Genomic DNA, 56089 nt, shown 5'->3' with positions numbered 1-56089 from the left:
TGGGCTGCATCGGCATGAACGGCATGATCGAGGTGGACATCTACGGCAACGTCAACTCGACGCACGTGATGGGCACGCGGATCATGAACGGCATTGGCGGTTCGGGTGACTTCGCCCGCAACGGTTTCCTGTCGGCGTTCCTGAGCCCGTCCACTGCCAAGAACGGCACCATCTCGGCGATCGTGCCGATGGCCAGCCATGTCGACCACACCGAGCACGACGTGTCGGTGATCGTCACCGAACAGGGCCTGGCCGACCTGCGTGGCCTGACCCCGCGCAAGCGCGCGCAGGTGCTGATCGACAACTGCGCGCACCCGGATTTCCGCCCGCAGCTGCAGGATTACTTCGACCGTGCCAGCCGCGAAAGCTACGGCAAGCACACCCCGCACCTGTTGCCCGAAGCACTGTCGTGGCACCAGCGCTGGCTGGATACGGGCACGATGAAGGGCTGACCCCGGGTCCGGACATCGGGTAGAGCCGGCCGCTGGCCGGCTTCCCCTACAGCCGGCCAGCGCCCGGCTCTACCTCACGTGGTGCGCAGCGCCGCCAGCGATTCGGCCTGCAGCCGCTCGTAGATCTCGAACTCGTCATTCACCGCCACGCCCAGCGCCTGCTCGAAAGCCTCGCGGTTGGCGTGCGCGGCATACGCGCGCTGTTCTTCGCCGCCCAGATTCGACTGGAAGATGCCCGCGGCACTGACCGGCAGGAAATCCTCGTAGACGATCGGATCGGCCGTGGCCAGGCCGGCGGCCACCAGCACTTCGGCAGGCAGATCGGCCACGCGTTCCGGCGCGGCGCGGCCGGCGTCGGTCAGCTGGTAGCGGTAGTAGCCCAATCCTTCCTGGCGCAGCGTGTCATGGTCATCCGGGAAGCTGGCGAATACCGCCTGCAGGCGCTGCCCGTAGTCGCCACCGGTACTGCCTTCGCCACCGGCATCGCGTGCCTGCGACAGCAGCTGGTCGTACAGCGCGCGGCCCTTCGGGGTCAGCGCAAGGCCGCGTTGTTCGATCTCGCCGAAGCGCGCGGTATGGGTGCCGGCATCGCCACCGTCCGCATCCGGGAAATGCACGGCCTCTTCCAGCGCCTTGAAGCTGGTCTGGCGCAGCAGGATCGGGCAGGCGCGGCGCGGCGGCCCTTCGATCACCGCCTTGGCCGCCATGCCGTGCTCGATCATTGCCGCCTGCGCTGCGTCGATGTCCAGCGTGCGCGGGGTCAGGTGGTTGATGTGCGGGCCACGGAAACTGACCACGTCGGCCACCAGGCGGTGCGCATTGTGCAGCGCGTGGTAGGTCGGCAGATCGACCGTGGCATCGCCGTGCCAGCGGAAGGTTTCCAGTGCTTCGTGGACGAAGCGCTCGGCATCGGCCTGCGACAGGCCACCGTCACGCTCGGCCTGGTCGATCAGCGCCAGTGCGCCGTCGGTGAAGATGCGGCGGCGTGCCAGGATCTTCGCCGACTCGCCACGCAGGGTTTCGTCTTCGATCAACTCCAGGCGCAGCAGCGAGGTGAACACGCGGAACGGATTCTGCGCCAGCGCGGCGCCGGTCAGCGGGCGGAACGCGGTGGAGTGCACCGGCACGCCGGCTACCGACAGGTCGTAGTAGCCGACCGGGTACATGCCCATCACCCCGAACAGGCGGCGCAGCGTCGCCAGCTCCTGCGCGGTGCCGACGCGGATCGCGCCATGGCGCTCTTCGTCCAGGCGCGCACGCTCGTCGTTGCGCTGCAGCTGCGCGGCCAGTGCCGGGTCCTGGGCAAGCACCTGCGCGTTGATCCGCTCCACCAGTTCCACCAGCGTGCCGTACAGCGGCACTTCGGTGCGGTACATGCGGGACATGGCCTGCGCGAACAGGCGGCGGATCACATCAGGCGAAACGAAAGAGGCGCTCATCAGTCACTCGATTACGGGAACGGGGAACAGCTCGGACCCGTATTGTCGCCGGAGCGCGCGGCGGCGGCGATACGCAGAGCAACATGGCCGGGTAGTGCCGGCCGCTGGCCGGCAACCTCCTGATGCCTGTAAGGGTGCAGTTGCCGGCCAACGGCCGGCACTACCGCTTCAACTGGCGCTTCAGGGTGGCATCCAGGGTGATCGGCCGGTCCCAGTGCTGGTAGCTGGCCACGATGGCATGCCGCACAGCCCGGTAATGCAGGTTGTCCGGCTTGGCCGGCATGCGCTTCACCACCGCTTCCCAGCCGCCCTCCGGGTCCTGGCTGAAGGCGCGCACGCTGTCGCGGCAGGTCTGGCCGCTGGCCTTGGCCCAGAAGCAGGCGAAATAGATATCCCCGGCCTGCCAGCCATGGGTGGTGAACAGCGCATTGATGTAGCCGCGGGGGACATCGGCGTAGCGCGACACTTCATCGAGGAAAGCATCGGGGTAGCGTTCGGCGTAATGGTTGATGTCCTGCAACTGGGCATCGATCCAGCGGTCACCGGTTTCCACGGTATACGCCGCCGAACGCTCGGCGGTCTGCTGGGCCGGCACGGTGGCCGGCACCAGCAGCAGGGACAACAACAGCGCGCGCAGTCGGACGTTCATGCCCCGATTCTGCCGCAGCTGCCGGGCCCTGTCAGGCCGCCGCAGCGGCCTTGGCCTCGATCGCCGCCAGTGCGGCCGGCCAGTCGTGGGCGGTATCGGCGGTGACCATGCGCGGTTCGTCGTCGGCCACGCCGTGCTGGGTCTCATGGGCCCAGGTCACCGCGTACGGGGTATGCACGCCCCAGCCACCCAGGGTCACCACCGGCTCGATGTCCGAGCGCAGCGAGTTGCCGACCATCACGAAGCGCTGCATCGGCAGGTCGAATTCGGCCAGCACGCGGGCGTAGGTCTCCGGGTCCTTCTCGGAAACGATCTCGATGCGCGGGAACAGCTCGGCCAGGTTGGCGACCTTGATCTTCGCTTCCTGGTGGAACAGATCGCCCTTGGTGATCAGCACTACCGGGTAGTGCTCGGCGATGGCCGCCACGGCTTCGCGCACACCGTCGATCAGTTCCACCGGGTGGCGCAGGGTATCGTGGCCGATATCCAGAATGCGCTGGATGTCCTTGGCCTCGATGCGCTGGCCGGTGATGTCGATGGCCGCTTCGATCATCGACAGGGTCATGCTCTTCACGCCGTAGCCGAAGGTGCCCAGGTGGCGCTGCTGAACTTCCAGCAGGTGGCGCGCGGTCTGGGTGTCGTGCACGTCGACATAGCGCGACAGCAGGTCAAGGTAATCCTGCTCGGCCTTGCGGTAGTAGTCCTCGCTCTTCCACAGCGTGTCGTCACCGTCAAAACCGACCAGGCCGATGGCGCGCGACGGCGCAGGCGTGGACGTGTTCATCGGCCAAGGATACAGGGGTGGCGATGACGAGAAAAACCCGGGCGGCCGCAGCCGCCCGGGTCCCCATGCACCGGTCTTCCCGAATCAGGTCTGGATCAGCGGCCCTGCGCCGCGCCGGCACCCGCACCGGCCTGCTGCGCGGCCACGTAGGCCTTGTACTCGTCGGCGCTCAGCTCGCCGTCCTTGTTGGTATCGGCCTGGTCGAACACCTGGGCCAGGCCGGCGTTCACCTGCGCCTCGGTCTTGCTGATGGTGCCGTTGCCATCGGTATCGATGCTGGCCCAGGTCTGGCCACCACCGTTGGCCTGCGCCGAGGCCGCTGCGGCCGCATCGGTCGCCTGGTCAGCCGCCTGCCCGGCCCGTGCTGCCGCCTGCTGGGCCTGCGCCGCTTCATTCTGCGCATGTGCGGCCTGCTGCTTGGCCGACTGGGCCATCGCCGGAATGGCCAGCACGCTGCCGGCGGCGACGATCAGGGCGATCAGGGGCTTGCGGTTGCGAATAGTCATCAGGGGTGTCTCCTGCATATTGGGTGGTGTTGCGCGGCCTGTTGTTTCCGCACGGCACCTACCCTGCCACCGCGTTTCTGAATCGATTTTGGGCCGCGACCGGCCTCCACACGCACGATTAACCACTCGCATCCACGCATGCTTTAGCGCGCTGGTTAGCGAGGAGTGAGCGACTCATAAGATGCGCATTCAACGCCTCTGCATTTAACCGGCAGGCAACGAAAAACCTGCGTCAGTCGACGGTTTTTTCCAATGACCGCGAACTGAACAACACCCATCCCAAGGCGACACCGGCGAGCGCGCCGGCGATTTCCAGCACGACACGGCTGCCGAGCTCGTTCGGATCGTGGATGGTGGCCAGGAACAGGCGCGCGTACAGCGGCGACTCCAGTCGCACGATGCCCATGTAGAACAGCTTCCACGCATCGATGCCAGCGGAGGCCACCACCGAGATGACGCAGGACCAGCCGATCGCATGTCCCACCGACCAGTGCAGCAGCCGGCACAGCCGCGACCACACGAAGTACACCAGCAGCCCGACCAGCAGGGCGATGGCGCCGGCTTCCAGGGTGCCGAGCAGGCCGAAGTGCAGGGGAAGGTTCATCGGGTGGGCAGGGATGAAGAGGCGGCCAGTGTAAGGGATCTGCGCCGGACCCAATCGGCAGCCACAGTAGATCCACGCCATGCGTGGATGAATCTCCATCCAAATCGAATATCTCGACGATTGAACAAGGAGCAGCCGAGCATGGGCTCGGCTCTACAACGGACCACGCGGGAAACTGTCAGAGGCGGGGCGCAGCCCTGCCGATGCCCCTACCGTACCGGGACGTCGTACGCGGTGCCAGGATCCGGTTCGGGCTGCAGGGTGTAGTGCCACCACTCCTGCGGATAGTTGACGAAGCCCCGCCGCGCCATCGCGCGCACCAGCTGCTGGCGATTGGCCTGTTGCGCATCGCTCAATCCGCTTGCCTGCGTATGCGCGCGTGGACCGAAGAAATCGAAGTCGGTGGCCATGTCCAGCGGCGTGCATGCACCGCTGCGGCAATCCAGCAGGCCCAGATCAACCGTGGCGCCACGACTATGGCCAGAGCGCTCGGCGATGTAGCCGTCGGCCAGCAACCGTGGTTTGTCCAGGTCCGGGTACTGCTGTGCCTTGCGCGAGCGCTCGCGCGGATCGTTCACCCAGGCCATGAAGGCCTGCACCGAACGCACCGGCCGGTAGCAGTCGTAGAGGCGCAGGCCGAAGCCATCGCCGCGCAGGTCCTGTTCCACCTGTGCCAGCGCCTTCGCCACCGGCGCCAGCAGATAACACGATGGCGCCTCGTAGCCGGGCACGCGCGCCCCGGTGAAGTTGTTGGCACCGGCGTAGCGGATATCCAGGTCGATGCGCGGCGACAACGTGCGGATCTCCACCAGTCCGGCGCTGGCCGCGTCGGTTGCCGGTGAAACGCGCGGTGGCTCAGCGGCGCTGGTGGTCACCGCCAGCGCAGTCGCCAGTACGAGTGAAGTGCAGGTCCTGGAAGTCATAGCTGAAGTCGATGTCCGGGTCGATGGCGCGCAGGTCCAGCGTCGGTGCCGGGCCTTCGCCTGGCTGCAGCCACGCCTGCGCCTCGTCGCCCAGCGTATCCCAGCGCAGCAGCCAGCGCCCCTGCAGCTGCAGCACCGTGGCCTGCAGCCGGGGCGACTTGTCCACGCTGAAACGCAGGCCGTCCTTGCCCGGGCAAAGCGAGGCCGCGCCCAGCCACGGATCGCGGTAGCGGCCCTGCCAGCGGGACAGGTCCGTGCGGCTCGTCTCCTGCGCCGCCGCGGTGGATGGCCGCGAATGGCCGGTCGCGGCCCGCGTTGCCTGGTCAGCCTTCAGTTCGGCCAGGTAGTCCATCGCCGGACGCGCATCGTCCGCTGCGGTGAAGCGCTTCAGCGCGGCCTGCATCAGGGCCATGCGTGCGTCCTCGCCTTCGCCGTTGATCAGCATCACCACGCCCACCTTCCGGTCAGGCAGCAGCGCCAGCGATGAATACATGCCTGACAGCGTGCCGGTGTGCGCCACTTTCCACTGGCCGTCCATGTCGGACACGCGCCAGCCATAGCCGTAGCCGTAGAAGTGCGCGTTGTCCCAGCGCCGCTGGCGTTCACCCAGCGGCATCGGCATGTGCAGGGTCCACAGCGTGCGGCGCTGCTCCGTGTCCAGCCAGCCGGACGTCAGGGTGGGATCGAGCAGCACCTGCATCCAGCGCGTCATGTCGCGCAGTGAACAACGGATGCCGCCGGCCGCCATCGACGGCACGTCCGGGCTGGTTTCACCATCGGCGTTCACCACTTCATTGCGTTCGCCACGCCAGGCATGCGGCTGCGCTACGTTGCCCACGCGTTTCACCGACCACGCCCCCACCTGGCAGCGCGTCATGCCCAGTGGTTCGAACACCTGCTCGCGCATCAGCTGGTCATACGGCTTGCCGCCCGCCGCAGCGGCCACTTCACCGGCCACCACGTACATCAGGTTGTCGTAGGCATAGTGGCTGCGGAAGCTGCTGACCGGCTTCAGGTGCGCCAATCCGGCGATGATGTCGGCGCGGGTGAACGCGTTCGGCTCCGGCCACAGCATCAGGTCCCCGGCGCCCAGGCCCAGGCCGCTGTTGTGGATCAGCAGGTCGCGCACCTGCATCTGCTGGCCCACCCACGCATCGTGCATGCGGAAGCCCGGCAGATGCCGCTGTACCGGATCATCCCAGCGCAGCCTGCCCTGCTGCACCAGCCGCGCCAGCAGTGCAGCAGTCATCGCCTTGCTGTTGGAGGCGATCTTGAACAACGTGTCCTCGTCGATGCGGCCGCCATCGCCACGCGCGCCCTCGGCGTGGCGATAGACCACCTGCCCGTTGTCGACCACCGCCATCGCCAGCCCGGGCAGGTGCTCGAGCTGGACGACGGCAGCGACATCGGCATCGAGGGAGGCGGTCGCGGTGGTCTGTGCCACCGCAACCGGGAACACCGCCAGCGCCGCCGCGCAGACACAGTTTCGAGCCTGCCGTGCGGGCTTCAGTAGGCCCATGTCACGGTCAACTGCGCATAGCGCGGTGACTGGAAGCCGGTGCCGTAGCGGTACAGCGGGTTCGGCGTGCCGATGCTGTCCTGCGGCTCGTAGTCCTGGTCCACGGTCACCACGCGCTGCTGGTTGAGCACGTTGTACACCGCCAGCTTCAGGCGCAGATCGGTGGGAATCGGCACCTTGTACGAGACGCTCACGTCCAGGTCATAGGTCCAGGGCGTGCGGCCATCGCCACCGCGTGGCGAATGCACGAACACGCGCTGGGACGGAACCGTCGCCTGGCAGTTGGACACGCACACGTAGTAGCTGTGGAAGTCGGTGTCGTCGAACGGATTGCCGGCACCGAAGCGGGTAATCGGGCTGCCCGACTGCACGCCCAGCGTAGCCGCCACACTGAGGTTCTCGGTCAGCGCGTAGCTGCCACGGAACTTGAACTGGTGGCGGCGATCATTGGCCAGGTAGCCATAGCCCCCGTAGTTCACCCACGGATTGTCGAAGTTCTCGGTGCGACCGGCATCGGCGAAGTCGGTATCGGAGTTGACCGGACCCTCGGCATTGCCGCGGCCATAGGCCAGCGTGTAGGACGCATTGAAGCCCCACTTGCCGTCCCACGCGCGGTCGACCTGCAGTTCCAGCGCCTTGTAGTCACGCTTGGGCTTCACCCAGCCGCGCTGGCCGACATAATTGCCGTTGTCGTCATACAGCGCCCAACCTTCCTTCGAGGTGTCGATGCTGATCCAGCCATCGTTGCGGCCGTCGCAGTCGGTGTCACCCCACACGGTGTTGGTGCGCCCCGGGTTGCCCATGATCCACACGCCGTCGACGGCACCACACTGGCCGGTCGCGGTGATGTTCATGTCATCGATGGCATTGTGCAGGCGCCGGTAGGTCACGCTGGCGCCTACCGACCAGGCCTCGTTGATCATCTGCTGGAAGCCCAGGATCGCTTCATCCTGGTAGACCGGGTCCATGTCCCGGTTCACTTCCGCGCGCAGGTCCGGCACGCTGCCGTCGCCCTGCGAGTTGTCCACTGGGCCGATCTGCGCGCCCAGGTTGGGGATGTTGTTGGCTGCGCCGGTGTAGCCGAGGAACTCGTACCAGGTGCGCTCGTCGAGGAATCCACCGGCCTGCTTGATGTTGATGACGTTGGCCACCGGCAGGAAGTATCGGCCCAGGTTGCCGAACACCTTGGTCGTGCCATCGCCGCGCACGTCCCAGGAGAAGCCCAGGCGCGGGGCCAGCATGTCGTCGATCTTGATGTAGCTGCTGCCGTCGCCGCCCTTGTTGTCGAAGGCTTCCAGGCGCAGGCCCATGTTCAGCAGCAGATTCGGCGTCACCTGCCAGTTGTCTTCCAGGTAGTAGGCCGAGTTGATCGTCTCGAAGGCCCCGTCCACTTCATAGCGACGGGTGCGCACGACCACGCCGCTGGCCGGCACCACGCCACCGTTCAGCGAGCTGCCGGGAGTGCGGTAGTAGATGTCGTAGCGGAAGCCGCCCGGGCCCGGATAGGCGCGGCTGTAATCGGAGGTGTTCTCTTCCCGATCCAGGCCGAACCGCAGCAGGTGGTTGCCCAACGTCCATTCGAAGTCCGCGCGCGCGGCCTTGCGCGTGTCCAGCGCCGACTCCAGCTGCGAGCTGCTGGTGCAGCTGCGGTCGCCCTGCAGTGACGGCGGCACGCCCTGGCCGGCCGTGCGGTTGTCGAACACGCGGTTGCAGTTCTGGTCCATCAACGAGCTCTGCACACGGTTGCGCTTGTTCTCGCCGTACATCAGCTTCATGGTCAGGTCGTTGTTGACCTGCCAGCTGTAGGTACCGGACCAGTTCTTGCCACCCACCGTGTTGTAGATCTGGTTGCTGCGCTCGCCCACGGTCTGCCCCGTGGCGTAGTCGTAAGCGTAGACGTCGGTGAGGGTCTTGCTCTTGTCCGAGAAGCCGAACAGCGACAGCATCTGGTTGTCGGTGATCTGCCAATCGATCTTGCCGCCCCAGAACGGATCATCGGCCTTGCCCTGGCTCAGGCGCGTGCCGGCATCATTGGTCGAGGTGGGACGATAGTCGCGCGCCTCGTACATGCCGAAGAAGAACAGGCGGTCCTGCACCAGCGCACCGGAAGCGAACACATTCAGCGCGCTGCGGCTGTAGTCGTCGCGGCTGGCGGTGATGTAGCGGCTGCCGCTGCCGTCGTAGCGGTCGCGTGCCTGCGACTGCCACGCGCGCGGCTCGAACACCAGTTCGGCACCGGCCTTGAAATCGTTGCTGCCCGAGCGGGTCACCGCATTGATGACGCCGCCGGTGCTGCGCCCGAACTCCACCGAGTAGCCGCCCGTCTTGACCTGGAATTCCTGGTAGAACGAGAACGGCACCGACGAGAAGCCGACCCGGTTGTAGAAGTCGGTGACGTTCAGGCCATTGATGTAGACGGTGTTCTCGGCCACCGACGAACCGCCGAAGGAAATGCCCTGCCCGCCCAGCGACCCCTTGCCCTTCACCGCGCCCGGCGCGAGCAGCGCCACCGCGGTGATGTCACGGTCCACTGGCAGGCGCGACAGCTCCTCGCGGGTGATGTTGGTGGCCGACTCGGTGGACTTCACATCCACCATCGACACCACCTGCGGCGCCCGCACTTCGACCGTGCCCAGGGTACTGACCGCACCCAGCGGCACGTTCACCGTGGTCGCGCTGCCGAGACTGACCGTCACCTGGCCGACACGGCTGGCGCCTCCACCCGGCAGGCTCACCTCCATGTCATAGGTGCCGACCGGCAGCAGCGGAATGCGGTAGCTGCCGTTGGCTTCGGCCTGCACGGAGCGCACGAAGCCCGTTGCCGGGTTGCGTACGGTCACCGTGGCACCGGCCGGTACCTGGCCGGCATCGCTGACCAGCCGGCCGACCACTGAACCATCCTGTGCGAATGCGCTGGGCGCGATCACGCCCAGACACGCCCCGAGAGCGACGCACAACGCCGCCCGCTTGATGCTGTAAGCCTTCATCCCCTGCTCTCTCCTGCAAGAATTGAATGGTGTGGAATGCGATGTGTCGCGCTAGCGTTGCCTGGCTGGCAGTACCCGCCACTGGAAGTCGTAGCTCCATTGGTCGAAGTACAGGTTGCCGCCTGCCCACTCGGCCTCGCCGCGCTGCGAGTCGACCGTTTCCGAGCGGAAGTGCTGCTTGGCCGGCACGAGGGGCTGGCCGAAATCATCGTTGAAGGCGATGCGGTAGCCATCGAGGCCACCCAGGTAGAAGTTGCGCAGGGCCGGCACATCGCTGGCCAGTGCGCCGGTGGTCACGTCCATCGGCAGCCAGCCATACGGCGCCAGGTAGACCTGTCCCCAGTCATGCAGGTTGTTGTAGCCACTGCCATCGTCGGAGAACACCATGCCCGACTGCCAGCGCGCGGGAATGCCATTCAGGCGCAGCAGCGCGATCAGCAGCAGGGTCTGCTGCCCGCAATCGGCATGGCCGGAACGCAGCGCGTAATCGCTGATGTTGCTGAGCGTGGAATATTCGCGCGCACCGGCCCAAGGAATACGGTCGACCGCAGCAAACAGCTTGCGCACCACTTCATATGGGCGCGTCTCGCCCTGCAGCACCTGGTCGGAGAACAGCTTCAACGCAGGGGTGAAGCGCACATGCGGCAGCTGCTCGGCCAGATACGGCTTCAACGCCGTATCGGCCGGGGTCGGTTGCACCACGGCCGGGTCGATCGCGGTGTGCCGGGCGAAGATCGTGACCGCGTAGCGGATCTCGAAGCGGGTCGGCTGCCCGGCCACCGCTTTGGCCTCCAGATAGGCCGTGCGTTGCAAGGTGCTGGCCGGTGCCACCCGCGCCTTGCCTGGGCTGCTGCCCAGCCACTGCACCTGCTCCTGCTGGCCGGGGATCTCGCGTGGGTACGGAATCCAGGCACGCACGGTTTCGCCGGCCGGCACGGCATCGGCCTTCACCGTGAGCGATTGGGTGAATTCGATACGCTGCGGCAGCACCGACGCCCGGCCACTCTGTTCGGCCGCGGCAAGCACGCGCGTGTGGTGCGCGTTGAGCACTTCGTTGGGCCCTGGAGGCGGCATCGGTGCATCCGCACGGCGGCGTGCGCGTGCTTCGTCGCTGAGCAGGAACAGGTTCGACGGTGCGCGCTTGAAGTACCAACGCTCGCCATCGATATCGAGATGCTCGATCAGGCCAAGCTGGTCCCAGCGCGCGAATTCCTCGTCGGTCAGGTCGGGAATCCAGCGGCGCACGGCAGACTTGGCGGCGGTTTCGTCGAGGGAAAGATCCAGGCGGATGCGGCGCATGCGCTCACGCTGGAACGCGCCTTCGGCAGCATCGCTCCCTGTCGCCAGCAACGCATCGGCGTCGCTGAAGCGGCCGCCGTCGATCAGGTCGATCACCTGCGCCTGGCGCGCACGCTGCTGGCTGCTGCGCCCGTCTGCCGCCTGCGTGACCGACACCCACAGCAGCAGCGCGGCACACAGGCCGGCAGCAGCAGGCAGACGCGGTTTGCGAATGGCAGGATCCACAGCGACACTTCCCCAGCGCGGGTGGTAACGGCTGTGTAACACGGACCGGGATGCCGGTCAATAATTTATTCTTGCTTTCGATGCCGAAAGGAATAAATATTCCACAAGGCATTCGAGGAGGGTGTGCACCGCATGAGCCTGGCTTCCCGCGAACGGCACCGGCATTGGCCGCGCCGCTTGACCTTGGCCCTGTGCCTGCTGGCCGCACCGGCCTTTGCACAGGCCGCCCCGGCGCCCGATCCCGGCGCACCGCTGCCCTATGTGATCGGCCTGCACGAGGCCTACCTGACGCCGCAGTACTGGGCGGCGCGTCTGGACAACGCCGATGCGCCGATCCTGGATCGCGCGCAGATCGAGGCGCAGAACGCACGGATGCGGGCGCAGGACAGCCACATCCAGGACATCGCGGCGTTGCCAGCCCAGCTTGATGGGGCGACGGTGCGTGCCAGCATCACCGCGCTGTCGAGCTGGCCCACGCGCACCCTCTACAGCGACAAGGGCACGCCCATCGCGCCGGCCCTGCGCAGCGCGATCGAAGCCAACCTCGGCCTTGATGCGATTCCCGCCCAGGTGGCACCGGCCTACGGGCTGGTGGTGAAGCGTGCCGCACTGCGCACCTTCCCCACCCGCGAGCGCGTCTTCAGCACCGTCGGTGACACCGACATCGACCGCTTCCAGGAATCGGCACTGTTCCCCGGCGACAAGGTCGCCGTGGTCCACCGCAGTGCCGACGGCCGCTGGCTGTTCGTGCACAGCGAGCGCTACAGCGCGTGGATCGAAGCCGACGCCATCGCCAGCGGCGACAAGGCCACGGTGCTCGGCTACGGCGCGAAGGGACCCTACCGGATCATCACCGGTGCCACCGCGCAGACCGCCTACACCCCGGAAGAACCGCGTGTCTCGCGCCTGCAGCTGGACATGGGCGTGCGCCTGCCGGTGCTGGCCGACTGGCCCGCGTCAGAACCGGTGAACGGCCAGCAGGCGCACGCATCGTGGGTGGTGCAGCTGCCGGTACGCGAGGCAGATGGTCGCCTGAAACTGGTACCGGCCCTGCTGCCGCGCTCGCAGGACACCGCCGCCGACTACCTGGCCCTGACCCCGCGCCTGTTGCTGCAGCAGGCCTTCAAGTTCCTCGGCGAGCGCTACGGTTGGGGCCACGACTACGACACCCGCGACTGCAGCGGTTTCGTCTCCGAGATCTACCGCAGCTTCGGCGTGCTGCTGCCACGCAATACCAGTGCACAGGCGGTCAGCCCGGCGCTGGATCGCCTGCCGTTCACCGGCAAGGACGGCAAGGCACTGCGCGACCGTGCCGTCACCGACCTGAAGGTCGGCGATCTGGTCTACATCCCCGGCCACGTGATGATGGCCATCGGCCACGTCGACGGTCGTACGTGGGTGATCCACGATACGGCGGGCGGCAGCTGGTTCGGTGCCGACGGCACGCGCGTGCAGGCCCATCTCAATGGTGTTTCGGTCACGCCGCTGGAGCCGATGATGGCCAGCGATACCGTCCGCTACATCGACCGCATCACCAACATCCAGCGCCTGCGGGCCAAGACTCCTGAATGAAGATCACCGCCATCGAACTGGGCATGCTGCGCGTGCCGTTGAAGACACCGTTCAAGACCGCCCTGCGCACGGTGGAAACCGTGGAAGACGTGGTGGTGCTGATCCGCACCGACACCGGCAACACCGGCTATGGTGAAGCCCCGGCCACCGCCGTGATCACCGGCGATACGCACGGCTCGATCATCGAAGCGATCCGCCACTTCATTGCCCCGCGCCTGATCGGCCAGGACGTGGTCAACCTCAACCACCTGTGCACGCTGGTGCAGACCGCGATGGAGCGCAACACCAGCGCCAAGGCGGCGGTGGAGATCGCGCTGTACGACCTGTGGGCGCAGCTGCACGGCGCCCCGCTGTACCAGATGCTCGGTGGTGGCGACCCGGTGATCACCACCGACATCACCATCAGCGTGGACTACATCGACAAGATGGTGGCCGACTCGCTGTCGGCAATCGAACGCGGCTTCGAGTCGCTGAAGATCAAGGTCGGCAAGGACATCGGCCTGGACATCGAACGGGTCAAGGCGATCCATGCCGCCGTGGAAGGCCGCGCCCTGCTGCGCCTGGACGCCAACCAGGGCTGGACCGCCAAGCAGGCAGTGCATGCGATGCGTACCCTGGAAGACGCCGGCGTGGTGCTTGAACTGCTGGAGCAGCCGGTGAAAGCGGCCGACATCAGCGGCCTGAAGTACGTCACCGACCGCGTCAACACGCCGGTGATGGCCGACGAAAGCGTGTTCAGCCCGAGCCAGGTGATGGACCTGATCCAGCAGCGCGCGGCCGACATCATCAACATCAAGCTGATGAAGACCGGCGGCCTGTCCAACGCGATCCGCATCGCCGACATTGCCGGCATCTACGGCGTGCCGTGCATGATCGGCTGCATGATCGAATCGAGCATCAGCGTGGCCGCCGCCGTGCACCTGGCCGTGGCCAAGAGCGATGTGATCACCAAGGTCGATCTGGACGGCCCCTCGCTGGGCCAGTTCGATCCGGTCAGCGGCGGCGTGCATTTCAACGAATCGGAGATCAGCATCAGCGACGTGCCGGGGCTGGGCATCACCGAAGTGCGCGGGCTGGAGATGCTGGGTTGATCTCTGCCTTGCGGCTGACGTTGCCTGCCACTGACGCTGGGTCGCGCGTTACTTTTCTTTTCGCGAAAAGAAAAGTAACCAAAAGAAACGCTCCGCCGGCCGCGAGCCGGTGCTACGCACCGGTTCCCTGCGCTCCTCGGCCCGTCGAGGGACGGCGCGGGAACTCGCTGCGCTCAGACACCCGCGCCTCTTCGCCCTCACCGGACCTGCGGTGCTCGGCTCGCTACAAGGCGGACTCAACGTCCAATGCAACAGCTGCACCCAGTAGATCCACGCCACGCGTGGAAGCGCTTGTTTTTGCCCTACCCCGTAATCCCTTCGCGGCTGGCACGCGCGCGATGTGTCCAGGGTCGGGCGGGTGGGGCTTGCGGGGGTGTCCGCCGCATGGATGCGGCGGCCAAGCCTACACGGACGTACTTGCGGCGTCCCCCGCAATCCCCACCCGCCCGACCCACCCCATAATTCGCTTTATGCGGCCAACCGCAACGCCTTTGCAGACCCCCGGACACCCCGCATGCCGCCCCTGCTGAAGATCCGCACCGAGCGTGGGCAGATGTCGGCCATCGAGCGCCGCATCGCCGACTTCATCCTCGACAACGCCCACCTGCTGCGCGACTACTCCTCACAGCAGCTGGCCAGCGCGCTCGGCATCAGCCAGTCCAGCGTGGTGAAGTTCAGCCAGAAGCTTGGCTTCAAGGGCTACCCGGATCTGAAGTACTCCATCGGCCAAGATGTGGCCCGCGCCGGTGCCGATCCGCAGCAGGCGCCCGACGAACCCGACAGCGGCGATGACTACCAGCGCCTGGGCGAGGCCCTGCGCCGCAGCAAGGCCCAGGCCGAGGAGGAAACACGCCAGGCCAATCCACGCGGGGAGATCGAGCGCATCGTGCAGCTGCTCGACGGCGCACCAAAGCTGTTCGTCTACGGCCTGGGTGACGACGGCCTGTTCGCCCGCGAGTTCGCCATGCGGCTGTCGCTGCTCGGACTGCTGGTGGTGCCGCATACCGATCCGATCCTGATGCTGGCCAACCTCTCGGCCGCACGCCCCGGCGATGCGCTGCTGATGTTCTCCGAGTTCGGCAACCTGCCCCAGCTTTCACAGTTGTCGCGGCAGTTCCAGGACATGGGTGGCAAGGTGATTTCCATCACCCGCCACACCGCCAACCCGCTGCGCGCGCATGCGGATGCGGCACTGGCGGTCTGCGCCCATGACCGCACGCCACAGGTCGCGCAGCTGCTGTACCGTAGCGCCATGCACGCCCTGCTCGATTTCCTGTTCGTGCTGCTCTGCCACACCAATCCGGATCGCCAGCAGCAGCTTGCGGTGAACCTGGAGCGGATCGACCACCTGCTGGATTCCTGACCGGAGCGCACGTTGATGAGATCGCTGGTCCGCCTTGCCACCACCGCACTGCTGCTTGCTGCGGCGGTGTCTATTCACGCGGCGCCGCTGGATGGCGCGCGCCAGCTGATCGTGGTCACCAGCGATGGCTGGGACAGCACCCAGGGGCAGCTGCAGGCCTATGTGCGCGACGGCCAGGGCTGGCACACGCACGGACAGGCGTTCCCGGTCGCGCTCGGCCGAACCGGCAGCGCCTGGGGCCTGGGCCTGCATCCGGCACAGGCGGATGGCCCGCAGAAGCAGGAAGGGGATGGCCGCAGCCCGGCCGGCATATTCGCGCTCGGCAGTGCGTTCGGCTATGCCGTCACCCGCCGCGGCACTGCCATGCCCTACCAGCCGATGCTGGACAGCAGCTACTGCATGGACGTACCCGGTTCGCCGTTCTACAACCGCATCGTCGATGAAAAGAAGGTCGGCAATGCAGCGGTCAAGGGCTCCACCGAGCCGATGCGGCTGGACCTGCACAACAAGGGCGACGTGCGCTACCGGGAAGGCTTCATCATCGCCCACAACCCGGACAACCAGCCCGGCAAGGGCAGCTGCATCTTCGCCCATCTGTGGCGCCAGCCCGGCGAGGCCACCGCCGGCTGCACGGCCATGCCGCAGGAACGCATGCAGGCACTGCTGGACTGGCTGCGGCCGCAGGACGCGCCGCGTTTCGTGCTCCTGCCGCGCGCGGAGTACAAGCGCCTGCAGGCGCAGTGGCAATTGCCCGCGCTGGCCGGAGACGTCCGTTGAGCACGCAGGACGAACCGCAGCTGCAACGCGCGGTCAGCCGCTGGCAGATCGTCGGCCTGTCGATCAACGATGTGATCGGCAGCGGCATCTACCTGCTGCCGGCCGCCACCGTCGCCCTGCTCGGCCCCTTCAGCCTGTGGGGCGTGGTCGCCGCTGGCATCGTCGTCGCGCTGCTGGTGCTGTGCTACGCGCAGGCCGCCAGCTACTTCGATGAACCCGGCGGCAGCTACCTGTATGCACGCGAGGCGTTCGGGCGCTTCGCCGGTTTCGAGATCGGCTGGATGATCTGGCTGACCCGCATCAGCTCGGCCGCTGCGCTCAGCAACGCGCTGGCCGACGCGGTTGCGCGTTTCTGGCCGTGGGCCGATGCCGGCCTGGGCCGCATCGCGGTGATCGTGGTATCGCTGGGCTTCCTCACCGGCATCAACATCATCGGCGTGCGCTCGGCCGCGCGTACCGGCGTGGTGCTGGTGATCGGCAAGATGCTGCCGCTGCTGCTGTTCGTGGCCATCGGTGCGTTCCACATCGACCCACAGCTGGCCTTCTCCGGCCAACGCCCGGACCCGCATGACCTGCAGCGCATGGGCGAAGCCGCCTTGCTGCTGCTTTACGCCTACGCGGGCTTCGAGAACATCCCGGCCGCCGCCGGCGAGTACCGCAATCCGCGCCGCGATATTCCGTTCGCCCTGATCACCATGATCATCACCGTCACCGTCATCTACGGCGCGGTGCAGGTGGTGGCGCAGGGAACGCTGGCCGACCTGTCCAGTTCGGCCACCCCGCTGGCCGATGCCGCCGCCGGTTTCGGTGGCGAAGCACTGGCGCTGATCCTGACCGTCGGTGCCACCATCTCCATCCTCGGCACCAACAGCAACACGATGATGATGGGCCCACGCTTCCTGTTCGCACTGGCCCGCGATGGCTACGGCCCGAAGATCCTGGCCCAGGTGCATCCACGCTTCCACACCCCGGCCGCGTCGATCCTCTGCCAGGGCCTGATCGCGCTCGGCCTGGCCCTGTCCGGTTCGTTCGTGCAGCTGGCCCTGCTGTCGATGACGACGCGCCTGTTCGCCTACATCGGCACTGCCGCAGCAGTCCTGGTACTGGCCAAGCGCTACGCCGACCGCCCGGGCGCCTTGAAGCTGCCCGGCGGGCCGTTGATTCCGGTGCTGGCGCTGCTGCTGTGCCTGGCGCTGTTCGCCAGTGCCAGCTGGCAGAACATCGCTGCTGCGCTGGTGGCGTTCGCCATCGGCGCGGTGATCTACACGCTGCCGCGAAAGGATACCGATGCCGGATGACCGATAGCGCCGGGCCATGCCCGGCGGATTGATCTGGTGATCACGCTGCCGGACCGGGCCGTTAACCGCCACACAGGCACGATCGGGCTTCGTCCACAACGGAGCCTTCCATGACCGAGTACCAGATCCCCGGCCGCGTACCGGACGACAGCACGCCGCGCGACGCGGTCAGCAACTACTGGCGCGAGCGCTACACGGCCGAGCCGTACTACGACGACCAGCTGTTCTTCGAGGACTACGAGCCGGCCTACCGCATCGGCCACGGCGCGCGTGCACAGGACATGATCCGCGCCTATGAACAGGTCGAGGCCGAGCTCGAATCACGCTGGGCCAACGAACGCGGCCGCAGCCGCCTGGACTGGGCGCAGGCACGCAATGCGGTGCGTCGTGGCTGGGAGGAGGCACAGCTGGCGGATCCGCGGCTGGCACGATAGCGCCAGGCTTCTGTAGAGCCGAGCCTACGCTCGGCTCTCGCACCTCGTCTGTAACGTCGAGCCACGCTCGACTGAGCCGAGCATGGCCCGGCTCTACACCGGATCGATCACTCCTGTTCCGGCAGCGGCGGCACGATGGCGCTGCGCTTGCTCTCGCCCCCACCGGCGGCGATCAGGTCGCGGGTGTTCTTCTGCACCGCCACCGCGCCGAACAGCGACAGCGCATACGCCATGCCATAGAAGCCCTTCTCACTCGGCGCCAGCGTGGCATTCCACAGGCCGACCAGCAGCAGCATCAGCGCCGACAGCAGCGCGAACCAGCACAGCGCGTAGTACAGGCCACTCACCGGAATGCCTTCGACGCGGTCGCGCACGCTCTTCTGCAGCGACACCGCCGCGAACAGGCCGAACAGCAGCAGGGTCAGGTAGTAGCCCTTCTCGTTGAGCGCCATCGTGGCGTTGAACAGGCCGATCAGGTACGCCGCCGCCCCCAGCAGCAGGGCCACCCAGGAGGCGGCGATGAAGGCGGTGGACGGCTTGTGGGGCATGGCAGTGTTCATTGCAGGTCCTTGGCAGGCAGGCGGGCACGCTTTGCCCGGGCGTGCCCACCCTAGACGATCCCGCCGCGCTCGCACAGGGGGGCGCAGGACCTTCGGGCCACGACGCTCACGGCGCCGGTGGTATACAAGGGACAGCCCGGCCATCCGCATCCCCGCACTGGAGATACCCATGACCCGCACGCCCCTGCTGCTCGCCCTCGGCCTTGTGCCGATCCTTGCCACCTCCGCCTGCAATGCCGCCGATCCGGCCGCCAACGGTGCGCAGACCGCCACGGCGGCCTCTGCCGCCACCGACCAGCGCCCGTTCAACGCCACCGAAGTCAGCCGCTTCGACCAGCCCTGGGCGATGACCTTCCTGCCCGGCGGCAGCCTGCTGGTCACCGAAAAGCGCGGCAAGCTCCAGCACCTGGACCCGGCCAGCGGCCAGAAGCACGAGATCACCGGCGTTCCGAAGGTCGCCTATGCTGGCCAGGGTGGTTTCGGCGACATCATCCTGCACCCGGATTTCGCCCGGAATCATGTCGTTTACGTCAGCTATGCCGAGGAAGGCACGCTGGATACCCGCGGTGCCGCCGTAGCCCGGGCCACGCTGGCACTGGATGCCAACGGCGGTGGCCAGCTGAAGGACCTGAAGGTGATCTGGCGGCAGAGCCCCAAGGTCAGCGGTGAGGGTCACTACGGGCATCGCCTCGCCTTCGGCCCGGACGGCAAGCTGTGGATCAGCTCCAGCGAGCGCCAGAAGTTCGATCCGGCCCAGGACATGGGCAGCAACCTCGGCAAGATCATCCGCCTCAACGACGATGGCAGCCTGCCCGCCGACAATCCGTTCGCGTCGCAGGGCGGGGTGGCCGCACAGGTCTGGTCGCTGGGCCACCGCAACATCCTCGGCATGGCCTTCGATGCCAACGGCAAGCTGTGGGCGCACGAGATGGGCCCGGCCGGCGGCGACGAACTGAACCTGATCGTGCGTGGCGCCAACTACGGCTACCCGATCGTTTCCAACGGTGACCATTACGACGGCCGGCCGATTCCCGACCACGATACGCGCCCGGAATTCGCCGCGCCGAAGGTGACCTGGACGCCGGTGATCTCGCCGGCCGGCTTCGTGATCTACAGCGGCAGCCTGTTCCCGCAGTGGAAGGGCAGCGGCTTCATCGGTGGCCTGTCGTCCACCTCGCTGGTGCGCGTGGCCTTCGATGGCGACAGCGCGCGCGAAGCCGAGCGCTTCAACATGGGCGAGCGCATCCGCGAAGTGGAACAGGGCCCGGACGGCGCGCTGTGGCTGCTGGAAGACGGCAGCAAGGCGCGCCTGCTGAAGCTCACGCCGAAGACCTGAGGTAGTGCCGGCCGCTGGCCGGCACCCTGGATCCTTCCGGCATCCTGCGGTTGCCGGCCAGCGGCCGGCACTACCCTTGCCAAACGGCCCCGCACGCGGGGCGTCTGCATTCATTGGATGGTGATGACCTTCACCTCGGTCTTCGTGCAGGCCTGGTCCAGGCACTGGCCGCTCAACCACACCTGGCCGCTGCCGATCATCACGCCCTGCTGGTTGACGAACACCTTGCCGAAGTCCTGCTCGGACACCGCCTTGACCACCTCCGGCGTGATGATCTTCTCGTAGTTGCGCTGGAACTCTCCGGGGCCGGAGATCTTCTTTCCGCCGCTGATGTTCAAGGGGAATCGCACTTCCTCGACCACCGCAGCGCGATCACCGCCGACCACGGCGGCCTTGAACGCATTGAAGACCTTTTCGAACTGCGCGGCATCGCCGAGCAGCGACTCGATGCGCGCACGCGCATCCTCGGCGGACACCTCGGCTGCCGGTGCGGCAGGTGCAGCGGCGGCTTCGGCAGCCGGCGCCGCCGGTTCAGCCGCAGGTGTCGAAGCAGCACTGGCCTCCATCGGCGGCGGCGCATCCGCTGCAGGCTCGGCCGGCGGCGCCGGCTGCGAACAGGCCGCCAGCAGCAGGGCGGGAATCAGGTAGGCCATCCGGCGCATGCGCGCACTCCATCGAACAGGAGGCCCGATGGTAGCGCCGCCACAGTGAGGACCACAAAAAAGGGGACGGAGGGGATTAAGTCGTTTTGGCACAAACGACTTAATCCCCTCCGTCCCCTTTTTTTCGATCAGGCCTTCAGCAGCTCGAACTGCACCGCTTCGCCGGCGGCCGACGAGGCACAGACCCACAGGTCGAACTGGCCCGGCTCGGCACGCAGCACGCCGTCGCGGCCGGTGAAGGCCAGTTGCTCGCGGGTCAAGGTGAACACCACTTCGGCTGACTCGCCCGGCTGCAGCGCCACCTTGCGGAAGTCCTTCAGTTCACGCACCGGACGCACGCGGCTGGCCACGCGATCATGGATGTACAGCTGCACCACTTCCTCGCCCGCCACGCGGCCGGTGTTGGTCAGCACGGTGGTGATGGTCAGGGTGTCGTCCCAGCCGAGCTGTGCCGTGCTCAGCTGCGGCACGCCGTAGGCGAAGGTGGTGTAGCCGATGCCATGGCCGAACGGGTACAGCGGTTCATTGGGAATCTCGCGCCAGCGCGCCTTGAACTCCGACATGGTCGGCAGTTCCGGACGGCCGGTGCGCGGGTGGTTGTAGAAGTACGGCTGCTGGCCGGACACCTGCGGGAAGCTGACCGGCAGGCGGCCGGACGGGCTGTAGTCGCCGAACAGTACATCGGCCACGGCATGGCCGGTCTGCGTGCCCAGGTACCAGGTCACCGCCACGGCCTGCGCATTGCGCACTGCGCCCTGCAATGCCAGCGCGCGGCCATTGCGCAGCAGCACCACCAGCGGCTTGCCGGTCATCGCCACGGCCTCGGCCAGCGCCTGCTGTGCCGGCGGCAGGGTGATCTCCACGCGCGACTGTGCTTCGCCGCTGTAGCGCTGCGGTTCGCCCAGCGCCAGCACCACCACGTCGGCACGCAGTGCGGCAGCCACAGCGGCTTCCGTGCCGCCCGGAATCGCGGCTTCCAGTTCGCAGCCCGGCACGATTTCCAGCAGCGCTTCGTCGCCGATGGCGGCACGCACGCCGGTTTCCAGGTCCACGTAACGCTGCTTGTCGCCGAACAGCGTCCAGCAGCCTTCGATGTTCTCGCGGTCCTGCACGAACGGGCCGATCAGCGCGATCTTCTGCCCGGTCTTCTGCAGCGGCAGCACGTTGTCACGGTTGTTCAGCAGCACGATCGAACGCCGCGCGGCATCGCGCGACAGTTCGTCATGCGCGGCAATGTGCGAGGTATCCGCTTCGCGCGCCGGGTCCAGCGAACGGTACGGGTCGTCGAACAGGCCGATGGTCTCCTTCAGCCACAGGATGCGGCGCACGCCTTCATCCAGCACCGCCATCGGCACCTCGCCGCTCTCGACCAGGCCGGGCAGGTGCTCGGCATAGAAGCCGCTCTGCATGCTCAGGTCCAGGCCGGCGGTGAACGCCTTGGCCGTGGCATCGCGGTCATCGGCGGCGTAGCCGTGCGCGACCAGCTCCATGTCGGCGGTGTAGTCGGAGATCACCACGCCCGGGAACTTCCATTCGCCGCGCAGGATGTCGGTCAGCAGTTCGGCATTGGCACTGGCCGGCACGCCATTGATGTCATTGAACGAGGACATCACGGTGATCGCGCCGGCCTCGAAGGCGGCCTTGAACGGCGGCAGGTGCACGTCGCGCAGGGTCTGCGGCGAGATGTCCACCATGTTGTATTCCATGCCGGCCATCACCGCGCCGTAGGCGGCGAAGTGCTTGGGCGTGGCCAGCAGCGAATCGGCCGCACGCAGGTCGCTGCCCTGGAAGCCACGCACGCGGGCGGCGGCGAACGCACAGCCCAGCACCACATCCTCGCCGGCACCTTCGGCGCCACGGCCCCAGCGCTGGTCGCGGGCGATGTCCACGGCCGGCGCATAGGTCCAGTGCAGGCCCGCGGCGGTGGCTTCGATCGCAGTGGCGCGCGCGGTGCGCTCGGCCAGGTCCGGCTCGAAGCTGGCGGCCTCGCCCAGCGGAATCGGGAACACGGTGCGCATGCCGTGGATGACGTCGGCCGCCAGGATCACCGGGATACCCAGGCGGCTCTCCTCGGTGGCGACCTGCTGGATGCGGCGGCCCAGTTCGGCGCCCACACCATTGAACAGCGAGCCGACCTTGCCCTCGCGCACCTGCTGCAGCACCTGGTCGGCATTGCGCACGTTGGCTTCCGGGTTCACGTCCGGGGCGAACGGGCGGACCATGTCCGCGAAGACACCCAGCTGGCCGACCTTTTCCTCGACGGTCATCTGGGCAATGAGGGATTCGATGCGATCGGAGGCCACCGGCAGTCCTTGATGAAAACGTTTACAAGCCCGGCATTCTAGCGATCCCGAGCCGTTTGGCGAGAGGTTTCTTCATTCAGTTTCAGCCACCAGCGGGGTCCGTATGGCCCCGCCGGGGGCACCGCAGCTTACTCCGAGCCGGCCAACTGGCGCTGCCCGGCCATCAACATGGCGTCACTGGAGGCCTGGAATACCCGCAGGCCGAAGGCCGGCAGGATCGCCAGCAGGTGGTCGAAGATGTCCGACTGCACCGCCTCATACTCGGCCCAGGCAGTACTGCGGGTGAAGCAGTAGAGCTCCAGCGGCAGGCCCTCGGTGGTCGGCTGCAGCTGCCGTACCAGCAGGGTCATGTCGGTATGGATGCCCGGGTGGCTGCGCAGGTAGCGCTCCACATAGGCCCGGAACGTACCCAGGTTGGTCACGCGGCGGCTGTTGACCTCGGCCACGCCCTGCTCGCGCAGGCGCCCGTTCCACTGCCCCAGTTCCTGTTCCTTGTCGCGCAGGTAGTCGCGCAGCAGCGCGAACTCGCCGAGGAAGGCCAGGTCACCCTCGTCCAGGAAGCCGACGCTGTGCTGGTCCAGGTACAGCGCGCGCTTGATCCGGCGCCCGCCGGCCTCCTGCATGCCGCGCCAGTTCTTGAACGACTCGGTCACCAGCTTCTTGGTGGGGATGGTGGTGATGGTCTTGTCGAAGTTCTGCACGGTGATGGTGTGCAGCGCGATGTCGATGACGTCGCCGTCGGCGTTCTGGCTGGGCATCTCGATCCAGTCGCCGATGCGCACGCGGCCATCGCCACTGATCTGCACGCTGGCCACCAGCGACAGGATGGTGTCCTGGAAGATCAGCATCAGCACCGCCGTGGCCGCGCCCAGGCCGGTGACCAGATAGCGCAGGTCGACGCCCGCCAGGGTAGCGACGATCGACAGGCCGGCGATCACGAAGAGGACGATCTTGGCGACCTGCAGGTAGCCCTTGATCGGCTTGTTGCGTGCCTCGGGGCGGCGCTCGTACAGATCGTTGGCCGCATCCAGCGCATGCGAGATGGCCAGCACCACAGTCAGGATCGCCCACGCCTGGCAGGCGCCGATGATGAAGCTGACCAGGCCCGGCGGCAGGTCCGGCACGATGCGGATGCCCGAGGCGATCACTTGGCTGGGCACCACGTTCGACAGGCGCGAGATCACCCGCATCAGGTGGCTGCCGCGGCCAGTGTCAGCGCCCGGAAGGCGGCTCAGCAGCCGCCGCAGCCCGCGCAGCAGGATGCGCTTGGTCACCCAGTTGGCCAGGCCAGCGGCGATCAGCAGCGCCGAGATCATCAACGCCAGGTAGGCGCCGGGATAGGGTTCCAGTGTGTTCTGCAGCCGTTCCAGCCACTGTACCGCCACCACCGCGTCCACCATCAGTTGTCTCCTGTCTGTTTCGTTGTTGCCAAGGTTGCCAGCCAGCGGCCGGCACTACCGGGGTTGTCGGCCAGCGGCCGGCACGACCGGGTCAGTCCCGCGTGCGTTCGATGATCACGCCCACCGCGCGCGCGCCGCGCACTGCGCCCGGCTTGCTCAGCTTCAGGCGCAGCCACTTCACGTCGAATTCGTCCAGCACGATCTGCGCGCAGCGCTCGGCCAGGGTCTCGACCAGGCCGAACTCCGACTCGCGCACGAACTGTTCCAGGCGCTTGCTCACCGCCTTGTAGTTCAGGGTGTGGGCGATGTCATCGGTGGCAGCGGGGCGACGGTTGTCGAAACCCATTTCCAGGTCGAACACCAGGTCCTGGCGGATCCGTCGTTCCCAATCGTAGATACCGATCAGGGCGTCGATCGTCAGCCCCTCGATGAAAACCTTGTCCATTGCGCTTACCGGCACGAATACAGGCGGCCATGGTAACGGCACGGCGGTGAGCCTGCCCGGAACGGGCGGTGGGCCACCGGCGTGGGGTGGCCCGGAAAAAACAAAGGGCCCTGCTAGCGGGGCCCTTTGGTACTACCGTTTGTCCCCGGGGGGAGCTGAAATCCAGCCGCGAGTCCCGGTGGCGCAGGCACGCAGATTAGGCAAGGACCAGATCGCCGGTCAAGGCCAAATCCGACAGGACAGGTCAGGTATTCGTCCGAGGCAAAACGCAGAAAATCAGCCGCGCGGACAAGGACGTTCCCTGATGGTCGCCGCCGCCCACTCTCGCGAACATCGATTCCTCCTTCACCACCGCACATGACGATGGCTCCATACGATGTACTGCGGCGCGCGTTGTCAGCGGAGCGTCTGTCTACTTACGAGAGAATCGCATCGACCTGCAGCCCCGACGTCACAGCCGAATCCCTGTACCTGTGGAACATGCGGATGTGCAGTGCACTGATGATGCCGGTCCATCTGTGCGAAGTGGTCACCCGCAACGCCGCTGCAGCTGTGCTCGCCAGGCAGCATGGCCCGCGTTGGCCTTGGAATAATGCCTTCCGACGGAGGCTGCCAACCTCATCCAGTACTTCTCCGCGCACGGTACTGGAACAACTTGCCAGCCGCGTATCCGATACACCTGGGATCGTCGCCAACCTGCCGATGGTGTTCTGGCAGCAGCTCTTTACCTGTCGCTTCGACTCCACACTTTGGATACCCGCACTCAGCAGGGTTCTGCAGCATGCTCCCTCTGCTCATCCCAGTGCCGTCAGGAAAGCCATCCATGCGGATATCGGACGCATCCGCCACCTGCGCAACCGCATCGCCCACCACGAGCCGGTCCTGGAACGTGACATCGGCGCCGACCTGGCCGCGATCGGGCGGCTGATCCATGCCCGCTGCCCACATACGCTGGGCTGGCTGCAGCGCCATGAGCGGGCGACAACCGTGCTGGCGGCGTCGCCGTTGGCAGTGCATCGGTGATGCGTCCGCCGGGCATGGCCCGGCGCCACCGGCTCAGACCGCCGGCAGGGTCGCCATGTCCCAGCGCGGTGTCACATCCACCTTCGGCGGGCTGTGCTGGCCGGCCTGCAGGCGCAGCGCGCCGGCGAAGGCGATCATCGCCCCGTTGTCGGTGCACAGTGCCGGCCGCGGGAAGCAGGCACGGCCGCCGAGGCGCTCGGCCATCTGCTGCAGGCGGGCGCGCAGGCGCGTGTTGGCGCCGACGCCGCCGGCCACCACGATCACGTTGGTCCCGGCCGCTTCCAGTGCGCGCTCGCACTTGATCGACAGGGTCTCGACCACCGCGTCCTCAAAGCCCCGGGCGATGTCGGCGCGGGTCTGCTCGCTCTGGTCACTGTCGCGCCAGGCCATCAGGACCTGGGTCTTCAGGCCGGAGAAGCTGAAATCCAGCCCAGGGCGGTCGGTCATCGGCCGCGCGAAGCGGTACGCGCCCGGCGTGCCCTGCTCGGCCAGCCTGGCCAGCTGCGGGCCGCCCGGGTACGGCAGGCCCATCAGCTTGGCGGTCTTGTCGAAGGCTTCGCCGGCCGCGTCGTCCAGGGTCTCGCCCAGCAGGCGGTACTGGCCGATCGCATCCACCGCCACCAGCTGGGTGTGGCCACCGGACACCAGCAGCGCCACGAACGGCGCTTCCGGCGGGTCGTCTTCCATCAGCGGGGCCAGCAGGTGGCCTTCCATATGGTGTACGCCCACGGCCGGCACCTCCAGCGCCCAGGCCAGCGAACGCGCCACGCCAGCGCCCACCAGCAGCGCGCCGACCAGGCCGGGACCGGCGGTGTAGGCCACGCCATCGATATCGCCCACGCCCAGGCCGGCGTCGGCCAGGGTCTGGCGTACCAGTGGCAGCAGCTTGCGGACATGGTCGCGGCTGGCCAGCTCGGGCACCACACCACCGTATTCGGCGTGCAGGGCGATCTGGCTGTAGACCGCATGGGCGCGCAGGGCCGCGCTGCCGGCCAGGTCGGTGTCATACACCGCCACGCCGGTCTCATCACAGGAAGATTCGATGCCAAGGACTCGCATGCCTGCTATTATGACGCCCCTGCCGCCCCCTCGGGGGGACGTGCAGATCTCACTGCTTTCGAACCCCCGGCCCGTATTCAGGGTTGGCCGCTTGCAGTTTGTCGTTTCGCCGCTATAATGTGCGGCTCGCCGGGCGTGACCCGGTTCTACTGTGTCCCGGAGATTCCATGCCCAGCGTCAAAGTCCGCGAGAACGAGCCCTTCGAGTTTGCTCTTCGCCGCTTCAAGCGCACTTGCGAAAAGGCCGGTGTGCTGGCCGAAACCCGCAAGCGCGAGTTCTACGAAAAGCCGACCCAGGAGCGCAAGCGCAAGGCCGCCGCTGCTGTGAAGCGTCAGCTGCGCCGCTCGTCGCGCGACGTCACCAAGCGTCAGCGCCTGTACTGATCGGACGCATCTTCATTGCGGCGGGCCTGCCTGTCGCGATGGAGCCGAAGCCGGCACGCGCGAGCGTCGCCGGCTTTTTGCGTTTCCGGGTTCGGGCATCCGCCCCGCCCCACCTACCACCACGAGGTTCCTCATGAGCATGAAGCAGCAGCTCACCGAAGACATGAAGGCCGCCATGAAGGCGGGCGAGAAGCACAAGCTGGGCGTGATCCGCCTGATCAACGCTGCCATCAAGCAGCGCGAAGTGGACGAGCGCATCGAGCTGGACGACACCGCCGTGATCGCCGTGCTCGACAAGATGGTCAAGCAGCGCAAGGACTCGGTCAGCCAGTACGAAGCCGCCAACCGCGAAGACCTGGCCGAGATCGAGCGCGCCGAGATCGTGGTCATCGAAGCCTACCTGCCGGCCAAGATGGGCGAGGCCGAGATCGTGGCCGCCATCCAGGCCGCCATCGCCGAGACCGGTGCCGCCGGCCCGGCCGACATGGGCAAGCTGATGGGCGCGCTGAAGCCCAAGCTCGCCGGCCAGGCCGACATGGGCCTGGTCTCCAAGCTGGTCAAGCAGCTGCTGGCGTAATCCAGCACCTGGGGGCGGATCCCTTCCGCAGCGCGGAAGGGCTCTGACCCCATTGATGCACCCGCTTCACCGCACCTTCGTCGGTCGCCTGCTACAACCGCACACATGGTTGAACCCGAGCCCAACGTTCCCGTGTCCCTGCACAAGTACCTCAAGCGCCTGCAGGACAGCTTTCCGATGGCGGTGGCCAAGCGCTTCATCGACGTCGACGTGCTGACCCAGGCAGCTTCCGTCTCCTTCTACGCCCTGCTGTCGATGGCACCGTTGCTGGTGCTGCTGCTGTGGCTGACCGCCTCGCTGTACCCACCGGCCCAGCAGGCGCTGATCGACCAGATCAGCTCGGTGGCCGGCAGCAGCGCGGCTACCGTGGCCGAAACCGTTCTGAAGAACGCCGACAACCAGCCGGATGTCGGCTCGCTGGCGGGTGTGTGGAGCACGCTGCTGCTGTTCGTCGGCGCCACCGCCGTGTTCGCCCAGCTGCAGAACGCACTGAACCTGATCTTCCGCACCAGCGGCGAGCGCCTGGAAGGCCTCAAGGCCTGGCTGCGCAAGCGCGTGTTCTCGTTCGGCGTGGTGCTGGCCCTGGGCTTCCTGCTGATCCTGTCGATGACGGCCACCACGGTACTGCAGGTGGCCTTCGCCCAGCTGCCCTCGATCCTGCCCGCGCTGGGGTACGTCACGAGCCTGCTGCTTTACGCAGTCGGCTTCGCCTTCATGTACCACTACCTGCCCGACCGCCGCGTGGCCTGGCGCCAGGCCTTCATCGGCGGCGTCATCACCTCGGCACTGTTCGCACTGGGCCGCTACGGCATCGGCGTCTACATCGCCACCGTGGCCCCCGGCAGTGCCTACGGCTCGATGGGTGCGCTGGTGATCTCGCTGGTCTGGATCTACTACGCCACCGTCGTGTTCTTCGTTGGCGCACTGATGACGGCGGTGATCGATGAGCGCCTGCGCGCGCGTCATCACCTGGCCGCAGCCGGCATTGATCCGGCAACCGCCAGCCAGGTGCCCGACAGGGGGTAAACTAGGCCGACCGCCCCCGGTTCCGTCGCGTGGTCCTGCACCGCGCCCTGCCCTGTTGCCCATGGCCCGTATCCCCGACGCTTTCATCGACGACCTGCTCGCCCGCACCGACATCGTCGAGGTGGTGGGCAGCCGCGTGCCGTTGAAGCGCCAGGGCAAGGAGTACGCCGCCCGCTGCCCGTTCCATGACGAGCGATCGGCGTCGTTCACGGTCTCGCCCACCAAGCAGTTCTATCACTGCTTCGGCTGTGGCGCGCACGGCACCGCGATCAGCTTCCTGATGAACTACGACCGCCTCGAGTTCCTCGACGCGGTGGATGAACTGGCCAAGCGCGCCGGCATGGAAGTGCCGCGCAACGAGAATCCGCGCAGCCCGCAGCAGCAGGACGACAGCCGCGAGCTGTACTCGGCGCTGGACGCGGCGACCAAGTTCTTCCAGAAGAACCTGGAGGGCAGCGAGAAGGCCCGCAGCTACCTGGATGGCCGTGGCGTGGACGAAGAGAACCGCGCGCGCTTCCAGATCGGCTACGCGCCGGATGGCTACAGCGGCCTGCGCGACGCGCTGGGCAAGGACGAGCGGCGCATGAAGCTGCTCGACCGCGCCGGCCTGTTCTCCAAGAACGACCGCGGCCACGTCTACGACAAGTTCCGCGACCGGGTGATGTTCCCGATCTTCGACCGCCGTGGCCGGGTGATCGCCTTCGGCGGCCGCGTGTTCGAGAAGGACGACGGCCCCAAGTACCTCAACTCGCCCGAGACCGCGCTGTTCCACAAGGGCCGCGAACTGTACGGCCTGTGGCAGGTGCGCCAGGCCAACCAGAAGATCGAGCGGCTGATCGTGGTCGAGGGCTACATGGACGTGGTCTCGCTGTTCCAGTTCGGCGTCACCCAGGCGGTGGCAACGCTGGGTACCGCGACCACGCCGGACCATGCCGAGCTGCTGTTCCGCAACGCACCGGACGTGTTCTTCTGCTTCGACGGCGACGCCGCCGGCCGCCGCGCCGGCTGGAAGGCGCTGGAATCGGTGCTGCCGCGCATGAAGGATGGCCGCCAGGCGTTCTTCCTGTTCCTGCCCGATGGCGAGGACCCGGACACCATCGTGCGCAAGGAAGGCGCCGAGGCCTTCAACGAACGCCTGAAGCAGGCCACGCCGCTGTCGCAGTTCTTCTTCGATGAACTGACCCGCGAGATCAACCTGGGCACGCTCGATGGCAAGGCACGCCTGGCCGAACGCGCCAAGCCGATGCTGGCGCAGATTCCCGACGGCGCCTTTGGCGACCTGATGAAGCAGCAGCTGGCGCAGCTGACCGGCCTGGGCGGTACTGCCCAGGCCACGCGCGCGCCGATGCCGCAACGCCAGCCGCAGCGGACGATCCAGCCCGTGGCCAAGCGCAGCCTGGTGCGCGGCGCGATCGCCGTACTGCTGCAGCAGCCGTCGCTGGCGCTGACGCTGGGCGGCAAGCACCACTTCCAGGGCCTGCGCCTGCCCGGCGTGGAACTGCTGCTGGAGCTGCTGGGGCTGGTCGAACAGCGCCCGGACATCAGTACCGGCGCCCTGCTGGAACACTTCGACGGGCGGGAGGAACAGGCCTCGCTGCATACCCTGGCCGCACAGACGCTGCCCGGCACCGAGGCCAGCTGGACCCAGGAACTGCACGACGCAGTGGCACAGCTGGAGAAACAGCTGCTGGTGCAACGTCTGGAGGAGTTGTTGGCAAAGCAGCGCCAGCAGGGCCTGGACGATACTGACAAGTACGAACTGCGCGAGCTGCTGAAGGCGCGCGCCGGACTGCGCCTGTAGCGGCAGAACGTTTTCACGGAGAAGACCATGCTGCTGCGCCTGACCTGCCTGCTGTTGTTGTCGCTCTGCCTGTCACTGACGGCCCTGGCCGAAGACGCGCCCCTCAACGAAGTCCGCCCCGGCCTGTATGCCGGCGGCCAGCCCAGCGCCGCACAGCTGCAGGCCTTGGCTGCACAGGGCGTGCGCACTGTGATCGACCTGCGCCAGCCCGGCGAGGACCGGGGCTTCGATGAAACCCGCGTCGCCGAATCATTGGGCCTGCGCTACGTGCGCATTCCGGTGGCCGGCGCCGATGGCCTGGATACGGCCAACGTGCGCGCCGTGCACCTGGCCCTGCAGCAGAGCCAGGGGCCGGTGCTGCTGCACTGTGCGTCCGGCAACCGCGCCGGCGCCGTGCTCGGCCTGGTCAATGCACGGTACGAACATGCCAGCCCCGAACAGGCCCTTCAGCTGGGCCAGCGTGCTGGCCTGAAGTCGCTGGAAGCCGCCACCCGCCAACGCCTGGCCACGCCGGTCACCTCGCCCTGAACCCTCCGCACCAAGGACCCTGCCCACCATGACACGCTGGTGGTCGCGCCTGCGACCGGACAACTTCACCCTCGCCCTGCTGTGCACCGTCGGCCTGGCCTCGCTGCTGCCGATGAAGGGCGCCGCCGCCATCGTCCTCGACGATGTCACCACCGTCGCCATCGCCGCGCTGTTCTTCCTGCATGGCGCGCGCCTGCCGCGCGAGTCGATCATCGGCGGCATGCTGCACTGGCGGCTGCACCTGACCATCCTGGCCTGCACCTTCATCCTGTTCCCGCTGCTGGGGCTGATGTTCAAGCCGCTGTCGGGCTGGCTGCTGACCCCGGAGCTGTACCTGGGCGTGCTGTTCCTGTGCACCCTGCCCTCCACCGTGCAGTCGTCCATCGCGTTCACTTCGATGGCGCATGGCAACGTGCCCGCAGCGGTGTGCAGCGCCTCGCTGTCGAGCATCCTCGGCGTGTTCCTGACCCCGCTGCTGCTGACCGCGCTGGCCGGCACCTCGGGCGGCATCCATGATCCGCTGCATGCGATCGGCGGCATCATGCTGCAGCTGCTGGTGCCGTTCGTGGCCGGCCACCTGCTGCGGCCGTGGATTGCCGGCTGGGTGGAACGCCAGCGCGCGCTGCTGCGCTACACCGACCAGGCCACCATCCTGCTGGTGGTGTACTCGGCGTTCGGCGAAGCGGTGACCGAAGGCCTGTGGAGCAAGACCCCGCTGCTGTCGCTGCTGGCTGTGGCCATCGTGGCCGCTGTGCTGCTGGGCATCGCCATGCCGCTGATCACCTTCATCGCCCGTCGCCTGCGCTTCAACCGCGAGGACGAGATCGCCATCGTGTTCTGCGGCTCGAAGAAGAGCCTGGCCACCGGCGTGCCGATCGCCAAGGTGCTGTTCGCCGGCGGCAGCCTGGGCGCCATCGTGCTGCCGGTGATGATCTACCACCAGATCCAGCTGATCGTCTGCGGCGTGATCGCGCAGCGGTATGCGCGGCGCAAGCCCTGACAGGGCGCGCGGGTTGTTCCGGGTAGACCATCCACGCATGGCGTGGATCTACTCCATACCACGGATGGCGTGAACCACAGTAGATCCACGCCATGCGTGGATGGGTTGCCTGACGCTACGGATCCACGAGCGTGCCGACGCTCAGCTCCGGCATCCACACCCACAGGTCGTACGCCCGTTCCGCATGGGTATCGCCCCGCAGCCGCGGGGCCACCTGCTCTGGAAGTGGCCGCGCCATGCAACGGTCCGCGCACGCCCACGCCTGGCCACGCAGCGCACCCAACCGCACGCTGTAGATATCCAGGTCCCGCAGCTGGGAGGCCATCGGCCGCCTCTGCATTTCCGGCGGCATACCTTCCGGCCGCCGCAGCATGGCGTGGACATTGCCAGTCAGCACCAGCATGCGTGCATTGTCTGGCAACCCTCGATAGAGCCGTCGCAATTCGGCTGCCATGAAGTCATCGCGCGCCTGGTTGCCGCCACTGCTGGCATTGACGTCATAGCCAACCACTTCGATCACGCGCCCCTGCGCCTTCAGCACACGCAGGCCTTCGATCATCGCCAGCATGTCGCGGCTGCGGCGACCATCATGCTGGTCATCGCGCACGGTCCAGAACGCGCGGCCGCGCAGGTGCCGGCGCGCCGCGGCCCCGCCATCGGATTCCAGATAGTCGCGCAGCACAGGGTTCTCGGCGCGTGGCAGTTCCAGCGCCAGCAGGACCGGCGCGCCATTGCGGCTGTAGTCGTCCACCAGCTGCCGCACCAGCAGTGGCGTCTCGCGTGTGCCGTGGAATTCGCCCAGCACCAGCATGCGATGGCCAGCGGCGTATTGGCGGATCTGCGCGGTAGTGTCGTCGGCATGCGCGGTCACGGCCATGCCCAGCGCCAGCATCAGCGCGGTGGTCCAACGGAAGAACGAATGCATCCCTGCTGCTTCCTTTCCCTGGGGTCAGGAACAGCAATGGCGACGCCGAGACGGCGGTTCAAGGTGATCCACGTCATGCGAGGATGTCCGCGCGATCAGGTGGGGTCAGAGCCCCTTCGGGGATCCGACCCCGAGGTCACAGCCAGGGCAGGATCCAGTGGTCCACCAGCAGGAAGGCAAACAGCGCCATCAGGTAGACGATGGAGTAATAGAACATCTTCATCGAGAACAGCTCGTCCGGCGGGTCCAGCATGCGCCAGGCGTACCAGAGGAACACGGCGTTGAGCACGATCGCGCCGCCCAGGTAGAACGCACCGCTCATGCCCACCAGGTACGGCAGCAGGCACACCAGCGCCAGCACCACCGAATACACCATGATCTGCTTGCGGGTATGCGCCACGCCGTGGGTCACCGGCAGCATCGGGATCTCCGCCTTGGCGTAATCCTCGCGGCGGAAGATCGCCAGCGCCCAGAAGTGCGGCGGGGTCCAGATGAAGATGATCAGCACCAGCAGCGACGAGTACGCCCAGTCCGACGAACCCTGCATGCCGGTCACTGCGGCCCAGCCCAGCATCGGCGGCATCGCGCCGGCCAGGCCACCGATGACGATGTTCTGCGAGGTCGCACGCTTGAGGTACACGGTGTAGATCACCGCGTAGCCGATCAGCGAGGCGAAGGTCAGCACTGCGGTGATCAGGTTCACCCACAGCACCAGGAGGGTCATCGACAGCACGATCAGCACGCCGGCGAACACCAGCACCTGCCACGGCTTGACCTTGCCCACCACCAGCGGGCGCCACGAGGTGCGCGCCATCTGCGCATCGATGTGCGCGTCCAGCAGCTGGTTGATGGCGGCCGCGGCCGAGGCCGCCAGCCAGATGCCGAGGAAGCCGAGCAGGCCGGCGCGCACCTGCTCCCAGCTCGGCACGCCGGGGATGGCCAGGACCATGCCGACCAGGGCGGTGAAGACGATCAGGGCGACGACCTTGGGCTTGGTCAGGTCCCAGTACTGGCGGTAATTGGAAAACATGGAATCAGTCCGGGGCACGCAGGCGGGCCAGCAGGCTGACCAGTACGAACAACAGGGCAACGGCCACGCCGTTGTGGGCCACGGCCACTTCCAGCGGCAGCGCCAGCTTCACGTTGAGGATGCCGAGCGTGACCTGCAGCACCAGCAGCGCGATCAGCGCGCTGGCCCAGCCACGCATGCTCGGCAACCGGAACAGGCGCACGCCAAGCCACAGCAGGTAGACGGCCACCACCACCGCGAACAGGCGGTGCGCCATCTGGATGGCGATGCGCGAAGCGCCATCCAGCACACCGCCTTCGTAATCCACGCCGATGCCGCGCCACAGGGTGAAGCCTTCGACGAAGTTGTGCTGCGGCCACCACTGGTTGGCGCAGCGCGGGAAGTTGTCCAGCGAGGCGCTGCCACCGCCGCAGGCGAGTGCGGCGTAGTTGGCGCTGACCCAACCACCCAGCGCGATCTGGGTAACCAGCACTGCCACGCCGATGCGCATCAGCCACTTCAGCTTCGGCGCTTCAGCCAGGGTGATCGGCATGTGCGTCGCGCGCCAGGCCATCCACACCAGCAGGCCGAACATCAGCATGCCGCCCAGCAGATGGCCCATCACCACGATGGGTTTGAGCAGCAGGGTCACCGTCCACATGCCCAGCAGGGCCTGGAAGATCACCACCGCCAAGGTCAGCAGCGCCGCACGTGCGAGATCGATGTTGCTCCAGCGCAGCGCGGCGATCAGCAGGATCGCCTCGCCGGTCAAGGCCAGGGCACTGGCGGTGCCGTGCCAGCCCATCATGTACAGCGGTATGCCGGCGGCCACCAGCACGCAGGCGGCCACCACCGCCGTGCTTCCGAATCGCCGCTTGCGCGTTGCCAGCAGCGCCAGGGTCAGGATCTCGATGCCCAGCGCGCCGGCCAGGAAGCGATGCACCTGTTCTCGCCAGGCCTTGTGGGTCTCCAGCGGGCGGATCTCCGCCGCCGGGTGGCCGATGGTCTCTTCCACGTGCTGCGGCCAGGTGGCCTGGCCATAGCAGGTCGGCCAGTCCGGGCAGCTCAGGCCGGCATCGGACAGGCGCACGAAGGCGCCGAACATGATCGTGCTCGCGGTCATGATCATGGCGAACCACGCCAGGCGGTGGAAATTGCGGTGCAGCGCCGGACGCGCGGAAAGGCTCATCAAACGGGACTCACTTCAGTTTCAGCAACGTGGCCATGTCCTTGCGCAGGCCACCGAGGTCGGAACCCGGGGCATGGCGCATGATCACGAAGCCGTTCGGATCGATCACGTAGACCGGCAGTCCCGCCGGATCATCGACGCCCGGCAACGCCGCGCGCAGGGCTGGCGACGGAGCCAGCGGCCGCAGCGCGGGCAGCGAGGCGATCGACGCCGGTGGCGTACCCAGCCACAGGATCTCGACATTATCGGCGTTATGGCCGAACAGCTGCCACACCTTGCCCAGTCCCTGCGACAAAGTGACGCACTGCGCGTCGCAGGCACCGGCCGGGGCCACCAGCAGGCGCCAGGTACGGGCCTCGGGGTTCCAGGGGTAGGACTGGCCGCTGGCCAGGGTCGGCGCCTGCTGGCGCAGGTCCACCGGCGGCTTCAGCAGCTGGCCGGCATTGCGGTGCCCGGTCGGCTGCCAGCCGGAGAAGCGCAGCACGGCGGCCAGTGCCATCGCCCCGAAGAACACGGCAAACAGCAGCACCAGGGTCCGGCGGCCGGAACCGCGCGCCTGCGGGGACGTAGCAGTGTTCATGCGGGGCATTTTCTCATGGTTGGGTAGGGGATGCCGGTAGTGCCGGCCGCTGGCCGGCATCCAGGATTGCGGGGGTTGCCGGCCAGCGGCCGGCACTACCGGGTAATCACGCGCCTCCGCCGCCGCTCCAGCACCACGGCCACCACCAGCACGGTCAGGGCCAGCCCGAACCACTGCACGGCGTAGCCCAGGTGGCGCTGAGGCGGCAGCGTGTTCGGCAGCAGGTCCAGATCGCGCTCGTCGCCAAAGGGCAGCGCCGGGTCCAGCCTCAGCACGCGGTCGGGTAGCGCCTGCAGCCCCAGCGCGCGCGCCAGCCCGTCGTCCGGCAACCGGCTGGCCAGCCAGCGCCCGGCCTCACCGGTAGCAGAGAACGCCGGGCCCAGTAGCAGTCCCGCCGATGGTGGCGGCGCGAGCAGCCCGCGCACGGCCACCGGCGAAGGCGGCGACGGCACCTCCGGAAGCGTGCGATCCGGCGGCAGCGCACGCCAACCGAGGTCGACCAGCAGCACGCTGCCGTCGTCACTGCGGAAGGGGCGATAGATCTTCACGCCAGCGCGGCCATGCCGGATCTGGTTGTCCAGCAGTACCACGCCGGGCAGGAAGCGACCGTGGTCGGCCACGCCGTGCAACGCGCCGGGCGCCGCCAGGGCCTCCGACAGCGGCAACGCCTGTGCCACGGCTGGACCCTGTGCATCCAACATTGCCTGTTTGGCATGCATGCGCTGCAGCTGCCACAGCCCCAATGCGGTGAATCCGGCCATCGCCAGCACGGCCAGCAACCATCCGAACACGCGCGTGTGCTGGCGCATCATGACAAGTCCGCGCAAACGCGGTCAGATAGGCACATCCACCCTGCCCTCGAGCCGCGCATGAGTGATTCGCTGAAGACCCTGCTGGTAATCGCGTTTCTGATCGTCATCGTCTGGAATCTGGGCGCCGGCCTGTACTACCTGCTGGTCGACCGCGGCCAGACCAAGCGCACGGTCAATGCACTGACGCGCCGCATCGCGGTGTCGGTAGCGTTGATCCTGCTGGTGATCGTGAGCATCTACATGGGCTGGATCAAACCACACGGCATCGGCGGCTGAGACCACCGATGCGCGCCTGATCAAAGCACGTAGACGAACAGGAACAGCATCAGCCACACCACGTCGACGAAGTGCCAGTACCACGCGGCGGCTTCGAAACCGAAATGGTTGTCGCGGGTGAAGTGTCCCTTGGCCGAACGCAGCCACATCACGATCAGCATGATCGTGCCCAGCAGCACGTGCGCGCCGTGGAAGCCGGTCAACATGAAGAACGTCGACCCGTAGATGCCGGAGCCGAGCGTCAGGTTCAGTTCCTTGTAGGCATGGATGTACTCCTCTGCCTGCAGGGTCAGGAAGCCCAGGCCGAGCACCACGGTCAGGCCCAGCCAGATCAGCAGCTGGCGGCGGTTGCCGGACTTCAGTGCGTGGTGGGCGATGGTCAGGGTCACGCCGGAGGTCAACAGGATCAGCGTATTGATCAGTGGCAGGCCCCAGGCCGGGATGGTCTGGAACGCGCCACCGATCGCCGCCGGGCCATTGGTCGGCCATCCGGCGGAATAGCCCTGCCAGAGCAGCTCGTTGGTCATGACCCCACGGCCTTCGCCACTGAGCCACGACAGGCCCAGGTTGCGGGTGTAGAACAGCGCGCCGAAGAACGCGCCGAAGAACATCACCTCGGAGAAGATGAACCAGATCATCCCCATCCGGAATGATCCGTCGACCTGGTGGTTGTAGTTGCCGGCCTGCGATTCGCGCACCACGTCGCTGAACCACCAGAACAGGGTCAGCACCAGCATCGCGATGCCGATGTAGAACGTCCAGCGTCCCCAGCTGGCATCGTTGAGCCAGCTGGCCACGCCCACCATGGTCACCATCATGGCGATGGAACCCACGAACGGCCATTTGCTCTGGGCCGGGACGAAGTACACGTTGGCGTCGGTCGGTGTCTGGGCCATGTCGGTATCCGGGTCAGGGTGCGGCGTGCGCGCCGTCCGAGGTGGCGGCCGGGGCCAGCCGATCGGACAGCGCGTCGTTGCGGTAGAAGGTGTAGGACAAGGTGATCGTCCTGATCTCCGGCGGCAGGTCCGGATCGACGATGAAGCGCACCGGCATGTCGCGCTTCTCGCCGGCCTGCAGCGTCTGCGCGGTGAAACAGAAGCACTCGGTCTTGCTGAAGAAGCCCGACGCACGCGCCGGTGCCACCGAAGGCACCGCGCTGCCGACCACGGCAGCTGCGCTGTCGTTGCGGGCGAAGTACAGCGCCTCGTTGAGCTCGCCGGGCACCACGTCCATGGTCAGCTGCTCAGGATGGAACGACCACGGCAGTCGCGAATTGACGCCGCCATCGAACTCCACCCGCACGGTGCGCTTGCCGGCCGCGGCACCTGCGCTGGCTTCGCCACCGGGACCGCGTTCCAGGCGCACGCCGAACACCTTCTCGCAGGCAATGCGGTACAGCGGCACCAGCGAGAACGTCAGCAGGAACACCGCCACCGCCACGCCGATCAGGCGCGGCAGCCCGGCACTGCGTGACGGTGTGCTGGCCGGTGCCTCGCTCATCGGCCGATCACCCCGCTGAGGATGAAGCCGACGTAGACCAGCACAGCGATGGCGCCGACCCACACCGCCGTGCGCTTCGCACGCTGGCGCTGCTGCTCGATGCTTCCGCCCTGGTAGAGCCGACCGCTGGTCGGCTGCTTCTCATCCGCCGAGCATGGCTCGGCTCTACAGGTCTGCAGCGGGCTCTCGTTATGCATGCCCCACCTCAATGCGTGATGTCGTCATGCGCCAGATCCCCCGGGCGGATGGTCGGCGGGGTGGTGAAGGTGTGCGCCGGTGCCGGCGACGGCAGCGTCCATTCCAGGCCGCGTGCACCCTCCCAGGAACGCGCTTCGGCCTTCTCGCCGTTGCGCAGCGAGGACAGCAGGATCGCGGCCATCATGAACGGGGTGACGAACATGCCGAACGCACCGATCGAGCTGATCAGGTTCCAGTCGGCAAACGCCACGCTGTAATCGGGAATGCGGCGCGGCATGCCGGCCAGGCCGAGGAAGTGCTGCGGGAAGAACAGCAGGTTGACGAACACGATCGACCACCAGAAGTGCACCTTGGCCCACTTCTCGCTGTACATGCGCCCGGTCCACTTCGGCCACCAGTAGTACACCGCGGCGATCAGCGCGAACACCGCACCGGTCACCAGCACGTAGTGGAAGTGCGCGACCACGAAGTAGGTGTCGTGGTACTGGAAGTCGGCGGCCACGATGGCCAGCATCAGGCCGGAGAAGCCACCGATGGTGAACAGGATGACGAAGGCCACCGACCACAGCATCGGTGCCTCGAACGTCAGCGAGCCACGCCACATGGTGCTGACCCAGTTGAACACCTTCACGCCGGTCGGGATCGAGATCAGCATGGTGGCGAACATGAAATAGATCTCGCCGCCCAGCGGCATGCCCACGGTGAACATGTGGTGGGCCCAGACGATGAACGACAGGAACGCGATCGCCGCGGTGGCGTATACCATCGCCTGGTAGCCGAACAGCGGCTTGCGGCTGAAGGTCGGGATGATCTCGCTGACCACGCCGAAGGCGGGCAGGATCATGATGTAGACCTCGGGGTGCCCGAAGAACCAGAAGATGTGCTGGTACATCACCGGGTCACCGCCACCGGCGGCGTTGAAGAAGCTGGTGCCGAAGAACTTGTCGGTCAGCAGCATGGTCACCGCACCGGCCAGCACCGGCATCACCGCGATCAGCAGGAACGCGGTGATCAGCCAGGCCCAGCAGAAGATCGGCATTTTCAGCAGGTCGATGCCCGGCGCACGCATGTTCAGCACGGTGGCGATGATGTTGATCGCACCCATGATCGAACTGATGCCGGCCACGTGGATAGCGAACACGCTGAAGGCCACGTTGTAGCCGCCCTGCAGCGACAGCGGCGGATACAGCGTCCAGCCACCAGCCGGCGCACCACCGGGCAGGAACAGGGTCAGCAGCAGCAGGCTGAAGGCCACCGGCAGCAACCAGAACGACCAGTTGTTCATGCGCGGCAGCGCCATGTCCGGCGCGCCGATCTGCAGCGGGATCATCCAGTTGGCGAGGCCGACGAAGGCCGGCATCACGCCACCGAAGATCATCACCAGCGCATGCACGGTGGTCATCTGGTTGAAGAACTCGGGCTTGACGAACTGCAGGCCGGGCTGTGCCAGCTCGGCGCGGATCACCACGCTCATCGCCGCGCCGATGATGAACATGATGAAGCTGAAACCCAGGTACAGCGTGCCGATATCCTTGTGGTTGGTCGAGAAGAACCAACGCTCGAAGAAACTCTGCTGGTGATGGTGATCGTCGTGCCCAACTGCCGAGTGCGCCATTGCAAAACACCTCTCAGAATCGGTTGTCACCACGGCCGCGGGCGGCCGCGGGCTTTACATCACGCGCCGCTGGCTGCAGTGGCAGGTGCGCTGGCCGCTTCTGCAGCAGCAGGCGCAGCCGGCGCCTCGCCCGCCGGTGCAGCCGGTTCGGCAGGTGCCGCAGGCGTGGCCGGCGCGGCAGCCGGCGCCGGCTTGCGCTGCGCCAGCCACTGTTTGAATTCCTCCTTGGACACCGCCTCGACCACGATCGGCATGAAGCCGTGGTCCTTTCCGCACAGCTCGGCGCACTGGCCGCGGTACACGCCAGGCTGCTCGATGCTGGTCCAGGCTTCGTTGATGAAGCCGGGAATGGCATCCTGCTTCCAGCCCAGCGCCGGCACCCACCAGGCGTGGATCACGTCGTCGGAGGTGATGACGAAGCGCACCTTGGTGTCGACCGGCAGCACCAGCCGGTTGTCGACATCCAGCAGGTAGTGCGGATGGCTTTCACGGGTCGGCACGATGCCACTTTGCCGCACGCGGTCGGACTCGCGGTCCAGGCGGCTGGTGAAGGTGACGTTCTCGCCGAGGTATTCGTACTTCCACATCCACTGGTAGCCGGTGACCTTGACCGTCATCTCGGCATCGCGGGTGTCGTACATCTTGATCAGGTTGGCCGTGGCCGGCCACGCCATCACGATCAGGATGATCACCGGGATCACCGTCCAGATGATCTCGGCCTTGGTGTTGTGGCTGAAGGTGGCGGCGACTGCCCCCTTGGATTTGCGGAACTTGAAGATGGCGTAGGCCATCGCGCCGAACACGATGACGCCGATCACCGTGCAGATGATCAACGAGAGATTGTTCGATTCCCAGGCCAGGCGCGAGGTCTGGGTCACCCCCTTGCCCATGTTCAGCTGCCACGGCTTGGGATCGGCCGCCTGGGCCCAGGCCAACGCCGGCATCAGTCCCCCGGCCACCATGGCGGTGACCGCTGCAACGCACTTCGTGCCCCACCTGCTGCTTTGCTTCATTGCCTAGACCCTTAGCGTCGTCGGTTGCCGCCATCGCTGGCGGCGAGCAAGCTTTCAAGTGTCTCTGCGAGCGTCTGACGTTCGGCCGGCGCGAGGAAACTCCCCACCTCCACCTGCCGGCCGCTGGATGCCAGCCGGACCCTCTCATCGCCGGTGAGCAGGCGCACCCAGTGGGGGTGGGCCCGGAACACCGGCGATCCACCGGGTACGGGGATGACCTCCACGTACGCCGGCACTACCCGGATCTCCTCCTGCCGTTCACCGCTGCGCCACAAGGCACGCAGTGCCGCCGCCAGCACCAGGCTGTACAGCAGCGCGAACAGGGGGGCGAATGCATTGCCGGCCAACCACCCGAGGGCGGACACCAGCCACATCGCACCCGACAACACGGTGAACAACAGGACGAACTGCCGGGCATCGAGCGCCCGTGGGGGACGCAGCCGCAGCTGCGTACCTGACCCATCCGGAGCTGGAAGCACCTCGATCATGTCGCAACCGCGTTCCTGCCGCGGGAAACGTCTCGATGGTAGCCCCGCCCTCTCGCCGGTAGCAAGGGTGCATTCACACTTTTTCCCATGCTGCAACACAGCATGGGGTCGGCGGCGCGAATGCCGAATTCAGCACAAATATTGCCGGGCTTGCTGAACACGCTGAATACACCACCGTTAGGGGCTATCAGCCCTTCACGAAGGTGGCTGTGGGGCACTTCCGCAACCCGCAAAAATGATTAAAATCGCCAAGTTTTCCATTGGCCGGACCGGCATGAACGCACCTTCCTCCTCCCCTGCCGCCAGCGACGCCCAGCGTCCCGGCGTGCTGCTGTCGCCGGAACTGCCGGCGCCCCCCAACCCGTTCCGCCAGGCCATCACCGATGCCTGGTTGAAGGACGAGGCCAGCCACGTCCGCGAGCTGCTGGCGCAGGCCCGGCTGCCGGCCGACGAGCAGGCCAGGGTGCAGGCGCTGGCCGCCGACCTGGTCGGCCGCGTGCGCGTGCGTGCCAAGGACCAGGGCGCGATCGAAGCCTTCATGCGCCAGTACGACCTGGGCAGCGAAGAAGGCGTGCTGCTGATGTGCGTGGCCGAAGCGCTGCTGCGCATTCCGGACCAGGACACCGCCGACAAGCTGATCCGCGACAAGCTGGCCGATGCCGACTGGGAAAAGCACCTGGGCGGCAGCGACTCGGTGCTGGTCAACGCCTCCACCTGGGGCCTGATGCTGACCGGCAAGCTGGTACAGATGAATGACGCCACCCGCGCCGATGCGCCCAGCGCGTTCAAGCGCCTGGTCGGCCGCGTCGGTGAGCCGGTGGTGCGCCTGGCCGTGCGCCAGGCGATGAAGATCATGGGCCACCAGTTCGTCATGGGCCGCACCATCAGCGAGGCGCTGTCGCGCTCGCACAAGGGCGACAACGCGAACTACCGCTACTCCTTCGACATGCTGGGCGAAGGCGCGCTGACCATGAAGGACGCGCTGCGCTACCTGGAAGACTACCGTCGCGCGATCCACGCCATTGGCGGTGATCACAAGGCCCGCGGCGGCCGCCCGGATGGCGACGTCAACAACGCACCGGGCATCTCGATCAAGCTGTCGGCGCTGTACCCGCGCTACGAGCACGCCAAGCGCGAGCGCGTGCTGAAGGACCTGGTGCCGGGCGTGCTGGAGCTGGCGCAGCTGGCCAAGAGCTACGGCATCGGCTGCACCGTCGACGCCGAAGAGTCCGACCGCCTGGAACTGTCGCTGGACATCATCGAGCAGGTGTTCTCCGACGCCTCGCTGGCCGGCTGGGACGGCTTCGGCGTGGTCGTGCAGGCCTACCAGAAGCGCACGCCGTACACGATCGACCACCTGGCCGACATGGCGCGCCGCGCCGGTCGCCGCCTGCAGGTGCGCCTGGTCAAGGGCGCCTATTGGGATGCCGAGATCAAGCGCGCGCAGATCGAAGGCTATCCGGGCTACCCGGTGTTCACCCGCAAGCAGAACACCGACGTGTCCTACCTGGCATGCGCCAAGCGCCTGTTCACCCATGTCGACGCGATCTACCCGATGTTCGCCACGCACAACGCGCACACCATCGCTGCGGTGCGCAGCATCGCCAACGGTGGCGTGTACGAGCACCAGAAGCTGCACGGCATGGGTGATGACCTGTACGCCGAAGTGGTGCCGGCCGATCGCCTGGGCCTGCCCTGCCGCGTGTACGCCCCGGTCGGTTCGCATGAAGACCTGCTGCCGTACCTGGTGCGCCGCCTGCTGGAAAACGGCGCCAACTCCAGCTTCGTCAACCGCATCACCGATGAGCGCGTGCCGATCGCCGACCTGATCCGCGATCCGGTCGAGATGGTCGCCTCGTTCGCTTCGATTCCGCATCCCAAGATCCCGCTGCCGGTAGACCTGCTGCGCAGCCAGAACCACGACAGGAAGAACTCCATGGGCGCCAACCTCGCCAACGACAACGAACTGCGCGCCCTCGCCGAGCAGCTCAACGCGGCCGTGAAGCCGTGGCAGGCCGCCCCGCTGGTGCCGGGTGCGAACCCGGCCGGCGCCTCGCTGCCGGTGACCAACCCGGCCGACACCCGCGAAGTGGTCGGCCAGTGGCTGGCCGCCGATGCCGCCACCGTGCAGAAGGCGCTGGCGAATGCCGTAGCCGCGCAGCCGGCCTGGAACCGCACCCCGGCCGCCAGCCGCGCCGCCATCCTCGAGCACGCCGCCGACCAGCTGGAAGCGCGCATGCCGGAGTTCATGGCGCTGTGCGTGAAGGAAGCCGGCAAGAGCCTGCCCGACAGCATCGCCGAAGTGCGCGAAGCCGTGGACTTCCTGCGCTACTACGCCAAGCAGGCGCGCGAGCAGTTCAGCCACGCCGAGAAGCTGCCCAGCCCGACCGGTGAGTCCAACGAGCTGCAGCTGCACGGCCGCGGCGTGTTCGTCTGCATCAGCCCGTGGAACTTCCCGCTGGCGATCTTCCTGGGCCAGGTCGCCGCTGCACTGGCCGCCGGCAACAGCGTCATCGCCAAGCCGGCCGAACAGACCAACCTGATCGGCTACTACGCGGTGAAGCTGCTGCACGAAGCTGGCGTGCCGGCCGAGGTGGTGCAGTACCTGCCGGGCGACGGCGCCACCGTCGGTGCCGCACTGACCGCCGACCCGCGCGTGGCCGGCGTGGCCTTCACCGGCTCCACCGACACCGCACGTGCGATCAACCGCGCCATGGCCGCGCGTGACGCCGCCATCGGTGTGCTGATCGCCGAGACCGGCGGCCAGAATGCCTTCATCGCCGACTCCTCGGCGCTGCCGGAACAGCTGGTCAAGGACGCGATCGGTTCGGCCTTCACCTCCGCCGGCCAGCGTTGCTCGGCCGCGCGCGTGCTGTTCGTGCAGGACGACATCGCCGACAAGGTGATGACCATGCTGGCCGGCGCGATGAAGGAACTGAAGGTCGGCAACCCGGGCCTGCTGTCCACCGACGTCGGCCCGGTGATCGACGCCGACGCGCTGAAGATCCTGCAGGACCACGCCGAGCGCATGGACCGCGAAGCGCGCCTGATCGCGGCCGCCGAGCTGTCCGCCGAAGCGGCCAATGGCACCTTCTTCGCACCGCGCGCGTATGAACTGAAGGACCTGGGCCAGCTGTACAAGGAAATCTTCGGGCCGGTCCTGCACGTGATCCGCTGGAAGGGCGACCAGCTCGACGCGGTGATCGACCAGATCAATGCCACCGGCTACGGCCTGACCCTGGGCGTGCATTCGCGCATCGACGAGACCGTTGATCGCATCAGCAACGGCGTCCACGTCGGCAACGTCTACGTCAACCGCAACCAGATCGGCGCGGTGGTCGGCGTGCAGCCGTTCGGCGGCCAGGGCCTGTCCGGCACCGGCCCGAAGGCCGGCGGCCCGCACTACCTGCTGCGCTTCGCTACCGAAAAGACGGTGACGGTGAACACCACAGCCGCAGGCGGCAACGCCTCGCTGCTGACCCTGGGCGACTGATCGCCTGCTTGATGCAGTAAACAAAAAACCCCGCGAACGCGGGGTTTTTTGTGCTTTGCTTCCTGTAGAGGCGGGCCCACGCTCGGCTTTCCTGGCTGTAGAGCCGAGCCCACGCTCGGCTTTTCTGGCGCAGCCGAGCGTGGGCTCGGCTCTACAGAGGCAAGGCGACACTGAACCGATTGTCCGCCCGCTTCGCCAGCTCGCCCTGCACGCGTGCGATGCGCGTCTCCAGATCGCCTTCCAGCAGCACATGCTCGACACCCTCTGCCTGCAGCTGCTCCAGGTACCACGCATGCTGCTGCGTCCGGAAAGCTTCGCCCACGCGCGTGCCATCCTGGTCAAACGGAATATCCGGCGCGCACAGGAACAGCAGGTCGTAGCGTCGTCGTGCCGCTTGCCGCAGCGGCTGCGGCGCCGTGCCAAACATCCAGCCGCTGTAGCCCAGCGTCACCAGCGGCGTGGTATCGCAGAACAGCCAGCGATGCGCACGCCGCACAGCTTCGTCTTCGTGCTGTGGCTGTGTCATTGCGATGCGCAGCAGATCGCCCGGCGTCAGCTCTCCGCCTCGCTGCTCCCACAGCGTGCGGCCATACTCCGGCACCCAGACAGTCTGCAGACGCTCGGCCAGCACGCGGGCCAGCGTGGTCTTGCCGCTGGACTCGCCACCGATGAAGGCCACGCGCTGTACATGGTCGGCATACACCTGCGGTGCGAGCCCATGGCGATGCGCATGCGGATCGCTGCGCAGCTCGGTGCCGCAGGCCTGCCCGACGTCCAATGCGCGTTCGAGCCGCTCATGGCGTACCGGCGCACCGAAGTGCGTGGCCAGCGCCTGCGCGAAGCCGTCACCGTAGTCCTCACCGGTGTACACCGCCTGCACCGGCCCACCGAACAGGTTCAGGCACAGCCAGGCGGTAAAGTCACGTTGCACCTGTTCGTCATCACTGTCCTGCGGCAGCGCTCGCACCGGCAAGCCATGCTGCGTGCACAATGCGGCCAGTCGCGCGTCGTCAAGCACCGCTACCGTGGCCTGCGGGAAACGCGCACGCAGCCAGCGCTCGCGGCGCGCAGCGCTGTAGCCGGCAAAGCCCGGCTGCGACCAGCCGATCACCAGCAGCTGCTGGCAGCGCGTGGCGGCGAAGTCGATCAGTCGTTCATGGCCGCGATGCAGCGGGCAGAACTTGCCCACCACCAGGCCGCGTGCAACGGGCTCAGGCAGCGGCATCGGCCGCCCTGGCCTCGTCCCGCATCAGGTGCCGCCAATGGCGCAAGGCGACCAGCGCGTTGATCCAGAAGCCCACATACAGGATCGAGGTCAGGTGCAGGCCACGGCTGTAGTAGAGCGGCACCGCAACGGTGTTCACCAGCAGCCATACCCACCACGATTCCAGCTTGCGTCGCATCATCAGGATCTGCGCGATCACACTCAACACCAGCACCGCCGAATCGATGTACGGCGCATAGGCATTGGTCAGGCGGGTCAGCATCCAGCCGTAGCCGAACGTGGCCACTACCGCCAGCGGCGCCAGCCAGGCCCAGGCGCGCGGCCGCAATGAAGTGATCGGCAACGGCGCGCCATGGTCACCACACAGCCACTGCCACCAGCCCAGCACGCTGATGGCGATGAAGAAGAACTGCAGCACCATGTCCGCATACAGATGCGATCGTTCGAACACGGCAGCAAACAAGGCGCAGCCGACGATGCCCAGCCACCAGGTGTGCACGTTGTTGCGGCCGGCCAGCAGGATCGAGCCGGCGACGGCGATGTTGGCAGCCAGCTCCAGCTGGAAGTTCGGATCGGACAGGTTCATGTCGCTATTGTCGTGGATCCGTGCGCTGCGTGGACGCCCCGGCCCGTCCCCACAAAAAGAAAGGCCCCGCTTGCGCGGGGCCTCCTTCGTACTGCTCCAGGCAATCGCCCGAATCAGAACTTGTACTGCATCGACGCCGCCAGCACGTCGCCGCTGACCTTGTACTTGCCGGTCACGGTGTTGCCGGTGGCCGAGGTCGAGGTGATGTTCGGATCCTTGGTGAACAGGTGGGTGTAGCCCACGCTGTATTCCATCTTGTCCGAAGCGGCGTAGGTCATGCCCAGCGACAGCCACTTGCGGGTGGTGTCCGGCACGCGCACGTCGCGGTGGGCATCGGTGGTCGGGGTCTGGTCATAGGCCAGGCCGCCGCGCAGGGTCAGCTTGTCGTTCACGCGGAAATCGGTACCGATCGACGCGAAGGTGGTGTCACGGTAGTGGAACGGCAGCACGCTGTCCGGCTGGTTGGAGTCGTAATCGACGACGACCTGGTCGAACTTGCTCCACGCGGTGCGCGTGACTTCAGCCATGATCTGCCACTGGTCGTTCACACGGTGGGTGAAGCCCACGGTGGCGCTGGCCGGCAGGGTGATGGTCGCGCGACCGTTGCTGTCGATGAAGGTACCCGGGGCAGCAGTGGCCAGGAAGGCCGCCGCATTCTGCGGGATGGTGAAATCGGCCTTGCCGTCGGTGATCTTGTGCTCGACCTTCGAGCGGTAGCTGAACGCGATGTTGGTGCCTTCCACCGGGGTGACCGTCATGCCCAGGGTGTAGCCGACCGACACTTCATCGCCCTTGATGCGCAGGTAGCCATCGGCGGTGCCCGGCGAGAAGCCGAGCTGGGCGGCCTGGCGTGCAGCGGCCTGCGAGGCCGCCGCAGCCTGGGCTGCGGTGCCGCCGGCAGCCAACACACGCGCCGCAGCGGTGCGCTGGGCAGTGGCGTTGATCGCGGTGCCGGTGTCGACAGCACTGGTCAGGTCGACGTTCAGGCGCTCGGCGAACACCGACGCACCGAACGACAGGTACGGGTTGACGTCATAGGAGAACGCCACGCCCAGGTCGATGGCCTGCAGCTCGGTCTTGACGCCGTTGTAGCGGCCGACCCAGTCGCGGTCGTATTCGGTCTTGAAGCCGAACGGCACGGTCAGCGAAGCACCGAAGTGCATGTTGTCGTTCTCGCCGAACGGCACGTGGAAGTACGCGGCCGGAACCGGGGCGATCATGCCGGCGTCGCCGCCGTTGCCACCGGAAATCGGCGCGCCGTTGGCGTACTTGCCCTGGCCGCGGAACTTGGCGCCGAAGCTGATGGCGCTGACGTCGCCCTGGACCAGGGTGCCGTCGAGCAGGCGCATGGACGCCGGGTTGGTAGCGATGACCGAGGCGTCACCTTCGGTCGAGGTGGAGCCGGCGAACGCGCGGCCCAGGCCCTTGGCGCTGTTTTCCTTCAGCTGGAAGGCGGCAGCATTGGCATCGGCGGCGGCCAGCGCACCGGCAACGCCGACGGCCAGCAGGGTCAGTCGGGCAATGGTGGAAGCGGTTTGCATCGTAGTTCTCTCTCCGGTAAGCGGTGATGGTGCTCTGAGTGCGCCTGCGCCCGCCGGGTCCTGGGACCCATCGGAGCGCGCCGGATTCCCCTCCCGACATACGACGCCGTATGCGAGTATTACCCAGAGCTGTTAATGAAACAATAACAGCGCAGGCGGTTTTTTCGTCTCAAAAGCTGAACAGGACCGTCCCCACCGAACGTGGCCGCACGCTAGGCTATTGGCATGTTCGTCTCCCTCCCGTCGCGCAAGAAGGCGGCCCTGCGCTGGGCCACGCCCGTGCTGTTCGCGTCATTGTGGCTGGCATTCCTGTGGTCGATCTCGCGCCCGGACGATGCCCGCGGCAGTCTCTGGCTGGACTGGGGCGCCCTGTCCACCGGCCTGACCCGTCCGCTGGACTGGTGGGCGACCCTGCAGGACGGCAGCGTGCTGCGCCTGTTCACTGCGCTGTTCCTGCACGCCGACTGGTCGCACCTGCTGGGCAACCTGGTGTTCCTGCTGATCTTCGGCCTCCCCGCCGAGCGGGTGCTGGGACCCTGGCGGTTGCTGCTGCTGTTCCTCGTGGGCGGCGCGGTGTCCAACCTGGTGGCGATCTACACCATGGGCAGCCCGGACCAGATCATCATCGGCGCCAGCGGCGCGGTGTCGGCGCTGATCGGCGCCTATCTGGCCCTGTTCCCCGGTGCCCGGCTGGGCGTGGTGATCCCGCTGGGCCTGTTCCTGGAGTTCGTGCGCGCCCCGGCCTACCTGCTGATCGGCGTCTGGGCCGCGCTGCAGGTGGTGTTCGCCCATATCGGCCCCAGCTTCGGCATGGTGGCCTGGTGGGCGCACATCGGCGGCTTCGTGTTCGGCGTGGTGTATGGCGTGTACGTGCGCGCCGCGATCGCGCGCCGCCTGCGCAAGCGGCACGGATTCTGACCCCTGGTAGTGCCGGCCGCTGGCCGGCTCCACGCTCACCCGCTCGTTCGTTGCGTCGAGCGTGCCCGACTCCGTCATTGATATGGGTCTATTCCGTCCGCGATGACACCGAAAGGGTCACTCGCGACTGATCACCAGGGTGTTGTGGTGGGTGTCGAACAGCAGCGCAGAGCCGCCATCCAGCACCACGAAATACTCGAAGAACGGCAACTCGCCAAGCAACGGAATCAGTTCACTTGCCTGTAGAGTCCAGATCGGCCACGGCAATGCGCACTCATCTGACGCTACCAGAAGCATTTCACCGTTCACTCCCGCCAGCAGTTCAGCCAGGCAGGAAAGGCCTTCATCGCTACTGTCGTATTGGATCGTCTGATCAGCCGACGCCTTGCTTGCCCACCAATAGACAAAGCGCGGATCGATTCCATGGCGGCAGGCCAGGGATTCCAACAGGGCGGCGGCCCGGTTAGGTGGCAGCGGATCACGACCAAGCAGTTGGCTGATCGTAGTCGCTAGGTTCGAATCGTCCATGGGCCGATTCTATCGGGCGACGCCCCGGCCGCGTCGCCTTCCGGATGAGCAGGCTGTTCGCCGGGCACAGTCCGGCGCTACCGTCAGGGCTTGGCCGGGGCCGGTGCGGGCTTTGCTTCGGGCTTGCCCCCTGCCTTCGATTCGACCTTCGGATCCGTCTTTGCTTCCGGCTTCGCCGCAGCGGCCTTCGCGGCCTTGGCCGCATCCGCCTTGGCGGCCTCGGCCTTCAACCGTGCGGCCACCGAGCCTGGGTTCTTCAGCTCGGCCAGCGCGTCGTTGATCGGGCCATCGCCCGGCAGCACCGCACCGGCGTGGTAGCCCTCCGTGCCTTCGTCATCGCCGCGCAGATGGCCCGGCAGGGTCGCTTCGCTGTAGTCGCTCAGGCTGGCTGGCAGTGCCTCCTCGGCCGGCGTGGCGGCGGGCTTCAGTTCGACGTCCGGCACGATGCCGGTGGCCTGGATCGACTTGCCGCTGGGCGTGTAATAGCGCGCGGTGGTCAGCTTCACCGAATCACCGTTGTCCAGCGGCAGAACGGTCTGCACCGAGCCCTTGCCGAAGGTACGGCTGCCGACCACGCGCGCCCGCTTGTTGTCGCGCAGCGCGCCGGCCAGGACTTCCGATGCACTGGCCGAACCGGCATCGGCCAGCACGACCACCGGTGCGCCCTTCAGCAGGTCGCCCGGGGTCGCGTCGAATCGTGCATCGCTGATGCTGATGCGGCCACGGGTGCTGACGATGTTGCCCTTGTCGAGCAGATCATCGGCCACCTGCACGGCAGCGGTCAGCAGGCCACCCGGGTTGCTGCGCAGGTCCAGCACCAGGCCCTTGAGCTGGCCACCGGACTGCTTCTGCAGCTGCTGCACGTGCTTCTGGAAGTCCGAACCGGTATCGGCCTGGAAGGTGCTCAGGCGGATGTAGCCATAGCCGGGTTCCAGCAGGCGGCTGCGCACGCTGGTCACGCGGATGGTCTGGCGGGTGAGGCTCACGTCGAACGGCTTGGGCTTGCCTTCGCGCACGATGGTCAGCACCACCTTGCTGCCGGCCGGGCCGCGCAGCGGCTCGCTGGCATCGATCGCACTGATCGGCTTGCCGTCGATGGCGATGATCAGGTCACCAGCGAGGATGCCGGCCTTGGCCGCCGGGGTGTCGTCGATCGGCGCGATCACCTTCATGCTGGCGTTGTCCGGCTGCTGCTGCAGCTCCACGCCGATGCCCTCGTAGGCACCATTGGCCTGCTCGTCGAAGGCCTGCGCGTCTTCCTTGTTGAAGTAGGTGCTGTGCGGATCGAGGTCGAGCAGCAGGCCACGCACGGCCGACTGCATCAGCTTCTTGTCATCGACCGGATCGACATATGCGGCGCGCACCGCGTTGTACACGGCCACGAAGCGGCGGATGTCCTCCAGCGGCACCTTCGAGGTCACCGCCTCCTCGCTGTTCGCTGCCTGCCCGCTGGTTTCCTGGCTCGGGGCGGGCGCGGTCTGCTGCGCCCAGGACAGCGCTGGCAACAGGGCCAGCAAGAGGGTGGCGGTACGGGCTGCGCGCATGGATCACTCCTGTCGACGTTGGCATCGTGCCCAAGGCACATGCACCGATTATGCGCGAAGCACAGCTAAATTCCCGTTGAATCCAACCCGCATCCGGCAGGCCTGGATTCAGCGCCGCTGCAGCCAGCTGTCCGGGTTGACCGGCTGCCCGCCACGGCGCAGCTCAAAGTACAGCGCGGTGACGCCCTGACCACCGGAATTGCCGACCTTGGCCACCGCATCACCGCGGCTGACCCTTGCGCCGGCATCCTTCAGCAGGGTGTCGTTGTGGGCATACAGGCTCATGTAGCCATTGCCGTGGTCGACGATCAGGATCATGCCGTAGCCGGTCATCCAGTCGGAGAACACCACGGTGCCGTCGGCCACGGCCGTGACGGTGCTGCCGGCCGGCGCGCCGATCAGCACGCCGCTGCTGGTACGGCCATCGGGCAGCTTGCCGCCATAGCGGGCCAGCAGGTTGCCGGACAACGGCCAACCCAGGCCGCCGACCTTCGGTGCCGGTGCCGACGCCACCGCAGGTGGAACCTTGGTTGCCGGCGGCGGTGGCCGGCCCTGTGCGGCCGCCTGGCGTGCGGCCCGCTCGGCAGCGGCCTTTTCGGCAGCAGCTCGACGTGCCGCCGCGCGACGCTCGGCTTCGGCCCGGGCGGCAGCGGCACGCAGATTGGCCAGCAGCGTTTCCAGCGCCTTGGCATCCTGGCCCAGTGCCTGTTCCTTCTCGCGCCGGTCCTTGAAGCGTTCGTCGAGCGAGGCCACGGTCTGCGCGCGGTCACGGCGGTCGGCCGCCAGCGCCGCTGCCTGCTGCTTCTGGTCCTGCTGCGCCCCCTGCAGCTTCTGCTTGCGCTCGGCGATCTGCGCCTGCAGCGCTTCCAGTTCCTTCAGGTCGGCGGTGAGCGTGGTGATGCGATGCGCTCGTTCGCGCTGCAGGTAACGATGGTAGGCCAGGGCGCGATTGGCATCGGCCACCGTGTCCTGCGACAGCAGCAGCTTCAGCGGTGCGTGATTGCCAAGCTGATACGCCGCGCGCAGCAGGCCGGCCAGTTCGCGGTGCTGCTGGGCCAGGTTGGTTTGCAGGCTGCTGCGGCGCTGCTCGGCCTGGGCCAGGGCCTGGGCCTGCTCACGCAGCGCCGCTTCGGTCTGCGCAAGCGCGCGGCCGGTGCGTGCCACCTTCTCGTCGGCCTCGCGCAGCTGTTGCGATGCTTGGCCACGCTGCCCTTCGATCTGCCGTCGCTCCTGCGCCACGCCCTTCAGCTCGGTACGCAGCTTCTGCAGCTTGCGCTCGGTCTCGCGGGTGGTCTGCGCAGCACCCGGCAGGGGCAGGGCCAGCGCCACAGCCAGCCCCAGCAGCAGCCAGCGCCCGCCGCGTACGGCGGCGATGTGATGTCGGCGTGATGGGAAGGCGTTGTCGCGCAAGGGCTTTCCAGTGACTTCAGGCAGTTGCGGGGGGTACCGGGGAATGGTGACATCTCCGCACGCGGCCTGCCAGCCGCACATCCATCGAGGTTCCAATGAAAACTCTATCCATTCCGCTGCTGTTGGGCGTACTGCTGGTCACCGGGCCGGTCTGCGCCCAGGAGAACATCAGCAAGGTCAACGGCAGCATCAGCGCCGAACCCGGCCAACGCTACGGCAAGCTGGACACCGTCAACGGCGGCATCCGCGTCGGCGAAGGCGTCGAGACCGGAAGCATCGACACAGTCAACGGCGGGGTGAAGGTTGCCGACCGCGCACGCACCGGCAAGATCGAAACGGTCAACGGCGGTGTCCGCCTGGGTCGCGAAGTGATCGCCAGCGGTGGCGTCAGCACCGTCAACGGCAGCATCTTCACTGATCGCGGCAGCCAGATCGAAGGCGGCGTCGAGACCGTGAACGGCGGCATCGGCCTGGTCGAGAGCCGCGTCGGCAAAGACGTCGAGACCGTCAACGGTGACATCACCGTCGGCATCGGTTCGCAGGTCAACGGCGGCGTGCATGTGCGCAAGCCGAACTTCAGTGTCTCGCTCACCGCCAGCCGCAAGCCGCGCGTGATCATCGGCCCCAACGCGGTCGTCAGTGGGCCGCTGCAGTTCGAGCGCGAGGTGGTGCTGTACGTGCATCGCACCGCACGCATCGGCCCGGTCACCGGGGCCGAGCCGATCCCGTTCGATACCGAAACCGCGCCGGCCGACTGAACCCGTCGCACCTGCCGCTTCGGTGATACTCGCGTTTACCGGTCGCGCATGAGATGCGACCGCCCTTTGTTCTCCAGGAATCGACGATGCCCCGCAAACTCCTCCTGTGCCTGGCCGCCGCGGCCGCGCTCAGTGCCTGCAAAGGCGAATCCACGCCGGCTGCCACGCCGCCCACCGATACCGCTGCCGCGAAGCCGGCCGCCCATCAGTTCTCACCGGAGATCAACGCCGGCGACTTCGCCGAGATGGTCAAGACCCTGGCTTCGGATGAGTTCGAAGGCCGCGCCCCGGGCAGCAAGGGCGAAGAACTGACGGTCAACTACATCCGCGACCAGATGCAGCGCATCGGCCTGCAGCCCGGCAACGGCGACAGCTGGTTCCAGGATGTGCCGATGACCGAGACCACGGCCGATGAATCGACCGTGCTGAAGATCACCCAGGGCGGCAAGACCACCGAACTGAAGTTCGGCACCGACATGGTGGTCGGCACCCGTACCGGCCAGGCCGAGGTGAAGGTCGATGCCAGCGACCTGGTGTTCGTCGGCTATGGCGTCGATGCGCCGGAGCAGAAGTGGAATGACTACGCCGGTCAGGACTGGAAGGGCAAGACGGTCGTGATGTTCGTCAACGACCCGGGCTTCCACGTCGACGACGCGAAGCTGTTCGACGGCAAGCGCATGACCTACTACGGCCGCTGGACCTACAAGTTCGAGGAGGCCGCCCGCAAGGGCGCCGCCGCCGCGCTGATCGTGCACGACACCGCCGGCGCGTCCTACGGCTGGGACGTGGTGAAGAATTCCTGGGCTGGCCCGCAGTACGACCTGCCCGCCAAGGATGACCCGGAAGCGCGCATCCCGGTACAGGGCTGGCTGAGCGCCGACGCGGCCAAGGCGCTGTTCGCCGGTGCCGGCCTGGACCTCGCCCAGGCCTACAAGGACGCCAGCAAGCGCGGTTTCAAGCCAGTGCCGCTGAAGGCCACCGCTGCGGTCGACCTGAAGAGCCGGATCGCACAGAAGCAGTCGCGCAACGTGGTCGGCGTGCTGCCGGGCAGCAAGCGCGCTGACGAGGCCGTCCTGTACATGGCGCACTGGGACCACCTGGGCAAGCATGAGGGTGAGACCGGCGACAACATCTACAACGGCGCGGTCGACAACGCCACCGGCGTGGCTGGCATTCTCGAAGTGGCCGAAGCCATGGCCCACCAGGAGCCGAAGCCGGAGCGTTCGGTGGTGTTCCTGGCGGTGACCCTGGAAGAGTCCGGCCTGCTGGGTTCCAAGTACTACGTCGCCCACCCGACCTTCCCGCTGGACAAGATCGCCGGTGTGATCAACATCGATGCGATGTCGGTGGCCGGCCGTGCCAAGGACGTGACCGTCACCGGCTTCGGCAGCTCGGAGCTGGAGGACATCCTCAAGCCGCTGGCCGCCGCCCAGGACCGCACCCTGCACGGTGAGACCTCGGTACAGAGCGGCTTCTACTTCCGCTCCGATCACTTCAACTTCGCAAAGGCGGGTGTGCCGGCCCTGTACGCCGATGGCGGCGAAGACCTGCGCGAGGGTGGCGTGGAAGCGGGCCGCAAGGCGGCGGCGGACTACGGCGCCAACCGTTACCACGGCCCGAAGGACGAGTTCGACGCCGCCACCTGGAAGCTGGACGGCACCGTCGAAGACCTGCAGCTGATGTACGGCGTGGGCAAGGAACTGGCCGGTGGCGATCGTTGGCCGAACTGGTATGCAGGCAATCCGTTCAAGGCAGCCCGCGACGCGATGATGAAGGACAAGGTCCCGGCCAAGTAAAGTCGGGCCATGCTCGACTGAGCACTGTTGATAGCAGAGCGGCGCCCCACGGGGCGCCGCTTTTCTTTTGCGTACCGTCGGCGGCTCATCCACGGTTGGTGTGGATCTGCCGGTAGTGCCGGCCGCTGGCCGGCAATCGATTGGTAGCGGCCAACCCTGGTTGGCGCCATGCTCCTCGCGGAGCACTTACGCATGGCGTGGATCTACCGGGCAATGCAACGCCATCGGATTGCCGGCCAGCGGCCGGCACTACCTGCACTTTCTGCGCACAAAGAAAAACCCCGCTGCATGAGCAGCGGGGTTTTGGGTGTAAACCCTGGCGATGACCTACTCTCGCATGGCTTGAGCCACACTACCATCGGCGCAGCTGCGTTTCACTTCCGAGTTCGGGATGGGATCGGGTGGTTCCACAGCGCTAATTTCACCAGGGAGACGGTTGCAGCAGCGCTTGCAGCGCCAGCTTCGCGATCTTGCCCTTGGGGCGGAAGGGACCCGGAAAATGCAGTGCCTTCACTTAATAAGAAAAACCCCGCTGCGCAAGCAGCGGGGTTTTGGGTATAAACCCTGGCGATGACCTACTCTCGCATGGCTTGAGCCACACTACCATCGGCGCAGCTGCGTTTCACTTCCGAGTTCGGGATGGGATCGGGTGGTTCCACA

The 56089-nt window shown here is 66.9% G+C and carries 52 protein-coding genes and 2 rRNA genes (1 of these 54 cut by a window edge); 20 read left to right on the top strand and 34 right to left on the bottom strand.

What is annotated here, in order from left to right; genetic code table 11:
• On the top strand, positions 1 to 452 hold the end of the coding sequence (gene scpC / locus AC5P7A_RS06260) for a succinyl-CoA:acetate CoA-transferase ScpC (protein ID WP_032960979.1). It extends 1063 nt beyond the left edge of the window; the window shows 452 of its 1515 coding nt (coding positions 1064–1515); its start codon lies beyond the left edge, outside the window; its stop codon occupies positions 450 to 452.
• Between the two features lie 74 nt (positions 453 to 526).
• On the opposite strand, the gene hglS is transcribed toward scpC, so the two are convergent.
• The 9 genes from hglS to AC5P7A_RS06215 form a co-directional block, all read right to left on the bottom strand.
• A complete protein-coding gene (hglS, locus tag AC5P7A_RS06255) occupies positions 527 to 1891 on the bottom strand; it encodes a 2-oxoadipate dioxygenase/decarboxylase HglS (protein WP_495219959.1) in 1365 nt (454 codons plus the stop codon).
• A gap of 160 nt (positions 1892 to 2051) precedes the next feature.
• Positions 2052 to 2540, bottom strand: a complete 489-nt coding sequence (locus AC5P7A_RS06250; RefSeq protein WP_032960973.1) for a hypothetical protein — start codon at positions 2538 to 2540, stop codon at positions 2052 to 2054.
• A gap of 31 nt (positions 2541 to 2571) precedes the next feature.
• Positions 2572 to 3324: an HAD family hydrolase gene (locus AC5P7A_RS06245; protein WP_049397778.1), complete on the bottom strand. Its 753-nt coding sequence runs from the start codon at positions 3322 to 3324 to the stop codon at positions 2572 to 2574.
• Between the two features lie 95 nt (positions 3325 to 3419).
• Complete coding sequence (locus tag AC5P7A_RS06240; protein ID WP_495219958.1) at positions 3420 to 3830, bottom strand: EF-hand domain-containing protein; 411 nt, start codon at positions 3828 to 3830, stop codon at positions 3420 to 3422.
• Positions 3831 to 4062: 232 nt separating this feature from the next.
• Positions 4063 to 4434 (bottom strand): hypothetical protein, encoded by a 372-nt coding sequence (locus AC5P7A_RS06235; RefSeq protein WP_046428249.1) that lies wholly within the window; start codon positions 4432 to 4434, stop codon positions 4063 to 4065.
• A gap of 209 nt (positions 4435 to 4643) precedes the next feature.
• Positions 4644 to 5357, bottom strand: coding sequence for a M15 family metallopeptidase (locus tag AC5P7A_RS06230; RefSeq protein WP_495219957.1), 714 nt, complete (start codon positions 5355 to 5357; stop codon positions 4644 to 4646).
• Positions 5290 to 6876, bottom strand: a complete 1587-nt coding sequence (locus AC5P7A_RS06225; RefSeq protein ID WP_495219956.1) for a serine hydrolase — start codon at positions 6874 to 6876, stop codon at positions 5290 to 5292. Before AC5P7A_RS06225 ends, AC5P7A_RS06230 begins: the two co-directional genes overlap by 68 nt.
• Positions 6864 to 9863 (bottom strand): TonB-dependent receptor, encoded by a 3000-nt coding sequence (locus AC5P7A_RS06220; protein ID WP_329768410.1) that lies wholly within the window; start codon positions 9861 to 9863, stop codon positions 6864 to 6866. The genes AC5P7A_RS06225 and AC5P7A_RS06220 overlap by 13 nt, the downstream gene beginning before the upstream one ends.
• Positions 9864 to 9914: 51 nt before the next feature.
• Complete coding sequence (locus AC5P7A_RS06215; RefSeq protein WP_495219955.1) at positions 9915 to 11387, bottom strand: transglutaminase-like domain-containing protein; 1473 nt, start codon at positions 11385 to 11387, stop codon at positions 9915 to 9917.
• A gap of 132 nt (positions 11388 to 11519) precedes the next feature.
• On the opposite strand from AC5P7A_RS06215, the gene AC5P7A_RS06210 reads away from it, so the two are divergent.
• The 6 genes from AC5P7A_RS06210 to AC5P7A_RS06185 all read left to right on the top strand — a co-directional run bounded on the left by AC5P7A_RS06210 (position 11520) and on the right by AC5P7A_RS06185 (position 17922).
• Positions 11520 to 12959 (top strand): C40 family peptidase, encoded by a 1440-nt coding sequence (locus AC5P7A_RS06210; RefSeq protein ID WP_126411641.1) that lies wholly within the window; start codon positions 11520 to 11522, stop codon positions 12957 to 12959.
• A complete protein-coding gene (locus tag AC5P7A_RS06205) occupies positions 12956 to 14050 on the top strand; it encodes a dipeptide epimerase (protein WP_014645715.1) in 1095 nt (364 codons plus the stop codon). The genes AC5P7A_RS06210 and AC5P7A_RS06205 overlap by 4 nt, the downstream gene beginning before the upstream one ends.
• A gap of 514 nt (positions 14051 to 14564) precedes the next feature.
• Entirely contained in the window at positions 14565 to 15413 is an 849-nt protein-coding gene (locus tag AC5P7A_RS06200) for a MurR/RpiR family transcriptional regulator (protein ID WP_014645714.1), read from the top strand.
• Positions 15414 to 15428: 15 nt separating this feature from the next.
• The gene (locus AC5P7A_RS06195) at positions 15429 to 16190 is read left to right on the top strand and encodes a L,D-transpeptidase family protein (RefSeq protein ID WP_329768408.1); all 762 of its coding nucleotides are present in this window, start codon (positions 15429 to 15431) and stop codon (positions 16188 to 16190) included.
• Entirely contained in the window at positions 16187 to 17488 is a 1302-nt protein-coding gene (locus AC5P7A_RS06190; protein WP_329768407.1) for an APC family permease, read from the top strand. Before AC5P7A_RS06195 ends, AC5P7A_RS06190 begins: the two co-directional genes overlap by 4 nt.
• A 110-nt stretch (positions 17489 to 17598) precedes the next feature.
• The gene (locus tag AC5P7A_RS06185) at positions 17599 to 17922 is read left to right on the top strand and encodes a hypothetical protein (RefSeq protein ID WP_053495439.1); all 324 of its coding nucleotides are present in this window, start codon (positions 17599 to 17601) and stop codon (positions 17920 to 17922) included.
• Between the two features lie 107 nt (positions 17923 to 18029).
• Here AC5P7A_RS06185 and yiaA read toward each other — a convergent pair whose 3' ends face one another.
• A complete protein-coding gene (gene yiaA, locus AC5P7A_RS06180) occupies positions 18030 to 18482 on the bottom strand; it encodes an inner membrane protein YiaA (protein WP_014645710.1) in 453 nt (150 codons plus the stop codon).
• A 169-nt stretch (positions 18483 to 18651) separates the two neighbouring features.
• On the opposite strand from yiaA, the gene AC5P7A_RS06175 reads away from it, so the two are divergent.
• Positions 18652 to 19818: a PQQ-dependent sugar dehydrogenase gene (locus AC5P7A_RS06175; protein WP_495219954.1), complete on the top strand. Its 1167-nt coding sequence runs from the start codon at positions 18652 to 18654 to the stop codon at positions 19816 to 19818.
• Between the two features lie 110 nt (positions 19819 to 19928).
• Here AC5P7A_RS06175 and AC5P7A_RS06170 read toward each other — a convergent pair whose 3' ends face one another.
• From AC5P7A_RS06170 to folB, 4 genes are all read right to left on the bottom strand, one after another.
• The gene (locus AC5P7A_RS06170; protein ID WP_049441418.1) at positions 19929 to 20480 is read right to left on the bottom strand and encodes a hypothetical protein; all 552 of its coding nucleotides are present in this window, start codon (positions 20478 to 20480) and stop codon (positions 19929 to 19931) included.
• A gap of 128 nt (positions 20481 to 20608) precedes the next feature.
• Positions 20609 to 22783 (bottom strand): glycoside hydrolase family 3 N-terminal domain-containing protein, encoded by a 2175-nt coding sequence (locus AC5P7A_RS06165; protein WP_014645707.1) that lies wholly within the window; start codon positions 22781 to 22783, stop codon positions 20609 to 20611.
• A gap of 128 nt (positions 22784 to 22911) precedes the next feature.
• A complete protein-coding gene (locus AC5P7A_RS06160) occupies positions 22912 to 24183 on the bottom strand; it encodes a mechanosensitive ion channel family protein (RefSeq protein WP_046428231.1) in 1272 nt (423 codons plus the stop codon).
• A 91-nt stretch (positions 24184 to 24274) separates the two neighbouring features.
• Positions 24275 to 24628, bottom strand: a complete 354-nt coding sequence (gene folB / locus AC5P7A_RS06155; RefSeq protein ID WP_005407807.1) for a dihydroneopterin aldolase — start codon at positions 24626 to 24628, stop codon at positions 24275 to 24277.
• Between the two features lie 357 nt (positions 24629 to 24985).
• Between folB and AC5P7A_RS06150 the strand changes: the two genes are divergently transcribed.
• Entirely contained in the window at positions 24986 to 25651 is a 666-nt protein-coding gene (locus AC5P7A_RS06150) for a hypothetical protein (RefSeq protein WP_164077712.1), read from the top strand.
• A gap of 33 nt (positions 25652 to 25684) precedes the next feature.
• Here the strand turns inward: AC5P7A_RS06150 and tsaD are convergent, their stop codons facing one another.
• The gene (gene tsaD, locus AC5P7A_RS06145) at positions 25685 to 26710 is read right to left on the bottom strand and encodes a tRNA (adenosine(37)-N6)-threonylcarbamoyltransferase complex transferase subunit TsaD (RefSeq protein WP_032957776.1); all 1026 of its coding nucleotides are present in this window, start codon (positions 26708 to 26710) and stop codon (positions 25685 to 25687) included.
• A gap of 167 nt (positions 26711 to 26877) precedes the next feature.
• Here tsaD and rpsU point away from each other — a divergent pair, with 167 nt between their 5' ends.
• From rpsU to AC5P7A_RS06115, 6 genes are all read left to right on the top strand, one after another.
• A complete protein-coding gene (gene rpsU, locus AC5P7A_RS06140; RefSeq protein ID WP_002808376.1) occupies positions 26878 to 27093 on the top strand; it encodes a 30S ribosomal protein S21 in 216 nt (71 codons plus the stop codon).
• A gap of 133 nt (positions 27094 to 27226) precedes the next feature.
• Entirely contained in the window at positions 27227 to 27670 is a 444-nt protein-coding gene (locus tag AC5P7A_RS06135) for a GatB/YqeY domain-containing protein (protein ID WP_014645703.1), read from the top strand.
• A gap of 105 nt (positions 27671 to 27775) precedes the next feature.
• Positions 27776 to 28696 carry a YihY/virulence factor BrkB family protein gene (locus tag AC5P7A_RS06130; protein ID WP_032957774.1) on the top strand — a complete coding sequence of 307 codons (921 nt, stop codon included), beginning with the start codon at positions 27776 to 27778 and terminating at the stop codon, positions 28694 to 28696.
• A 61-nt stretch (positions 28697 to 28757) separates the two neighbouring features.
• Positions 28758 to 30497 carry a DNA primase gene (dnaG, locus tag AC5P7A_RS06125; RefSeq protein ID WP_032957772.1) on the top strand — a complete coding sequence of 580 codons (1740 nt, stop codon included), beginning with the start codon at positions 28758 to 28760 and terminating at the stop codon, positions 30495 to 30497.
• Positions 30498 to 30524: 27 nt separating this feature from the next.
• The gene (locus AC5P7A_RS06120; protein WP_032957770.1) at positions 30525 to 31025 is read left to right on the top strand and encodes a protein tyrosine phosphatase family protein; all 501 of its coding nucleotides are present in this window, start codon (positions 30525 to 30527) and stop codon (positions 31023 to 31025) included.
• 28 nt (positions 31026 to 31053) lie between these two features.
• A complete protein-coding gene (locus AC5P7A_RS06115) occupies positions 31054 to 32025 on the top strand; it encodes a bile acid:sodium symporter family protein (RefSeq protein WP_032957769.1) in 972 nt (323 codons plus the stop codon).
• 115 nt (positions 32026 to 32140) lie between these two features.
• Here AC5P7A_RS06115 and AC5P7A_RS06110 read toward each other — a convergent pair whose 3' ends face one another.
• The 5 genes from AC5P7A_RS06110 to AC5P7A_RS06090 all read right to left on the bottom strand — a co-directional run bounded on the left by AC5P7A_RS06110 (position 32141) and on the right by AC5P7A_RS06090 (position 36540).
• Entirely contained in the window at positions 32141 to 32950 is an 810-nt protein-coding gene (locus AC5P7A_RS06110; protein WP_032957767.1) for a hypothetical protein, read from the bottom strand.
• A 136-nt stretch (positions 32951 to 33086) separates the two neighbouring features.
• Positions 33087 to 33980, bottom strand: a complete 894-nt coding sequence (gene cyoE, locus AC5P7A_RS06105) for a heme o synthase (RefSeq protein WP_046428214.1) — start codon at positions 33978 to 33980, stop codon at positions 33087 to 33089.
• A gap of 4 nt (positions 33981 to 33984) precedes the next feature.
• On the bottom strand, positions 33985 to 35148 hold the full coding sequence (locus tag AC5P7A_RS06100) for a COX15/CtaA family protein (RefSeq protein WP_495219953.1): 1164 nt from the start codon (positions 35146 to 35148) through the stop codon (positions 33985 to 33987).
• Positions 35149 to 35158: 10 nt separating this feature from the next.
• On the bottom strand, positions 35159 to 35728 hold the full coding sequence (locus tag AC5P7A_RS06095) for a redox-active disulfide-containing membrane protein (RefSeq protein WP_046428212.1): 570 nt from the start codon (positions 35726 to 35728) through the stop codon (positions 35159 to 35161).
• Between the two features lie 95 nt (positions 35729 to 35823).
• Complete coding sequence (locus AC5P7A_RS06090; RefSeq protein WP_014645694.1) at positions 35824 to 36540, bottom strand: SURF1 family protein; 717 nt, start codon at positions 36538 to 36540, stop codon at positions 35824 to 35826.
• A gap of 57 nt (positions 36541 to 36597) precedes the next feature.
• Between AC5P7A_RS06090 and AC5P7A_RS06085 the strand changes: the two genes are divergently transcribed.
• Positions 36598 to 36816 (top strand): twin transmembrane helix small protein, encoded by a 219-nt coding sequence (locus AC5P7A_RS06085; protein WP_005412025.1) that lies wholly within the window; start codon positions 36598 to 36600, stop codon positions 36814 to 36816.
• Positions 36817 to 36836: 20 nt separating this feature from the next.
• Here AC5P7A_RS06085 and AC5P7A_RS06080 read toward each other — a convergent pair whose 3' ends face one another.
• From AC5P7A_RS06080 to AC5P7A_RS06055, 6 genes are read right to left on the bottom strand one after another with little or no spacing between them, the layout of a single operon-like run.
• A complete protein-coding gene (locus AC5P7A_RS06080) occupies positions 36837 to 37712 on the bottom strand; it encodes a cytochrome c oxidase subunit 3 (RefSeq protein ID WP_014645693.1) in 876 nt (291 codons plus the stop codon).
• A gap of 13 nt (positions 37713 to 37725) precedes the next feature.
• Positions 37726 to 38316, bottom strand: coding sequence for a cytochrome c oxidase assembly protein (locus tag AC5P7A_RS06075; RefSeq protein ID WP_014645692.1), 591 nt, complete (start codon positions 38314 to 38316; stop codon positions 37726 to 37728).
• On the bottom strand, positions 38313 to 38513 hold the full coding sequence (locus tag AC5P7A_RS06070) for a hypothetical protein (protein ID WP_032957755.1): 201 nt from the start codon (positions 38511 to 38513) through the stop codon (positions 38313 to 38315). The genes AC5P7A_RS06075 and AC5P7A_RS06070 overlap by 4 nt, the downstream gene beginning before the upstream one ends.
• Positions 38514 to 38521: 8 nt before the next feature.
• Positions 38522 to 40129 (bottom strand): cytochrome c oxidase subunit I, encoded by a 1608-nt coding sequence (ctaD, locus tag AC5P7A_RS06065; RefSeq protein WP_004153896.1) that lies wholly within the window; start codon positions 40127 to 40129, stop codon positions 38522 to 38524.
• A gap of 59 nt (positions 40130 to 40188) precedes the next feature.
• Positions 40189 to 41142: a cytochrome c oxidase subunit II gene (gene coxB / locus AC5P7A_RS06060; RefSeq protein WP_041863004.1), complete on the bottom strand. Its 954-nt coding sequence runs from the start codon at positions 41140 to 41142 to the stop codon at positions 40189 to 40191.
• Between the two features lie 11 nt (positions 41143 to 41153).
• Positions 41154 to 41630 (bottom strand): DUF2244 domain-containing protein, encoded by a 477-nt coding sequence (locus tag AC5P7A_RS06055; protein WP_014645689.1) that lies wholly within the window; start codon positions 41628 to 41630, stop codon positions 41154 to 41156.
• A 274-nt stretch (positions 41631 to 41904) separates the two neighbouring features.
• Between AC5P7A_RS06055 and putA the strand changes: the two genes are divergently transcribed.
• The gene (putA, locus tag AC5P7A_RS06050; RefSeq protein ID WP_495219952.1) at positions 41905 to 45123 is read left to right on the top strand and encodes a bifunctional proline dehydrogenase/L-glutamate gamma-semialdehyde dehydrogenase PutA; all 3219 of its coding nucleotides are present in this window, start codon (positions 41905 to 41907) and stop codon (positions 45121 to 45123) included.
• A 151-nt stretch (positions 45124 to 45274) separates the two neighbouring features.
• Here the strand turns inward: putA and AC5P7A_RS06045 are convergent, their stop codons facing one another.
• The 3 genes from AC5P7A_RS06045 to AC5P7A_RS06035 all read right to left on the bottom strand — a co-directional run bounded on the left by AC5P7A_RS06045 (position 45275) and on the right by AC5P7A_RS06035 (position 48475).
• On the bottom strand, positions 45275 to 46348 hold the full coding sequence (locus tag AC5P7A_RS06045; RefSeq protein WP_495219951.1) for an AAA family ATPase: 1074 nt from the start codon (positions 46346 to 46348) through the stop codon (positions 45275 to 45277).
• On the bottom strand, positions 46335 to 46934 hold the full coding sequence (gene pnuC / locus AC5P7A_RS06040) for a nicotinamide riboside transporter PnuC (protein ID WP_495219950.1): 600 nt from the start codon (positions 46932 to 46934) through the stop codon (positions 46335 to 46337). Before pnuC ends, AC5P7A_RS06045 begins: the two co-directional genes overlap by 14 nt.
• Before the next feature lie 113 nt (positions 46935 to 47047).
• Positions 47048 to 48475, bottom strand: a complete 1428-nt coding sequence (locus AC5P7A_RS06035; protein ID WP_049419231.1) for an outer membrane protein transport protein — start codon at positions 48473 to 48475, stop codon at positions 47048 to 47050.
• Between the two features lie 225 nt (positions 48476 to 48700).
• Here AC5P7A_RS06035 and AC5P7A_RS06030 point away from each other — a divergent pair, with 225 nt between their 5' ends.
• Positions 48701 to 49393, top strand: a complete 693-nt coding sequence (locus tag AC5P7A_RS06030; RefSeq protein WP_005414994.1) for a rhomboid family intramembrane serine protease — start codon at positions 48701 to 48703, stop codon at positions 49391 to 49393.
• A 117-nt stretch (positions 49394 to 49510) separates the two neighbouring features.
• On the opposite strand, the gene AC5P7A_RS06025 is transcribed toward AC5P7A_RS06030, so the two are convergent.
• From AC5P7A_RS06025 to AC5P7A_RS06015, 3 genes are all read right to left on the bottom strand, one after another.
• Complete coding sequence (locus AC5P7A_RS06025) at positions 49511 to 49921, bottom strand: hypothetical protein (protein WP_164077706.1); 411 nt, start codon at positions 49919 to 49921, stop codon at positions 49511 to 49513.
• 83 nt (positions 49922 to 50004) lie between these two features.
• On the bottom strand, positions 50005 to 51465 hold the full coding sequence (locus AC5P7A_RS06020) for a S41 family peptidase (RefSeq protein WP_495219949.1): 1461 nt from the start codon (positions 51463 to 51465) through the stop codon (positions 50005 to 50007).
• A 108-nt stretch (positions 51466 to 51573) separates the two neighbouring features.
• Positions 51574 to 52875, bottom strand: coding sequence for a murein hydrolase activator EnvC family protein (locus AC5P7A_RS06015; protein ID WP_495219948.1), 1302 nt, complete (start codon positions 52873 to 52875; stop codon positions 51574 to 51576).
• A gap of 95 nt (positions 52876 to 52970) precedes the next feature.
• Between AC5P7A_RS06015 and AC5P7A_RS06010 the strand changes: the two genes are divergently transcribed.
• Together AC5P7A_RS06010 and AC5P7A_RS06005 are read left to right on the top strand one after the other, a co-directional pair.
• Positions 52971 to 53633, top strand: a complete 663-nt coding sequence (locus tag AC5P7A_RS06010; RefSeq protein ID WP_014645682.1) for a DUF4097 family beta strand repeat-containing protein — start codon at positions 52971 to 52973, stop codon at positions 53631 to 53633.
• An 86-nt stretch (positions 53634 to 53719) separates the two neighbouring features.
• Entirely contained in the window at positions 53720 to 55429 is a 1710-nt protein-coding gene (locus AC5P7A_RS06005; protein WP_180835692.1) for a M28 family metallopeptidase, read from the top strand.
• A 314-nt stretch (positions 55430 to 55743) separates the two neighbouring features.
• On the opposite strand, the gene rrf (AC5P7A_RS06000) is transcribed toward AC5P7A_RS06005, so the two are convergent.
• A 5S ribosomal RNA gene (rrf, locus tag AC5P7A_RS06000) occupies positions 55744 to 55858 on the bottom strand.
• A 133-nt stretch (positions 55859 to 55991) separates the two neighbouring features.
• A 5S ribosomal RNA gene (gene rrf / locus AC5P7A_RS05995) occupies positions 55992 to 56089 on the bottom strand; the annotation flags it as partial.

This window comes from Stenotrophomonas sp. YJH_SMC_65 (genome assembly GCF_059369475.1).
Note: the sequence above shows the minus strand (reverse complement) of the source record. Positions and strands in the feature narration are given on the sequence as shown.

Bases quoted from the DNA above. Each gene is read 5' to 3' on its own strand.
- putA (WP_495219952.1), top strand. From the start codon at position 41,905: ATGAACGCACCTTCCTCCTCCCCTGCCGCCAGCGACGCCCAGCGTCCC.
- AC5P7A_RS06225 (WP_495219956.1), bottom strand. From the start codon at position 6,876: ATGGGCCTACTGAAGCCCGCACGGCAGGCTCGAAACTGTGTCTGCGCG.
- AC5P7A_RS06045 (WP_495219951.1), bottom strand. From the start codon at position 46,348: ATGCCGCTGCCTGAGCCCGTTGCACGCGGCCTGGTGGTGGGCAAGTTC.
- AC5P7A_RS06080 (WP_014645693.1), bottom strand. From the start codon at position 37,712: ATGGCCCAGACACCGACCGACGCCAACGTGTACTTCGTCCCGGCCCAG.
- AC5P7A_RS06005 (WP_180835692.1), top strand. From the start codon at position 53,720: ATGCCCCGCAAACTCCTCCTGTGCCTGGCCGCCGCGGCCGCGCTCAGT.
- AC5P7A_RS06055 (WP_014645689.1), bottom strand. From the start codon at position 41,630: ATGATCGAGGTGCTTCCAGCTCCGGATGGGTCAGGTACGCAGCTGCGG.
- AC5P7A_RS06235 (WP_046428249.1), bottom strand. From the start codon at position 4,434: ATGAACCTTCCCCTGCACTTCGGCCTGCTCGGCACCCTGGAAGCCGGC.
- AC5P7A_RS06210 (WP_126411641.1), top strand. From the start codon at position 11,520: ATGAGCCTGGCTTCCCGCGAACGGCACCGGCATTGGCCGCGCCGCTTG.
- AC5P7A_RS06090 (WP_014645694.1), bottom strand. From the start codon at position 36,540: ATGATGCGCCAGCACACGCGCGTGTTCGGATGGTTGCTGGCCGTGCTG.
- AC5P7A_RS06130 (WP_032957774.1), top strand. From the start codon at position 27,776: ATGGTTGAACCCGAGCCCAACGTTCCCGTGTCCCTGCACAAGTACCTC.
- AC5P7A_RS06195 (WP_329768408.1), top strand. From the start codon at position 15,429: ATGAGATCGCTGGTCCGCCTTGCCACCACCGCACTGCTGCTTGCTGCG.
- AC5P7A_RS06160 (WP_046428231.1), bottom strand. From the start codon at position 24,183: ATGGTGGACGCGGTGGTGGCGGTACAGTGGCTGGAACGGCTGCAGAAC.
- hglS (WP_495219959.1), bottom strand. From the start codon at position 1,891: ATGAGCGCCTCTTTCGTTTCGCCTGATGTGATCCGCCGCCTGTTCGCG.
- AC5P7A_RS06010 (WP_014645682.1), top strand. From the start codon at position 52,971: ATGAAAACTCTATCCATTCCGCTGCTGTTGGGCGTACTGCTGGTCACC.
- AC5P7A_RS06030 (WP_005414994.1), top strand. From the start codon at position 48,701: ATGTTCGTCTCCCTCCCGTCGCGCAAGAAGGCGGCCCTGCGCTGGGCC.
- AC5P7A_RS06075 (WP_014645692.1), bottom strand. From the start codon at position 38,316: ATGAGCGAGGCACCGGCCAGCACACCGTCACGCAGTGCCGGGCTGCCG.
- coxB (WP_041863004.1), bottom strand. From the start codon at position 41,142: ATGAAGCAAAGCAGCAGGTGGGGCACGAAGTGCGTTGCAGCGGTCACC.
- AC5P7A_RS06020 (WP_495219949.1), bottom strand. From the start codon at position 51,465: ATGCGCGCAGCCCGTACCGCCACCCTCTTGCTGGCCCTGTTGCCAGCG.
- AC5P7A_RS06220 (WP_329768410.1), bottom strand. From the start codon at position 9,863: ATGAAGGCTTACAGCATCAAGCGGGCGGCGTTGTGCGTCGCTCTCGGG.
- AC5P7A_RS06120 (WP_032957770.1), top strand. From the start codon at position 30,525: ATGCTGCTGCGCCTGACCTGCCTGCTGTTGTTGTCGCTCTGCCTGTCA.
- AC5P7A_RS06070 (WP_032957755.1), bottom strand. From the start codon at position 38,513: ATGCATAACGAGAGCCCGCTGCAGACCTGTAGAGCCGAGCCATGCTCG.
- AC5P7A_RS06035 (WP_049419231.1), bottom strand. From the start codon at position 48,475: ATGCAAACCGCTTCCACCATTGCCCGACTGACCCTGCTGGCCGTCGGC.
- tsaD (WP_032957776.1), bottom strand. From the start codon at position 26,710: ATGCGAGTCCTTGGCATCGAATCTTCCTGTGATGAGACCGGCGTGGCG.
- pnuC (WP_495219950.1), bottom strand. From the start codon at position 46,934: ATGAACCTGTCCGATCCGAACTTCCAGCTGGAGCTGGCTGCCAACATC.
- AC5P7A_RS06115 (WP_032957769.1), top strand. From the start codon at position 31,054: ATGACACGCTGGTGGTCGCGCCTGCGACCGGACAACTTCACCCTCGCC.
- AC5P7A_RS06200 (WP_014645714.1), top strand. From the start codon at position 14,565: ATGCCGCCCCTGCTGAAGATCCGCACCGAGCGTGGGCAGATGTCGGCC.
- AC5P7A_RS06025 (WP_164077706.1), bottom strand. From the start codon at position 49,921: ATGGACGATTCGAACCTAGCGACTACGATCAGCCAACTGCTTGGTCGT.
- AC5P7A_RS06150 (WP_164077712.1), top strand. From the start codon at position 24,986: ATGACGATGGCTCCATACGATGTACTGCGGCGCGCGTTGTCAGCGGAG.
- AC5P7A_RS06100 (WP_495219953.1), bottom strand. From the start codon at position 35,148: ATGAGCCTTTCCGCGCGTCCGGCGCTGCACCGCAATTTCCACCGCCTG.
- AC5P7A_RS06175 (WP_495219954.1), top strand. From the start codon at position 18,652: ATGACCCGCACGCCCCTGCTGCTCGCCCTCGGCCTTGTGCCGATCCTT.
- AC5P7A_RS06085 (WP_005412025.1), top strand. From the start codon at position 36,598: ATGAGTGATTCGCTGAAGACCCTGCTGGTAATCGCGTTTCTGATCGTC.
- rpsU (WP_002808376.1), top strand. From the start codon at position 26,878: ATGCCCAGCGTCAAAGTCCGCGAGAACGAGCCCTTCGAGTTTGCTCTT.
- AC5P7A_RS06240 (WP_495219958.1), bottom strand. From the start codon at position 3,830: ATGACTATTCGCAACCGCAAGCCCCTGATCGCCCTGATCGTCGCCGCC.
- AC5P7A_RS06205 (WP_014645715.1), top strand. From the start codon at position 12,956: ATGAAGATCACCGCCATCGAACTGGGCATGCTGCGCGTGCCGTTGAAG.
- AC5P7A_RS06170 (WP_049441418.1), bottom strand. From the start codon at position 20,480: ATGCGCCGGATGGCCTACCTGATTCCCGCCCTGCTGCTGGCGGCCTGT.
- folB (WP_005407807.1), bottom strand. From the start codon at position 24,628: ATGGACAAGGTTTTCATCGAGGGGCTGACGATCGACGCCCTGATCGGT.
- dnaG (WP_032957772.1), top strand. From the start codon at position 28,758: ATGGCCCGTATCCCCGACGCTTTCATCGACGACCTGCTCGCCCGCACC.
- AC5P7A_RS06135 (WP_014645703.1), top strand. From the start codon at position 27,227: ATGAGCATGAAGCAGCAGCTCACCGAAGACATGAAGGCCGCCATGAAG.
- AC5P7A_RS06110 (WP_032957767.1), bottom strand. From the start codon at position 32,950: ATGCATTCGTTCTTCCGTTGGACCACCGCGCTGATGCTGGCGCTGGGC.
- AC5P7A_RS06245 (WP_049397778.1), bottom strand. From the start codon at position 3,324: ATGAACACGTCCACGCCTGCGCCGTCGCGCGCCATCGGCCTGGTCGGT.
- AC5P7A_RS06250 (WP_032960973.1), bottom strand. From the start codon at position 2,540: ATGAACGTCCGACTGCGCGCGCTGTTGTTGTCCCTGCTGCTGGTGCCG.
- cyoE (WP_046428214.1), bottom strand. From the start codon at position 33,980: ATGTTTTCCAATTACCGCCAGTACTGGGACCTGACCAAGCCCAAGGTC.
- yiaA (WP_014645710.1), bottom strand. From the start codon at position 18,482: ATGAACACTGCCATGCCCCACAAGCCGTCCACCGCCTTCATCGCCGCC.
- AC5P7A_RS06185 (WP_053495439.1), top strand. From the start codon at position 17,599: ATGACCGAGTACCAGATCCCCGGCCGCGTACCGGACGACAGCACGCCG.
- AC5P7A_RS06230 (WP_495219957.1), bottom strand. From the start codon at position 5,357: ATGACTTCCAGGACCTGCACTTCACTCGTACTGGCGACTGCGCTGGCG.
- ctaD (WP_004153896.1), bottom strand. From the start codon at position 40,129: ATGGCGCACTCGGCAGTTGGGCACGACGATCACCATCACCAGCAGAGT.
- AC5P7A_RS06095 (WP_046428212.1), bottom strand. From the start codon at position 35,728: ATGAACACTGCTACGTCCCCGCAGGCGCGCGGTTCCGGCCGCCGGACC.